53 protein-coding genes (1 of these 53 running past the window's edge) are annotated in these 57,671 nt (G+C 44.5%); 35 read left to right on the forward strand and 18 right to left on the reverse strand.

What is annotated here, in order from left to right:
* Positions 1-369: 369 nt before the first annotated feature.
* From AC23N5_RS25685 to AC23N5_RS25700, 4 genes are all read left to right on the forward strand, one after another.
* Positions 370-1,035: a hypothetical protein gene (locus AC23N5_RS25685; protein ID WP_487757735.1), complete on the forward strand. Its 666-nt coding sequence runs from the start codon at positions 370-372 to the stop codon at positions 1,033-1,035.
* The gene (locus tag AC23N5_RS25690) at positions 1,016-1,210 is read left to right on the forward strand and encodes a hypothetical protein (RefSeq protein ID WP_487757736.1); all 195 of its coding nucleotides are present in this window, start codon (positions 1,016-1,018) and stop codon (positions 1,208-1,210) included. Before AC23N5_RS25685 ends, AC23N5_RS25690 begins: the two co-directional genes overlap by 20 nt.
* A 15-nt stretch (positions 1,211-1,225) precedes the next feature.
* Positions 1,226-1,987: a Fic family protein gene (locus tag AC23N5_RS25695; protein ID WP_487757737.1), complete on the forward strand. Its 762-nt coding sequence runs from the start codon at positions 1,226-1,228 to the stop codon at positions 1,985-1,987.
* A gap of 74 nt (positions 1,988-2,061) precedes the next feature.
* Positions 2,062-3,405, forward strand: a complete 1,344-nt coding sequence (locus AC23N5_RS25700) for a CotH kinase family protein (protein ID WP_487757738.1) — start codon at positions 2,062-2,064, stop codon at positions 3,403-3,405.
* Positions 3,406-3,420: 15 nt separating this feature from the next.
* Here the strand turns inward: AC23N5_RS25700 and AC23N5_RS25705 are convergent, their stop codons facing one another.
* Positions 3,421-4,341 (reverse strand): ClpXP adapter SpxH family protein, encoded by a 921-nt coding sequence (locus AC23N5_RS25705; RefSeq protein WP_487757739.1) that lies wholly within the window; start codon positions 4,339-4,341, stop codon positions 3,421-3,423.
* Between the two features lie 261 nt (positions 4,342-4,602).
* Between AC23N5_RS25705 and AC23N5_RS25710 the strand changes: the two genes are divergently transcribed.
* Positions 4,603-4,968 carry a winged helix-turn-helix transcriptional regulator gene (locus AC23N5_RS25710; RefSeq protein ID WP_028522241.1) on the forward strand — a complete coding sequence of 122 codons (366 nt, stop codon included), beginning with the start codon at positions 4,603-4,605 and terminating at the stop codon, positions 4,966-4,968.
* A gap of 22 nt (positions 4,969-4,990) precedes the next feature.
* Here AC23N5_RS25710 and AC23N5_RS25715 read toward each other — a convergent pair whose 3' ends face one another.
* From AC23N5_RS25715 to AC23N5_RS25725, 3 genes are all read right to left on the reverse strand, one after another.
* The gene (locus AC23N5_RS25715; protein WP_487757808.1) at positions 4,991-5,776 is read right to left on the reverse strand and encodes a ThuA domain-containing protein; all 786 of its coding nucleotides are present in this window, start codon (positions 5,774-5,776) and stop codon (positions 4,991-4,993) included.
* 116 nt (positions 5,777-5,892) lie between these two features.
* Positions 5,893-6,666, reverse strand: a complete 774-nt coding sequence (locus tag AC23N5_RS25720) for a hypothetical protein (protein WP_487757740.1) — start codon at positions 6,664-6,666, stop codon at positions 5,893-5,895.
* A gap of 62 nt (positions 6,667-6,728) precedes the next feature.
* Entirely contained in the window at positions 6,729-7,286 is a 558-nt protein-coding gene (locus AC23N5_RS25725; RefSeq protein ID WP_183979780.1) for a helix-turn-helix transcriptional regulator, read from the reverse strand.
* 497 nt (positions 7,287-7,783) lie between these two features.
* On the opposite strand from AC23N5_RS25725, the gene AC23N5_RS25730 reads away from it, so the two are divergent.
* From AC23N5_RS25730 to AC23N5_RS25740, 3 genes are all read left to right on the forward strand, one after another.
* A complete protein-coding gene (locus AC23N5_RS25730) occupies positions 7,784-10,015 on the forward strand; it encodes a hypothetical protein (RefSeq protein ID WP_487757741.1) in 2,232 nt (743 codons plus the stop codon).
* A gap of 74 nt (positions 10,016-10,089) precedes the next feature.
* Entirely contained in the window at positions 10,090-11,433 is a 1,344-nt protein-coding gene (locus AC23N5_RS25735) for a DUF3748 domain-containing protein (RefSeq protein ID WP_487757742.1), read from the forward strand.
* A 79-nt stretch (positions 11,434-11,512) separates the two neighbouring features.
* On the forward strand, positions 11,513-12,706 hold the full coding sequence (locus tag AC23N5_RS25740; RefSeq protein ID WP_487757743.1) for an alpha/beta hydrolase family protein: 1,194 nt from the start codon (positions 11,513-11,515) through the stop codon (positions 12,704-12,706).
* A gap of 90 nt (positions 12,707-12,796) precedes the next feature.
* On the opposite strand, the gene AC23N5_RS25745 is transcribed toward AC23N5_RS25740, so the two are convergent.
* A complete protein-coding gene (locus AC23N5_RS25745) occupies positions 12,797-14,071 on the reverse strand; it encodes a DUF349 domain-containing protein (RefSeq protein WP_028522234.1) in 1,275 nt (424 codons plus the stop codon).
* 80 nt (positions 14,072-14,151) lie between these two features.
* Here AC23N5_RS25745 and ettA point away from each other — a divergent pair, with 80 nt between their 5' ends.
* Positions 14,152-15,822 (forward strand): energy-dependent translational throttle protein EttA, encoded by a 1,671-nt coding sequence (gene ettA, locus AC23N5_RS25750; RefSeq protein WP_183978737.1) that lies wholly within the window; start codon positions 14,152-14,154, stop codon positions 15,820-15,822.
* 60 nt (positions 15,823-15,882) lie between these two features.
* On the opposite strand, the gene AC23N5_RS25755 is transcribed toward ettA, so the two are convergent.
* The gene (locus AC23N5_RS25755) at positions 15,883-16,896 is read right to left on the reverse strand and encodes an NAD-dependent epimerase/dehydratase family protein (protein ID WP_487757744.1); all 1,014 of its coding nucleotides are present in this window, start codon (positions 16,894-16,896) and stop codon (positions 15,883-15,885) included.
* Between the two features lie 228 nt (positions 16,897-17,124).
* Here AC23N5_RS25755 and AC23N5_RS25760 point away from each other — a divergent pair, with 228 nt between their 5' ends.
* From AC23N5_RS25760 to AC23N5_RS25770, 3 genes are all read left to right on the forward strand, one after another.
* A complete protein-coding gene (locus tag AC23N5_RS25760; protein ID WP_487757745.1) occupies positions 17,125-18,387 on the forward strand; it encodes a DUF937 domain-containing protein in 1,263 nt (420 codons plus the stop codon).
* Between the two features lie 203 nt (positions 18,388-18,590).
* Complete coding sequence (gene htpG / locus AC23N5_RS25765) at positions 18,591-20,423, forward strand: molecular chaperone HtpG (protein WP_487757746.1); 1,833 nt, start codon at positions 18,591-18,593, stop codon at positions 20,421-20,423.
* 189 nt (positions 20,424-20,612) lie between these two features.
* Positions 20,613-20,996, forward strand: coding sequence for a hypothetical protein (locus AC23N5_RS25770; RefSeq protein WP_487757747.1), 384 nt, complete (start codon positions 20,613-20,615; stop codon positions 20,994-20,996).
* 66 nt (positions 20,997-21,062) lie between these two features.
* Here the strand turns inward: AC23N5_RS25770 and AC23N5_RS25775 are convergent, their stop codons facing one another.
* Together AC23N5_RS25775 and AC23N5_RS25780 are read right to left on the reverse strand one after the other, a co-directional pair.
* Positions 21,063-21,509: a GNAT family N-acetyltransferase gene (locus AC23N5_RS25775; RefSeq protein WP_183978727.1), complete on the reverse strand. Its 447-nt coding sequence runs from the start codon at positions 21,507-21,509 to the stop codon at positions 21,063-21,065.
* Positions 21,510-21,558: 49 nt separating this feature from the next.
* Positions 21,559-22,614 (reverse strand): 2Fe-2S iron-sulfur cluster-binding protein, encoded by a 1,056-nt coding sequence (locus AC23N5_RS25780; protein WP_487757748.1) that lies wholly within the window; start codon positions 22,612-22,614, stop codon positions 21,559-21,561.
* Between the two features lie 177 nt (positions 22,615-22,791).
* Between AC23N5_RS25780 and AC23N5_RS25785 the strand changes: the two genes are divergently transcribed.
* Positions 22,792-23,118 (forward strand): HesB/IscA family protein, encoded by a 327-nt coding sequence (locus AC23N5_RS25785; protein ID WP_028522226.1) that lies wholly within the window; start codon positions 22,792-22,794, stop codon positions 23,116-23,118.
* A gap of 96 nt (positions 23,119-23,214) precedes the next feature.
* Complete coding sequence (locus AC23N5_RS25790; protein ID WP_487757749.1) at positions 23,215-24,417, forward strand: hypothetical protein; 1,203 nt, start codon at positions 23,215-23,217, stop codon at positions 24,415-24,417.
* 202 nt (positions 24,418-24,619) lie between these two features.
* Here AC23N5_RS25790 and AC23N5_RS25795 read toward each other — a convergent pair whose 3' ends face one another.
* Positions 24,620-25,960, reverse strand: a complete 1,341-nt coding sequence (locus AC23N5_RS25795; RefSeq protein WP_487757750.1) for an FAD-binding protein — start codon at positions 25,958-25,960, stop codon at positions 24,620-24,622.
* 112 nt (positions 25,961-26,072) lie between these two features.
* Positions 26,073-26,711: a 3-keto-disaccharide hydrolase gene (locus AC23N5_RS25800; RefSeq protein WP_183978718.1), complete on the reverse strand. Its 639-nt coding sequence runs from the start codon at positions 26,709-26,711 to the stop codon at positions 26,073-26,075.
* A gap of 295 nt (positions 26,712-27,006) precedes the next feature.
* Here AC23N5_RS25800 and AC23N5_RS25805 point away from each other — a divergent pair, with 295 nt between their 5' ends.
* From AC23N5_RS25805 to AC23N5_RS25830, 6 genes are all read left to right on the forward strand, one after another.
* Positions 27,007-27,810, forward strand: a complete 804-nt coding sequence (locus AC23N5_RS25805; RefSeq protein WP_028522222.1) for a ParA family protein — start codon at positions 27,007-27,009, stop codon at positions 27,808-27,810.
* A gap of 68 nt (positions 27,811-27,878) precedes the next feature.
* A complete protein-coding gene (locus tag AC23N5_RS25810) occupies positions 27,879-28,796 on the forward strand; it encodes a ParB/RepB/Spo0J family partition protein (RefSeq protein WP_183978716.1) in 918 nt (305 codons plus the stop codon).
* Positions 28,793-29,491, forward strand: a complete 699-nt coding sequence (locus AC23N5_RS25815; protein ID WP_183978714.1) for a DUF5683 domain-containing protein — start codon at positions 28,793-28,795, stop codon at positions 29,489-29,491. The genes AC23N5_RS25810 and AC23N5_RS25815 overlap by 4 nt, the downstream gene beginning before the upstream one ends.
* Positions 29,492-29,515: 24 nt before the next feature.
* Positions 29,516-30,232: a 4-hydroxy-tetrahydrodipicolinate reductase gene (gene dapB, locus AC23N5_RS25820; protein ID WP_487757751.1), complete on the forward strand. Its 717-nt coding sequence runs from the start codon at positions 29,516-29,518 to the stop codon at positions 30,230-30,232.
* Between the two features lie 28 nt (positions 30,233-30,260).
* On the forward strand, positions 30,261-31,400 hold the full coding sequence (lepB, locus tag AC23N5_RS25825) for a signal peptidase I (RefSeq protein ID WP_487757752.1): 1,140 nt from the start codon (positions 30,261-30,263) through the stop codon (positions 31,398-31,400).
* Between the two features lie 322 nt (positions 31,401-31,722).
* Positions 31,723-32,187 carry a YchJ family protein gene (locus AC23N5_RS25830; protein ID WP_487757753.1) on the forward strand — a complete coding sequence of 155 codons (465 nt, stop codon included), beginning with the start codon at positions 31,723-31,725 and terminating at the stop codon, positions 32,185-32,187.
* A 6-nt stretch (positions 32,188-32,193) separates the two neighbouring features.
* Here AC23N5_RS25830 and AC23N5_RS25835 read toward each other — a convergent pair whose 3' ends face one another.
* Both AC23N5_RS25835 and AC23N5_RS25840 read right to left on the reverse strand, forming a co-directional pair.
* Complete coding sequence (locus AC23N5_RS25835) at positions 32,194-35,235, reverse strand: AAA family ATPase (protein WP_487757754.1); 3,042 nt, start codon at positions 35,233-35,235, stop codon at positions 32,194-32,196.
* Between the two features lie 8 nt (positions 35,236-35,243).
* Positions 35,244-36,458 carry an exonuclease SbcCD subunit D C-terminal domain-containing protein gene (locus tag AC23N5_RS25840; RefSeq protein WP_487757755.1) on the reverse strand — a complete coding sequence of 405 codons (1,215 nt, stop codon included), beginning with the start codon at positions 36,456-36,458 and terminating at the stop codon, positions 35,244-35,246.
* Between the two features lie 155 nt (positions 36,459-36,613).
* Here AC23N5_RS25840 and serA point away from each other — a divergent pair, with 155 nt between their 5' ends.
* The 6 genes from serA (at position 36,614) to AC23N5_RS25870 (ending at position 43,193) form a co-directional block, all read left to right on the forward strand.
* The gene (serA, locus tag AC23N5_RS25845; RefSeq protein ID WP_487757756.1) at positions 36,614-38,518 is read left to right on the forward strand and encodes a phosphoglycerate dehydrogenase; all 1,905 of its coding nucleotides are present in this window, start codon (positions 36,614-36,616) and stop codon (positions 38,516-38,518) included.
* A gap of 59 nt (positions 38,519-38,577) precedes the next feature.
* The gene (gene ispE / locus AC23N5_RS25850) at positions 38,578-39,387 is read left to right on the forward strand and encodes a 4-(cytidine 5'-diphospho)-2-C-methyl-D-erythritol kinase (protein ID WP_487757757.1); all 810 of its coding nucleotides are present in this window, start codon (positions 38,578-38,580) and stop codon (positions 39,385-39,387) included.
* 31 nt (positions 39,388-39,418) lie between these two features.
* Positions 39,419-40,033 (forward strand): cytochrome c oxidase subunit 3, encoded by a 615-nt coding sequence (locus AC23N5_RS25855; protein ID WP_487757758.1) that lies wholly within the window; start codon positions 39,419-39,421, stop codon positions 40,031-40,033.
* Between the two features lie 68 nt (positions 40,034-40,101).
* Positions 40,102-42,192, forward strand: coding sequence for an NAD-dependent DNA ligase LigA (gene ligA / locus AC23N5_RS25860; protein ID WP_487757759.1), 2,091 nt, complete (start codon positions 40,102-40,104; stop codon positions 42,190-42,192).
* A 93-nt stretch (positions 42,193-42,285) separates the two neighbouring features.
* Complete coding sequence (gene pyrR, locus AC23N5_RS25865; RefSeq protein ID WP_028522211.1) at positions 42,286-42,822, forward strand: bifunctional pyr operon transcriptional regulator/uracil phosphoribosyltransferase PyrR; 537 nt, start codon at positions 42,286-42,288, stop codon at positions 42,820-42,822.
* A gap of 44 nt (positions 42,823-42,866) precedes the next feature.
* Positions 42,867-43,193, forward strand: a complete 327-nt coding sequence (locus AC23N5_RS25870) for a nucleotide pyrophosphohydrolase (RefSeq protein WP_122929734.1) — start codon at positions 42,867-42,869, stop codon at positions 43,191-43,193.
* A gap of 1 nt (position 43,194) precedes the next feature.
* On the opposite strand, the gene AC23N5_RS25875 is transcribed toward AC23N5_RS25870, so the two are convergent.
* On the reverse strand, positions 43,195-43,827 hold the full coding sequence (locus tag AC23N5_RS25875) for a LysE family translocator (protein WP_487757760.1): 633 nt from the start codon (positions 43,825-43,827) through the stop codon (positions 43,195-43,197).
* Positions 43,828-43,893: 66 nt separating this feature from the next.
* Positions 43,894-45,183, reverse strand: a complete 1,290-nt coding sequence (locus tag AC23N5_RS25880) for a type IX secretion system plug protein (protein ID WP_487757761.1) — start codon at positions 45,181-45,183, stop codon at positions 43,894-43,896.
* 195 nt (positions 45,184-45,378) lie between these two features.
* Between AC23N5_RS25880 and AC23N5_RS25885 the strand changes: the two genes are divergently transcribed.
* The 3 genes from AC23N5_RS25885 (at position 45,379) to AC23N5_RS25895 (ending at position 48,701) form a co-directional block, all read left to right on the forward strand.
* Complete coding sequence (locus AC23N5_RS25885; RefSeq protein ID WP_487757762.1) at positions 45,379-46,362, forward strand: gliding motility protein GldB-related protein; 984 nt, start codon at positions 45,379-45,381, stop codon at positions 46,360-46,362.
* A gap of 64 nt (positions 46,363-46,426) precedes the next feature.
* Entirely contained in the window at positions 46,427-48,241 is a 1,815-nt protein-coding gene (locus AC23N5_RS25890) for an ABC transporter ATP-binding protein (protein ID WP_487757763.1), read from the forward strand.
* A gap of 121 nt (positions 48,242-48,362) precedes the next feature.
* Entirely contained in the window at positions 48,363-48,701 is a 339-nt protein-coding gene (locus AC23N5_RS25895; RefSeq protein ID WP_183978685.1) for a phage holin family protein, read from the forward strand.
* A 103-nt stretch (positions 48,702-48,804) separates the two neighbouring features.
* Here the strand turns inward: AC23N5_RS25895 and AC23N5_RS25900 are convergent, their stop codons facing one another.
* The 4 genes from AC23N5_RS25900 to AC23N5_RS25915 form a co-directional block, all read right to left on the reverse strand.
* Positions 48,805-49,407 carry a T9SS type A sorting domain-containing protein gene (locus tag AC23N5_RS25900; RefSeq protein ID WP_487757764.1) on the reverse strand — a complete coding sequence of 201 codons (603 nt, stop codon included), beginning with the start codon at positions 49,405-49,407 and terminating at the stop codon, positions 48,805-48,807.
* Between the two features lie 331 nt (positions 49,408-49,738).
* Complete coding sequence (locus AC23N5_RS25905) at positions 49,739-50,272, reverse strand: DinB family protein (RefSeq protein ID WP_487757765.1); 534 nt, start codon at positions 50,270-50,272, stop codon at positions 49,739-49,741.
* 20 nt (positions 50,273-50,292) lie between these two features.
* Complete coding sequence (locus tag AC23N5_RS25910; protein ID WP_487757766.1) at positions 50,293-51,201, reverse strand: alpha/beta hydrolase family protein; 909 nt, start codon at positions 51,199-51,201, stop codon at positions 50,293-50,295.
* Between the two features lie 35 nt (positions 51,202-51,236).
* Positions 51,237-51,797 carry a TetR/AcrR family transcriptional regulator gene (locus tag AC23N5_RS25915; protein WP_487757767.1) on the reverse strand — a complete coding sequence of 187 codons (561 nt, stop codon included), beginning with the start codon at positions 51,795-51,797 and terminating at the stop codon, positions 51,237-51,239.
* Between the two features lie 459 nt (positions 51,798-52,256).
* Between AC23N5_RS25915 and AC23N5_RS25920 the strand changes: the two genes are divergently transcribed.
* The 6 genes from AC23N5_RS25920 to AC23N5_RS25945 all read left to right on the forward strand — a co-directional run.
* Positions 52,257-53,528, forward strand: a complete 1,272-nt coding sequence (locus AC23N5_RS25920) for a metal-dependent hydrolase family protein (RefSeq protein WP_487757768.1) — start codon at positions 52,257-52,259, stop codon at positions 53,526-53,528.
* 177 nt (positions 53,529-53,705) lie between these two features.
* A complete protein-coding gene (locus AC23N5_RS25925) occupies positions 53,706-54,992 on the forward strand; it encodes a citrate synthase (RefSeq protein WP_183978672.1) in 1,287 nt (428 codons plus the stop codon).
* Between the two features lie 303 nt (positions 54,993-55,295).
* The gene (gene radA / locus AC23N5_RS25930) at positions 55,296-56,663 is read left to right on the forward strand and encodes a DNA repair protein RadA (RefSeq protein WP_487757769.1); all 1,368 of its coding nucleotides are present in this window, start codon (positions 55,296-55,298) and stop codon (positions 56,661-56,663) included.
* A gap of 18 nt (positions 56,664-56,681) precedes the next feature.
* Complete coding sequence (locus tag AC23N5_RS25935; RefSeq protein ID WP_487757770.1) at positions 56,682-56,960, forward strand: DUF6934 family protein; 279 nt, start codon at positions 56,682-56,684, stop codon at positions 56,958-56,960.
* The gene (locus tag AC23N5_RS25940) at positions 56,957-57,100 is read left to right on the forward strand and encodes a hypothetical protein (protein ID WP_487757771.1); all 144 of its coding nucleotides are present in this window, start codon (positions 56,957-56,959) and stop codon (positions 57,098-57,100) included. Before AC23N5_RS25935 ends, AC23N5_RS25940 begins: the two co-directional genes overlap by 4 nt.
* 43 nt (positions 57,101-57,143) lie before the next feature.
* Positions 57,144-57,671: the 5' portion of a formylglycine-generating enzyme family protein gene (locus AC23N5_RS25945; RefSeq protein WP_487757772.1), read on the forward strand. Its footprint extends 486 nt past the window's final position; the window shows 528 of its 1,014 coding nt (coding positions 1-528); it begins with the start codon at positions 57,144-57,146; its stop codon lies off the right edge, out of view.

Raw genomic sequence — 57,671 nt, forward strand, 5'->3', positions numbered from 1 at the left:
ATGACATAACTTTGTAAAGTTACGCTTTTCGACTGTCCGTCTAAATAGGACCACTCCATACATCGGTAAAGGTACTCAAAGATTGAAGAAGGCTTTATAAAAACAAGGCTTCTTCAAGAAATTGAGTCAGAATTGTCGAGGTCGAAATAAATACTGTTCCTCCCAGTGTGCTGTGTCCCACAGTACCTTGAAGAAAGTTTGAAGCATTTTACTACGTTCCCCCCCCAACTCATTCCATTCACCCTTTAAAACTCGCTCCCCACAAACCAGCCTCAGAGAGGTGCCATCTTCGTAATAAAACAAGCCGTTTTTTGTTATTTTTGTACATGGGGTGGCATTTATCCGCAGAACACTACAGCTATACGAGAAATGACAGTAGAATTAATACCCGTAATAGAAATTGGATATAACAATCACGACGTTCCGACACCTGACAAAAATCCTTATTGGGAATACCCTGACTTATGGGACAAATATAATTCTGACAGTTACAAAAAAGCAGGTTTTGAAGACGAGTTAAAGCCATATTTAGCAGGTTCTTCATTTTACAGACTTTCTGAAATCACAGATAGTAATTTGACGAAACTTGTACTTGACCACACAAAAGAAATGAGAGATGGAAAATACGAACGAGAACAAGCCAGTGCATTATTTGGCGGTTATGTTCTTCGCATCGGTGAACAAGATAAATATTTTCCTCAATGTTGTGGCGACCTCTCAGACATTCATTATTGGGAAAAACTTGCAAATGGGACAGATGGTTTTTATGCAGGACACCCACAACCACAAGTAAAAATAGACGCGAATAAAGTTGTTCTTGATTTTTCAGTTGAAGAATTTGACGAACCCTTTGTGCCGCCCCCAAAAGACGTATTTGTTTCACTTAATATTTTATCTTTAAAGGCAGCTATTGAAATTGCAAAACAAGATTTGCATATTTTGGAAATTAGACTTGAAAAGATAAATCAGGACAACAATCTCAATATTGACAAAATTTGCGAACTCTTAATTTGGAATGACAGAAACTATCAATAAGGAAAACCGAACGGCTAACATCGTATTGGCAATAGTGGAGCGGGCAATTCTAAACTCAACATTTTTACTTCTATTGAACATTTGTGCAAATGTTGGACTGACATTTTTCAAATACCCTACCGTCGCCAAACTTCAAACCGTCTATAATCATCTTATCATCAACAAATACGACTAAAAATAGTAAAATTAAATGCGAATAACTGAAAGAAAATATTTAGATGTATATCAACAATCAATAGGAAACGAAATCCCTACATTGATAACAGAATTTAATGTCTCAGAAAACAGTGGTGGGTTTGATTATTTAACAAAATCTTCCGCAGTTTATTCGTCAAATATTGAAGGGAATAGCATTGATTTAAACTCCTACATGAATTATGAAATGAATAAAGATAAATTCAAAGTAGGAAAAGAGATTCAAGAAATTGAAGACTTGATTAAAGCGTATGAATTTGCACAAAACAACAATCTCAATGAGAAAAACCTGTTAAATTGTCATAAAATATTTTCAAATACTTTATTAATTAGGAGTAAAAGAGGAAAATACAGGATTGAACAAGTTGGCGTTTTTGGCAAATCTGGGTTAGCTTACATGGCAATTGAACCAGAATTTGTAAAAAAAGAAATGCAAATTCTTTTTCAAGACATAAATGAACTCATTTTATCTAATCTTCGTGAAATTGAAGTTTTTTATTTTGCATCATTAATTCATTTAAGATTTGCTCACATTCATCCATTTAGAGATGGAAATGGCAGGGCGGCCAGATTAATCGAAAAATGGTTCGTTTCCGAAAAGCTAGGCCGTAATTTTTGGAAAATGCCGTCGGAAGAGTACTACAAGAAAAACCAAGCGACTTATTACAACACGATTAATCTTGGTGTCAACTTTTATGAATTAGATTATGACAAGTGTATTGGATTTCTGAAAATGCTGCCGAGTTGCTTGAAATAGTCCTATTTTTCAAATTATGTGAGTAGAGAACAACCCCGACTTTCCTTACTACCGCAAGCCTCGCCCCTACTAACATGAATGGTAAAATTCTCCTTTGTTTGTTGATTGTCGTCTTTATCGGTTGCAAAAACGACGCTGATATTTTCCCTGCCCAATTCAGTAAAACCCCAGATTACGCTTGGGTTTTTCCTGAGGATCAGGTGCGTACCATCACCATCCAACTAGGACAAGAAAACTGGGATAAAATCCAGAAGGATATGGAATGGCGTACGGCGCGCAAATTTGGCAGCGCCAGCACCATTCCAGGCATGACTCCTCCCGTGGGTGCGCCCTTAGACGCGGTGTATGGCGACCCCATCTTTGTCCAAGCCCAAATCAAACAAGGCGACCTTACATGGAAAAAGGTGGGTTTTCGACTCAAAGGCAACGCGTCCCTCAACGGTTCGTGGCGAAGTGGTATTTATAAACTGCCGTTTAAGCTGAAATTCGACGAATGGGAAGACCAGAATCCCGACATCAAAAATCAACGTTTTTATGGCTTTCAAGAACTTTCGTTTGCGCCAAGCTACGGCGACGACTCTTTTCTAAAAGAAAAACTCCTCACCCAACTCTTCCGAAACAATGGCGTCATGGCCTGCAAAGTCGCCTATTACAAGGTGGTGATTGATTTTGGGCAAGGCTTTAGAAATTGTGGCGTTTATCAGGTGATTGAGACCGTGGAGGAACACATGGTAGAAACGCAAAGCGGCAAAAAAATGGGCAACGTATATAAGCCTGAGTCGAATATGCAGCAGTTTATTAGTAGCCAATTTGAAAAACAAAACAATCAAACGTTGGCCGACTACTCGGACGTAAAACAACTGATTACCACTCTCAATAGCCCTTTACGCGTCAGCGACAATGCGCAATGGAAGAAGGAATTAGAGGCGATATTTGACGTCAAGGAGTTTTTGAGGTACTTGGCTGTCAACAATACCGTCGGCAATTGGGATTCATACGGGGTCTTGGCGCACAACTATTTCTTAGCCAATACCGACGGCGTTATGCACTGGATTCCTTACGACCTCAACTTGTCGTTTCAGATGCGGGGCGGCTCCAACAATTCGAGGTTTGCCCTCAGTATGGACATGAAAGAGCTGACGAGTCAGTGGCCTTTGATACGGTATATTGTCGATGACCCCGCCTATTTTGCCTATTACAAAGCCGCCGTGAAGGAATTTATCCAGAAAGATTTTAACCCCCAAGTGATGGGGGCTTATATCCAGAAACACAGGACGATTTTGCAGCCTTATTTTGCAGGAACAGGCGTGGAAGCTCCTCCGTATAGTCATCTAAGAAGCCCCCAAAACGTTGAAACCGCCATCACGGCACTCGAAAAATACATCAATGAAAGGTACCAAGTTGCGCTTGATTTCTAATTGACGAAAGACGCACTACGGCTCTTTTCTCCAAATAGCCCCGTTTTTGGTGGTGATTTTTGTCAAAATTCCTTGACCAGAAAGCTCATTTAATACTTTTTCGCTTTCATTCCTCGGGGTATTTGAAAGCACCGAAAACTCTTTCGCGGTCAACGATTGGTACTTTGTAAAGAGGGTTTCCCACGTTTTGTCGTATTCGCTTTTGGTCGCTGCTTCGTGCAGTCTCAACACGGCTGTTTCGTAGAAAATATAAGGTTTTGTACCATACACGGTTTCTTGACTCCCTCCGTTGGTTGAAAAAAACATGGTCGGAAATCCCCTGACACCGTACGCTTTTGCTACGCGCAAATCTTCCTCAAAAAGTGCGTTGGCTTTTCCTTCAAAATCCGTTTTTAGCTGCACCACGTCCAACCCTACTTTTTTCGCAGCAGTGGCGAGGTGTTCCCATTGGGTGATGTTCTTCTTCTGTAAAAAAACCATTTCCCGTATTTCTCTTAAAAATAAAATCGCCTTTTCATTGCTCTGCATTTGCGCTGCTTTGAAAGCAATCGACGGCGGATACGACGAATGCAAAGGAGATTCTAGCCAAACGTCACCGTCGATGGGCATATCATAATGCACGCTCACTTCGTCCCAGTGATGTGCCACGTCTGAAGGCTTGCTAATTCCGCCGCTGTTGTAGCTCCAATCGGGCAACAAACCTCCCATGCGGTATTCGATTTCGATACTGTTTCCGTACTCCAATTTTAATTTTCGAAGCTGTGGTTCTATTCCCCAGCACGAAGAGCAAATTGGGTCAGTAAAATAGACAACTTTCACTGGTTTTTGGGTCTTTGTAGTGACAGCTTTCAGGGTGTCGGTCGCGTCTGGAAGTCCACAAATTCCCGCTACGGGATCGCACAAAAGCGGATTACTGTTTACTGTTTCGTTGGCCATTGTTTTGTTTTTTGGTTGTGCTTGGCAATTTAAAAAAACGGCTACCAAGACAATTGCGGTACTATATATTTTCATTTTGAGTTGATCGTCAAGAAGTATGTACCCCAAAAAGCACATTCATTTGCTTGATTTTTAAGTCCGATACAAAGGTAAAGTCGAGACAGTTTACAATTGTTATGCGTTTCCTTTTAGAAACTACTTTCCCATTAGAAACTATCCCCATTTTTGATACCTTTGTTTTACCATTTTGAACTGTAAAGTATGAAAAAAGAAGCAAGTCTAAACACTACGGCCATTTGCAAAACCCGTATTGGGGCTATTAAAGACACGATGGAAATACTGTCGGGGAAATGGAAAATCCACATTTTGGGCACGCTCATGCAAAGTGAGAAAATGCGTTTTATGGATTTGTTGAGAGAAGTAGATGGTATTGCGGCAAAAATGCTTTCAAAAGAATTGCAAGACATGGAAATGAACCATCTGATACGTCGTACCGTGCTCGATACCAAGCCCATTACAGTCGAATATGAAGTGACCGAATACGGAAAAACCCTAGAACGGATTATTGATGAAATAGCTCAATGGGGAATTGAGTACAGAAAATCCATTTATGAAATGTCTAAGTGACCAATTAGCACCGTTGCGATGTTCACTTTCCCTTTCCAAACCCCAGTAAGGCATTCATTACAAAACGGTTTTGGGTTTCGTTCTCAAACGTAAACGACAATTCTTTGTTGGTTTTGTTTTCGTAGTCAATGTCGTTATGCCCCATGTTGAGGTACAACATTCGGTAGTTTTTGTTGCGCCACGCCACGGGATAATAGCCGCTGTGCCAAATCTCGTGCGGCTTAGGTCCTGTTCCCAACGGAAAACTAGCGGGGTCAATCGACAACAAAATTTCAATGTCAGGATTCTGCCGTAAGTCATGCTCCCAGCGGTACCATTCGTTGGGGGCTGTGGTAAAAGTCGTGGGGAGTTTTTTGGTTGAAAAGTGCTTTTTGGTTTCGACTTTAAGCACCGCCGACGTCGGCCGCCACGTATTGCTCTTGTACTGCCCCGCCCCCAAAAATGTTTCGTGGTACCAATTCCAATCCTGCGGATACTTAGACGGGGTTAGGGCAAAAGCGGCAAAATGAAACCCAATCCACGCCCCTCCTTTTTTCATGTATTCTTCAAACGCCTTCCGTTGACTGGGTTTATCGGGACGCGTATCCAAGAACAAAACTACCTGATAATTAGACAAATAATCAGCGTTTAGGTTGTCCCAATTGGACGTAGTATCGTATTGAAAATGGTGTTTCTCCGCCATTTTTGGAAAGAAACGATTTGCTTCTTTGACAAAACTGACGTGCGCTTGGTCGTTTTTGCCCGTAAAAAAAGCAACGACTTTAAACGATTGCGCACGGGCATATTCCGCAGCCATACTGCACAGCATCAGGGCAATGAAGTATATTTTCATTTTGGAGAACTACTTGATTATTTGGCAAATTAAAAAACAAATTTTAAAGTAGTCGATAATAACACACCGATTATCCGTATTCAATTCTCCACCTATGGCTCATAAACGTATTCGCCATCCGCCATAAATTTGTTGTCCACATACAGTTTATAGGTCGCAGGAAAACCCGAAACAGCATCGTAGGTGTATTCATACCGCCATACATTGGCTTTGTTTCCGTTGGCATCTAAGCCAAAATTGGCCGTTACGTTGTTCGGACTTGGCCAACTTGGATTCCAATACGGAACATTCAGCTTCCTCAACGGGCTTGGCTTGGCATCATACTCCCAATACGACCCTCCCCAAAAAAGCAAATTTCCGCGTTGGTCGTATTCATAGACCGATACACCATTCGTTTGCCCATCAGGCGTAAACCTTTCACTTTTTAAGAGTCTCCCCGAATTGTCGTAGCTATTCAGTTGATACGAACTAACTTCTTTGGGGTTGTTCATCGAATACGTGATGATTTTGGAAGGATAAGGCTGGTTGGAGGCATACTCGTATTTAGTGGCCCATTGCAGCGCAAGCGGCTTACCTGGCGCGGGAAAAGTACTTAGATGCAGCGGATGCGACGACCAATATTCTTGTTTGACGACTCGGCTCCCGTCGTATTCATAACGCCATGATTCCCAGACGTTACGACCATCTGAGTAGTACTTTTGGATTTCGGTAACATACCCTTGTTTGTTGTACAAAAACGCCATCTGCAGTTTCCCATTTTCGCGTATCTCGCTGATTTTGGGGCCGATGTTATTCAAGGGCGATGGGTTGTTTCCACAACCCATCAACCAGCAAGTGATTGCTAGAAAGAAATAGATTTTTTTCATGGGAAAGTTTCTTTCAACCATGACGCAAATAAAACCCCTCAGGTTGGATTCCAGCCCCAATCTCAGGAAGCAGCCCTTGCTTCCATCTGAAACTTTTTGGGCGTCAGTCCAAAGTGCTTTTGAAACATCTTGTTAAACTTAATGCTCGATTTGTCACCGTAACCAATCATTTTGGCAATTTCTTTTGCTTTATGCCCTTTTCGGAGCAAATCGGCCGCATAGTCCATTTTTTTATCAATGTACAATTGGTAAAAAGACTTGCCATAGACGGTTTTAAAGATTTGTTGAAAGTTTAACAAACTGATACTGTACTCTTTGACAATGTCCTTGATGTTGGCCGAGGTACTAAAATCGGTGTCAGAAATGTACTGTCGATAGATGTTTTCTACTAGCTGCGCTTCTTTCAGGCGCTTTTCTTTTTTTCTAGGGGTTAAAGCAGGGTCGGCATCACTCATTAACGAGGCAATCTCCAAGGGAGACTCAGTAGCGCTAGTTCCTTTGTATTCTACTTTAAAAGGGATGTGTGCTTTGATAAGGAACTCCATACATTCAGCAACATTGGCCTTATCAATTTCGATGATAAGGGTTTCTCCAGTTAGGTTTGGCGGGATGGCATTCATAACGACATTTCAAAATTATACTTTATTATCAATCTTCCACTGATGGTTTCATCAAAATTAGCCCAAAAGAAACAAATATCCAATAGCAAAAAAGATACGAAACGAAAAAGTAAATAAAATGCCTTTTTGAGCATACAAACACTCTTTTTCTTTGTACAAAATTCGTCATTTTTTTACCTTCTAAATGCCTACAATTGACGCCCTCAAATGTCAAAAAACCAGTCTCTTTCGTTTTAAATGACTAACAAACAACGAACTAAAGGGCGCAATTATGCACTATTTTTTGGTACTTCCAAACCGTTAAATAAATTCTCCAAAATTATTTATCAAGCGTTTTTTCTTCAGAGTTATGGCTATTTATCAAACAATATATACAATTCAGACATTAGCTTATGGTATAAAATTATGGCGTGGCAAAACATCCTTTTGGACAGCGAAATAGTCTTCGCTCGCGCATCCGTCGTACTATAGATATTTATTTTTCTGATAAGCCAACTATGCGTTTCACTTCCACACTTGCATTATTGCTAACATTTTGGGTAACATTCCCTTCGCTATCTCAAAAACTACGCCCAACGGCCTACACCGACCAGCCATATCTCCAAGATTATAGCATCAAATACTATGTTCAAGACAGTTCGGTGCAGCTTCGTAAAATCCTTACCGACAAAGACGGGCGGGTGCGAATTTTGACTTCAGCAGGACTCATGCAGCCCCACGGGGGACAGTTCCAGTACCCAGGCCAACTTCGCCCAGACCGCTCGTACATACCGATGGCCAGCCGAAAAATAGCAGACATGGCACTTCTTCAAGGTCAACTGGTTTTTGTGGACGACCGTGCGGTGTTGAGCAATGCGTGGGCAGGAAAAGTGTATGCGCCACATGCGCTTGGCTCGGCCCAGGAACTGGCGTCGTCGCCTAACTTTACGTTTTTGGTTGCCAATGCTCAACAGCTGACCTTGCTTCAAAACAATGCCGTTGTGGACACAAAACCCGCCCCAAGTCAGCCCATTTTGGAGCTGGTGTTTGATGCTCCTCGAAACCGTTTTTTAATGCTCACCTCGCAGCAGATTCTCTCCTATTCAGTGGCGACCAAAGCGGTTAAAACCGAATTTCAGGGCAATAATCTGAGCTGTTTTGCTTTGGCCAAAGACTCCCTGTTTGTAGGTACTTCAAACGGCTATTTTGCCGTTTCGGCCCTTACTTTCAAGGCCACTGCACTTCAAGAAAAACTACCTTGTCCACAGCTAACCGCCATGGCGTACATCAACGACAAACTATGGCTAGGCTCTACCACGGGGGCCTTTATGCGTCGGCCAGAAGGTGGCTTTAACTATTATTATGGCGAACGTTGGATTCCTAGTAATCGGGTGGTGAGCATTGCAGCAGGGCCAAACCAAACCGTTCAAGTACTTACCGACAAAGGCGTAGGCGAAATTCATTTTGACAAAATGACCCTCCACGACAAAGCAATGGTCTATGAAAATCAAGTGCGCCAACGCCACATTCGTTATGGTTTCAACTGCGACGTTTCTACCTTAAAAAATGGCGATTTGTCCACTTTTGAAATGGGACAGCGCGACAGCGACAACCTCTGGACGTCGATGTACCTCGTTAGCCAGCTGTTTCGATACAAAGTGACGGGAGAAAAAGTAGCCCTCGACAACTGCCTCGAATCGTTTGAAGCCATGCAACGACTCTTTAGTATTACCAACATGAAAGGGTACTTTGCCCGAGGTTTTGAACGGCACGGACACCATAAATTTAAGGCCATTCCGTGGGATGGTGGCATGACCAATGGCTGGGTGCAGGCCAAAGACAGCGTGTGGGATTGGCGAGGGACCACCAGTAGCGACCAAACCGTGGGGCAAATGTTTGCGTTGACCCTTTTGGCACAAAACCTGGACGGCGAAGTCAAACAAAAAGCCATTACTTTGATGGACGAACTGATGACCTACATCATCGAAAATGATTGGTATTTGATTGATTTTGATGGCAAACCCACCCTTTGGGGAAAGTGGAATCCTGCGTATGTCAATGGGTTTTCCAAAACAGTTGGTGACCGCAAATTGTATGCGTCCAACATTATCGGCTTTTTACAAACGGCTTATCATTTTACCAAAAAAGAGATTTACAAACAAAAGGCGTACGAGTTGATGCAAAAACACGGCTATTTGGAGAACCTCATGCGCCCGATGGCCGAGATTGGGCGCGTTGATGAAAACCAAGGAAAACTTGCTGCCGAACTCTCCGAAGAGTGGAATCACTCCGACGACGAAATGTACTTTTTGGCGTACTGGTGTTTGTATCCGTACGCGTTTACTCCAGAGCTAAAAAAACAATACCTTCATGCCATCAAAGAGCATTGGAATTTTGAACGTCCTGAGAAGAATGGCTTGTGGAATTTGTGTTATGCCATGACAGGGGCACAACAATTTGACCAAAAAGAAACGATTTGGTACTTAAAAGAATTTCCGCTGGACATGGTCGAATGGCAGGTTATGAATAGCCACCGCAAAGACCTTGTGTCGGTTCCAGCCAATTTTCGGGGACAAACCATCACGCACGTTCTTCCGCCCGACGAGCGTCCAGAATTGAAACACAACCGTAACCTTTTCAAGCTCGACCGCCTTGCCAACGGCCAAAGTGAGTTAAGTGCGGGCGATTCCTTTTTATTACCCTATTGGATGGGGCGCTATTTGGGCGTCATCAGTGCTCCAACCCGTTAGTTATTGTCCTACTTTATAATGAACCAATTTGTATGCGTCTTCTAACAACCGTTTTATGCTTAACCACCCTTGCCATGACTTCTTGCAACAGTAACCAGTATTTAAAAGAAACGCAATTAACCAACGACCTTTCGTACCACCACGATTTGGACAACAACGACAATTTTTCGCCCGATGACCAGTGGTTGGTCTATGACACCCGCACCGATGACGGTGGCATTGCGGCATCGGCCAAAATTGAAAAAGTTCATACCCAAACGGGGGAGAAAAAAGTACTATACGCCCTGCCCAACAACGCCGCATGGGGGCCTGGCGCGGGGGCGGTAAGTTATGCCCACACCGAAGCCTCGGTGGTCTTTATCCATGGCCTAATGAATGTGACCGCCGCCAACCCTTATCAACAATGGCGACGGACAGGAATCATCATCAAAGACCAAGCGCCTAATGTTCCTATTTATATGGATGCCCGTGACGTGACGCCGCCTTTCACCGCTGGCGCACTGCGCGGCGGCACCCACCGCCACGAATGGAGCGGCGACGGGAATTGGATAGGTTATACCTATAATGATGCCATCCTAAAAGCACTTGAAGACAAAACGCAACAAAAACACAACCTCCGCACCATTGGCGTGTCGAAACGCGGACATTCGGTGACCGTTTCCAAAACAACCAACGGCGAAGATGTATCGAGCGAATGGTTTAGCGCGGTGGTCGTTCGGGTAACGCCTACCCCACAAGCAGGCTCCGACGAAATTAGCCACGCCGCAGGCGACAGTTGGGTGGGTTTAAATGGGTACCTAAAGCCCGACGGCCAACGCCAAATAGCGCGGGCTTTTGTGGGAAAAGTAAAAGATAAAAATGGCAAAGACGTTGATGAAGTTTTTATCGTGGACATTCCTGATGACATTACTCAAGCAGGCGCATGGGGGCCGCTCGAAGGCACCGACACCATGATGCCCATGCCGCCCAAAGGCACAAGTCAACGCCGCCTGACCCACACCGCCGACACAGCTTTTCCAGGATGTACGGGCGTTGTTCGTTCGTCGGGCGATGGTAGCGTGTTGGCATTTTTGGCCAAAGACGACAAAGGTGTGCAACAAATTTTCACCCTCTCGCCGCTTGGAGGTACACCCACTCAACTAACCTTTCATCCCTCCAATGTTGAAGGGTATTTTAGATGGCATCCCGACGGGCAGCACCTTTGCTACGTTTGGAATGGAAGCATTGTTTTGGTAAAACTTGGAAATGAACCCTTTGAAAATCGGGTACGACTACTTACACCTTCAAGCAACCCTTCGCCTTCCAATTTGGTATGGTCGCACGATGGAAAAAAGATAGCCTTCAACCGTGCGTTAAAAAAACCACAAACAGAACAAGAAAATAAGCAAGTTTTCATCGTTCATCTCGACAAATTATAAGGTATTTTCAAAATTGGCGGGCAACTTTCTCTAATTTTGTACGTTTAGAAATAGAACCCAAACGCGATATTCTCTTCGTATGAAACACATCAAACATTCTTTTTACCTCTGGTTGCTGGCACTGGTTGTCATTGTTAGTGGATGTTCCAAAAACAGCGACCCAACGCCTTCCAACCAGTATTTAGTAAGCAGCGCCCTCGTTGGAGAATTTACCAAAGACCAGCTTGTGCAGCGAATAGCGGCAGGCGACCCTGCATTTGCGCAAATTGCCCCGTTTCTTCAATACGGCATCAAAGTGTATAAAATCGTTTACAAAACGAAAAACACCGATGGCAAGGAAATTCAAGCTTCTGGGGCATTGATTTATCCTGCTGCCAAAACCACCACCTCGGCTCTTATCAGCGTACAGCACGGAACCATTCGCTCCGACCAAGAAGCGCCGTCGTACTTTGCGGCCAATTCGGAAGCAAGTTTAGCAGGCTCGCTTTTTGCTTCGTTGGGATACATCATCGCTTACCCCGACTACATTGGATATGGTACATCTAATACCGTACCGCATCCTTACGAGCATCGTGCCAGTTTGGCATCGGCCTGTTTGGACATGATTCGGGCATCGAAAGAGTTTATCAACCAAGAGAAAATTCAATGGGATGAACGTCTGTACATCGCGGGCTATTCGGCAGGTGGTTTTGCAACCATGTCGCTTCAAAAGAAAATCGAAGAGGAAGCCAGTGCCGAATTTAACCTGAGAGCATCGAGCTGTGGGGCGGGTGCTTACGATAAAACGGCTTTTATGAAGTACATTACCACCAACAAAACCACGGGGGTTGTGGGTTATAACCAACTTTATTTGTGGACATTACTTACTTACGACCGAATCTATGGCCTCAACCGCCCCACGACTCAGTACTTTAAAGACCCTTGGGCAGCCCAGATTCAGTCGTCTAAAGAGAATGCCACTATCAACGTGAGCTTTAATACCATTTTTACCGATGCGTTTGTCAAAGGACTCACCGACGGCACAGACACGGGTTTTACCAATGCAGTGAAAGACAACGACGTGTATGATTGGAAACCCAAAACACCCACGCGTTTGTACCACGGTGATGCCGACGATTTGGTCTTTTATTTCAATTCACAAAACGCCTTCAACGCCATGAAAGCACGCGGTGCAACCAATGTGGAACTGATTACCCTCAAAGGTAAAAACCACGCTACGGCGGTTCAGGATTTCCTTTTAGGTTCTTATCAATTCTTTTCTTCAATACAGTAAGAACTTCATATAAACTGTCTAAAATGAAACATCCCGAAAGTTCAGAACTTTCGGGATGTTTGCTTAGATAGCTTCCAAAGAAGGCCAAATTTAGATTCGCGTAAGCGCTATTTTGTATTCCTCTAAAATCTTCTCCTTCATCGTGATTTTACGGCGTTGGATGTTGATTTTACCCATCACTTGGCGTTCAGCTTCTGGATCAGGCGGCATATTTTGCGCATTGGCAATGGTCACCTCCAAATCTGCTTTTTCACGCTTGATGAGCCATTCCATCTCACGAATTTTGATGTTGAGCTGGTCTTGTGGCGTACGAATTTCAAACGCAGGATATTTACGTGAGATAACTCGGGCCAAATAACTCAACTCAAAAATCTTATCGCAAGCCGAACGGAAACGCTCTGCAATATTTTTATCTCCCACTCGGGGTGGAAGGCGAATTTCTTTCCATTGGTTCAACAACGTTTTGGCACGTTCTGATGCCTGAATGATGTCGCTCGAACGAGCAAGTTGCTCTGCTTCGCGGCACATTTCGCGTTGTTTGGTCACCAGTGGGTTTTCTTGCGGCTGCGTCACAATGCCACGGATACGGTTGATTTTATCCATAATCCGTTGGTTTGAGCGCTTAAATTGCTTGTACAATTTGGCCGAACGTTTCACTGGGATTTCACCCACGTCTTTCCATTCAGACCTCACTTGGCGCAAGATGCGGCTTGCTTCGTCAAGGTCATACATACGCATGAGCGAATCTGACTTGGCGATAAGTTCCGTATAGCGTTCGATGCGGTCGGCAATTACGCGGTTTAGTTCTGAGAAGAAATCACGACGTTGCTGGAAAAACGTATCCAACAGCAACTGGAATGTACCTTCGACTTCCTCTTGGTATTCTTTGTCAACAGGGCCAGTACGAATCCATTTCGATTTAATTTCTTGCAACATGTCCGTTGCGGCTTGCCAATCGTCGTTTTCGACTTGTACAGCCCGCGTTTCATCCAACAAAGCGCGCTTGATTTCCAGGTTTTTTTCTTGGTTGACTTTAATCAAGTCTTCAAGCACCACTTCCAATTTGTCGAGCCGTTCTAAGAGCGGGACAAAATCACCGAGTCCGTCAAAACTGAGCAGTTTTTTGCGTAGCTGCACCAATTTTGTCAGGTAAGAGCCTTTGTTCTGGGCTTCTTCTACATCACTTTCTAACTGTTCCACCTTACTCGAAGCAATATTGAAGCGATTTTTAAAATAATCAATGGCTTCTTGTTCGGTGCGTTTCACTTCGCCAATTTGGCGGTCTGGGTTCCCTAAATACCCTTTTAAGAATACCTTGCCGTCTGAGACATAGCCGTATTCGTCCATTAAGGTGGCATTTTCCATCACTGGTTTACTTTATTTATCTGCTTTTGAAGGTTTTGGTGGGCAATTTACGATATTTGCCACCACAAATTAAACGAAAAATGAGCAACGAAACTATTATTTTCTCGATGTCGGGGGTAAGTAAAGTAATTCCTCCCAACCGACAAATCATTAAAAACATTTATCTGTCGTTTTTCTATGGTGCTAAGATAGGCGTTTTAGGATTAAATGGCTCAGGAAAATCCACTCTTTTACGCATCATTGCAGGCATAGACAAAGCTTATACTGGCGAAGTTGTTTTTTCACCAGGGTATTCGGTGGGCTTGCTTGAACAAGAACCCCAATTTGACCCCACCAAGACCGTTCTTGAGGTTGTCCAAGAAGGAACGCAGGAAGTGGTCGATTTATTGAAAGAGTTTGATCAAATAAATGAAGCTTTTGGCGACGCCGATGCCGATTTTGATAAATTGCTGGAACGACAAGGGGAAGTTCAGGAGCGCCTCGACGCCCTCGACGCCTGGGATTTGGACAGCAAATTGGAGCGTGCCATGGACGCCCTTCGCTGCCCGCCGTCGGATGCCCTCATTGCTAATTTGTCGGGTGGTGAAAAACGCCGCGTGGCACTTTGCCGACTTTTATTGAAAAAACCTGACGTCCTTCTTTTAGACGAACCTACCAACCACTTGGATGCCGAGTCGGTATTGTGGTTAGAAGAACACCTTCGCCAATACGAAGGGACGGTCATTGCCGTAACGCACGACCGTTATTTCTTGGATAACGTGGCGGGTTGGATTTTGGAACTTGACCGTGGCGAAGGTATTCCTTGGAAGGGAAATTATTCTTCGTGGTTAGAGCAAAAACAAAACCGTTTGGCCAAAGAAGAAAAACAAGAATCAAAGCGTCAGAAAACGCTTCAACGCGAATTGGAGTGGGTACGGATGGCGCCCAAGGCGCGTCAGGCCAAGTCGAAGGCTCGTTTGGGGGCTTACGAAAAACTCTTGGACGAAGACATGAAGCAAAAAGAAGAGAAATTGGAGCTTTTCATTCCGTCTGGACCGCGTTTGGGCAATAAAGTGATTGAGATGGAAGGCGTTTCCAAAGCGTTTGGCGACAAGCTTTTGTTTGAAAATCTTACCTTTTCGCTTCCTCCTGCGGGTATTGTGGGTATCATTGGGCCTAACGGTGCGGGTAAATCGACGTTGTTCAAACTCATTACGGAGCAAGTCAAACCCGACAGCGGTACCACCGTCATTGGTGAAACGGTACAAATTGCGTACGCCGACCAAGAACACAACCAACTCGACCCCAACAAAACGGTTTACCAACAAATCTCGGAAGGCAACGATTGGGTATTGCTCGGTGGAAAACAAAGCAACGCCCGCGCCTACGTGAGCCGTTTTAACTTTACAGGAAGCGACCAAGAGAAGAAAATTGGAAACCTGTCGGGGGGAGAACGTAACCGTGTTCACTTAGCGATGATGCTCAAAGAAGGCGGCAACGTGTTGCTGCTCGATGAACCTACCAACGACTTGGACGTCAACACGCTTCGCGCCTTGGAAGAAGCCCTCGAAAACTTTGCAGGCTGCGCCGTGATTATCTCCCACGACCGTTGGTTCTTAGACCGTCTTTGCACGCACATCTTGGCTTTTGAAGGCGATTCTCAGGTGTACTGGTTTGAAGGAAACTTCTCCGACTACGAAGAAAACCGCCGCAAACGTTTAGGAACGGACGTAACACCAAAACGGATTAAATACAAAAAGTTGATGGCCTAGACCTAACAACAAAAAGCCCTGAAACAATTGTTTTTCAGGGCTTTTTGTTGTTATAGTAAGCTAGGATTTTTTCAACGTTTTACAAACCCGCACCACCGTTTCATCCAGCGGCCTGTAAGTAAATTCAAGCTCTTTCTGGATTTTTTCTCCGTTAAAAATAAACTTTGTTCGGGCGGTTTTGGCGGTTTCTTTGGTGATGAGTGGCTTGCTTCCCGTCAACCACGACCGAGCGGCTTCCACTCGCCAAATAATTTCTGTCAAAAAGGGCGACACAAGTTTTGACGGTGGACGTTTGCCAAAGCCTTCGGCTATTTTGGTAAATAATTCGCGGTACGTTGTACTTCCTGCACTTAGTACAAATCGCTCATTTTTCACTTCCGATACCAACAGCTTCACCGTCGCTTCTGCCACGTCTAGTACGTCAACGTAGTTGATTAGCCCTTCGGTATAAAACTTATTTTCGTCGAAAGCATACTTAAACAATTGTGTGCTGCTTCGCGTCCAGTCGCCTTCGCCGAGCACCATGCTTGGGTTGACCACCACCGCCGAAAGTCCCTCCGCCACGCCTCTCCACACCTCAATTTCTGCCAAATATTTACTTTTTCCGTAGTGCGAATTCAGGGGTGACTCTTCCCATTTTTGGTTTTCATCAATTACTGTCGGTTTCGACGCGTCTATCATGCGCGGGTCGGGCCGCCCAAGCGCCGCTACCGAACTCACAAAAGCCATTTTTTTGACCCCTACTTCTAATGCCAAGTTGACGACGTTGGCCGTTCCTTGTACATTAATTTGGTACATTTGTTTTTGATCTTTGGGAATAAAAGAAACAATTGCCGCCGTATGAATCACGTAGGTTACCCCTTCAAACGCCTTTTCCAATGCCTTCACATCCAATACATCTCCCTCGGCCCATTCCATCTTTGCTTCCACGCCGTTCAACAACTTCATGTCGCTTCCGCTACGACGTAGCCCACGGACACGGTGCCCATTGGCCAATAAATAGTTTACAATGGCACTACCTAAAAGGCCGTTTGCGCCAGTGACTAAAATGAGTGGTTCAGCTGATTTGTCCAAAAACGTAGAATTTTAAGTAAATTTCTTTTGTACAAAGGTAACGACAATGGTTCGATTGCTAAAAAAAACTATCAGGTGTTGACTATGGACTCTTAACTATTAAGTAACTTTCCGCCCCATTTGAAAAAATCGAATCACTATTGGTTGTAGCGCTGGGAGGTGAAGGGCATAGTTGCGTACTTTTTCACTTTTCCTCCTGGGGCTCTAACTCATAAAAAAACATTGAAAATGAACTTATTTGCATCTCTGAAGGAGACATTGACTGAGGGTATCGTAAATCAGATTGCGGTACAGAACAACGAAAAAACAGAGAAAATCCAAAAAGCAATTGATGCTTTCGCTGCTTCGATTGTGGGTGGTCTTATTAAGCGAGCCTCCAACGAATCGGGGATGAAACTTATTTTTAATCAGGCAAAAAACACACCATTTTCTCCCGAGCAACTTCCCCGAATTTTGAAAACGCCCTCAGAATTAGAAGAATTCAAGGCGGCTGGTGAAAAAATTCTCAATACAGTGCTCCCTGGCTTCAAAAGCTCTGTTTGTAGCATGGTGACGAAATACTCTGGCACAAAAAACTCGCTTGCGTCGTCGTTGAGTGGCATTTCGATGTCTATTATTATTTCGGTGTTGAAAAAGGTAGTAGCTGAGAAACAATTCGATGCCGAGTCATTGGCTGCTTATTTGGGAGAACAACGTGAAAGCCTCCTTACTATCGTTCCTGACCTCAACGACCGCATCATCGAAACCGTGGGAATTCAGTACCTTTTACAGAGTTTTGAAGTACCTCGTGCTGAACAATCGACGACCATCACCAAAAGTTCTGAGCCTATTCCAGCTAAGCAACCGTTTTTGGTCGGCGTCGATGTGGAAGATTCGGGATTGGGGCGAATTAATTTCAAATGGGTAGGACTTGGCCTCTTGGTCGTTGCCGTTATTGGGGCTGGTATTTACTTCTGGAGTCAGCGAGACACCTCGACGGTTGACACAGAAATAGATGCTGATACGCTTGCCGAAGCCCGTACGATTCAAGAACCAATCGCTGCTAACAAAACAACCGACACCACTGCTTCTGCTACTCCTACAACGCCTGCCGCAACCACGACCGAGAGCCCAATGGCTACCTATTTGGCAGATGCGGCCGCTGCCAAAGGAAAAGCGTTTAAGTTTGAAAACGTGGATTTTGAAGACAATACGGTGCAATTAAAAGCAACGGCATCTCAGCCCGTACAAGCCTTGGCCGATTTGTTGAAAAAATACCCAACCGCCCAAATCAAACTCGTCGCCTACGCCAACGATGCCAAGCCGCCATTGACCAACAAAGTGCTGTCGGTAAAACGGGTGTATGCCTTGAAAGACCAATTTGTAAAATCAGGCATTAGCTTCGTACGAGTAGATGCCGAAGGACGAGGCACGGGCATTAATCCTAAAGATACCACAGGCCGCAAACAAATACCTATGCGCGAAATATGGGTGAAGTTTGTGCAGAAATAGTCGATGGTTTATAGTCCACAGTCGATAGGGAGGATTAACCATCGACTGTGGACTGTGGACTGTGGACAAAAAATAAAGCTGTCAGGTTTGAAAATCTGACAGCTTTATTTTTTGCCATTATGTCAGATAATAGAGCGGTGGAATACATTTTTTAGGTAATCAACGCAGAAAACCAAAAACTGTAAAAACCGTAAAACAGAATTATGGAAGCAAACGTACAGGCCGAAAAAGGGCAATTGTCGATTCATACCGACAATATTTTTCCAATTATCAAAAAATTCCTCTATTCAGACCACGAAATTTTCTTGCGTGAGTTGGTTTCAAACGCCGTAGATGCCACTCAAAAAATCAAGAAATTAGCCGATTTTGGTGAGTTCAATGGCGAACTTGGTGAATTGAAAGTATCGATAAAACTCGACGAAGAGGCAAAAACGATTACCATCAGCGACCGTGGTATCGGGATGACAGCCGAAGAAATCAAAAAATACATCAACCAAATTGCCTTCTCGGGCGCGGCTGAGTTTGTTGAAAAATACAAAGAGAAAGAAGATACCCGTGGCAATATTATCGGTAACTTCGGACTAGGTTTCTACTCGGCGTTTATGGTCGCCAAAGAGGTAGAAATCATTACCAAATCATTTAAAGATGGCTCCGAAGGCGCTCGTTGGATATGCGACGGAAGCACCGAATTTAGCATTGAGCCCGCCGAAAAAACTGACCGTGGTACGGACATTATCCTCCACATCGCCGAAGATTCGGAAGAGTTTTTGAGCAAATACCGCCTCACCGAAATCCTTGAAAAATATGGCAAATTTTTGCCTATTGAGATTGAGTTCGACGAAAAAATCATCAACAATCCTACTCCTATTTGGGTAAAAGCACCTTCTGAACTCAAGGATGAAGATTATTTGGCGTTTTACAAAGAACTTCACCCGATGGGCGAAGACCCGCTGTTCTGGATTCACCTTAATGTCGATTATCCGTTCAATTTGACGGGAGTTTTGTATTTCCCCAAACTGAAAAACGACTTCTCGGCCCGCAAAGAAAAAATCCAATTGTACAGCCGTCAGGTATTTATTACGGACGAAGTCAAAGACGTAGTGCCTGATTTCTTAACCCTTCTTCACGGGGTTATCGACTCTCCTGACATTCCGCTCAACGTGTCGCGTAGCTACCTTCAAGCTGATGGTAACGTCAAGAAAATCAGTGGATACATCACGCGCAAAGTAGCCGACAAACTTGCTGAGATTTTCCGCAACGACCGCGAAGGATTTGAGAAAAAATTTGATGACATTGGCTTATTTGTCAAGTACGGTATCATTTCCGACGAAAAATTTGGCGAGAAAGCCAAAGAGTTCTGCTTGGTTAAAAACACCCAAGGCAAACACTTTACCTTTGAAGAATACACCGCCCAAGTCAAAGAAAATCAAACCGATAAGAATGACACGGTGGTATGGCTGTACGCCAGCGACTTACAAAAACAAGACGCCTACATCCAATCGGCCACCAAACGGGGCTACGATGTACTCGTGTTTGACAGTGTGATTGACCCGCACTTTATCAACGGCATCGAGTACAAAATCGAGAAAACAAACTTCAAGCGTGTAGATGCTGATACGCTCGATAAGCTTATTGAAAAAGAAATCAAGCTGGAAAGCGTATTGTCGAAAGACGACGAGGAAAAAGCGAAGAATTTGTTTGAGCAAACCCTCGGTGGGGCTCCTAAACTGACCATCAGCGTGGAACCAATGCCTACCGACGAGTTGCCAGTGGTTATTACCATTCCAGAATTTATCCGTCGTATGAACGATATGGCGGCTACTTCTGGTCAGAAGTCGATGTTTGGTGATATGCCTCAAATGTTGAACGTGGCCATCAATGCCAACCACCCTGTGACGCAGAAAATCCTAAACGCCGACGAGAACGAACAAAAGCAATTGGTTCGTCATGCGTACAACCTGGCATTGCTTTCGCAAGGAATGCTGACAGGTAGCGAGTTGACGGCTTTTGTTCAACAAGCGGTGTCACGTTTGTAATTGAAACGACATGCTTTTATAAAAAAGCTCTCCTCAGGGAGGGCTTTTTTTATGACTACTCCACGCTTTACAAGTATTTTCTTTCGCTTTAATCGCCCTTTTTGTCGCTTCTATTGATTCCTTTTGTTAGGTGCCTCACCTACTGCCAAATTTGCAAAGTCGTTTCAATTTTTAAATTTTCATCTAGTTATGTCAAACATCAAAACCAAAATAGACGAATTTGAAGTCCGTGATTTAGAAGACAATGGACTTTTACGGATTTATGTAGAGCACAATACCGAAATGGGCAATCGTGGAGTGCCTGGCATTCAAGTTTGGTACACAATTGCGGGCGGGACCTCTATCGTCAATTTTGAGCCCTTGCACGTAGAACGTTGGGCATACCAAGCCCATAAACAGCAAACCGACGTTTATTTATTGAGCGATTATTCGTGGGATGTCCACGAAGACACCTACATCAAGAATTATTTAATCATTGGTGAAACGCTCAAAGCCCGCGTGGAAGTAAAAGTGAGAAGCAAAGCCAAAGCGGTGGTTCGTGAATACGACCTGCCCTTTCACTTAGAAGAATAAAAGTGATTTATCAAACGCAAAACTCTCCCCGCTTTAGCAAAGCCACAGCGGGGAGAGTTTGTTTTTTTATAACTCCAACACTGCTGAGTATAAGTCGATTCCTTTGGCCCAGTAGTCGATTTGGCGGTTTAAAAGTTTAAATCCAAGTTTTTCGTAGAAACCAAACGAATGTTGCGACGTTTCGACCAAAATAGTTTTGGCAACTCCCGATTGGCGAATTTGATCAATTCGGTACAAAGCTAATTCTTTTCCAACCCCAGTACCTTGAAAATCAGGGTGCACAAAAGCCCATGAAAGTCCTCCTTGCTGGTCAAACGAACGCACCCAATAGCCACCACCACCCACAATTCTCCTGTCCACAACGGCTACGACGTAGTCATCTCCAAAAATATCCAAATACTCCAAAAAGTCGCCCAATTCTTTGGGGTCAAAGTACTTCGGTGTATTCATCATAAATATTTCTTCCAGTGCGGTGCGGTCACTGAGTTCGTAGGGGCGTAATGTAATTTCCATACTCTTATTATTTAATTCAAAAAGGTGGGCAAAAAAAATGCCAAAACTGTTATTCAATCTCAATAACCACTCCCTTGGTAAGTGGGTGGGCAACGCATGTCAAAATATACCCTTGGTTTAACTCCGATTTGGTAAGGCCATCTTCTTCGTCCAGTTGCACTTTACCCGACGTACATTTTCCCATGCAAGCTGTACACATCCCCGCCTGACACGAATAGGGCAAGTCAATGTCGAGTTCGAGGGCAGCTTCCAAAATTGTTTGGTGCGGTTCTACATTAAAGGTATATTCTTCGCCTTCATACAAGACTTTCACTTCTTGCGTCTTTAGGCTTCCGTCGTCCTCGGCCTCATGTACTACATGGGTGGTGGCCGTGGCAAAGCTCTCCCGATGGATTTTTTCTTCGGCTACCCCCCACGTCAACAATGTCTCTTTGGTCGTTTCCATCAACCCATCTGGCCCGCACAAGAAATACTCCGCCGATGCGTTTTTCAACCCTCCTACTCCTTCGAATATCTCTAAAATAGTTGATTTATTCAAACGACCTCGTACGCCAACCCACGCGTCAGAAGGCTGAGTTAAGGCATAATAAAGCACAAAGCGATTGCCATATATACGGCTCAACTCGTCGAGTTGTTGTTTAAAAATAATACTTTCTTCTTTGCGATTGCCATACAAGAGCACTACCCGACTCTCCGCCTCTACTTTCAACACCGATTTGGCAATAGAAATCAAAGGAGTAACACCACTCCCAGCGCCAATCAACACAACAGTGCGGGCATTGCGCGCATCGGGCAAGACCTGAAAATGCCCCATGGGTTCGAGTACTTCCAGAAAATCTCCTTCTTTGACGTCGTCCAAAAGCCAATTGGAAACCAAACCTCCTGGAACACGTTTGACGGTGACAGCAGGTGCGGTATCGGTATGTGGCGAGCTACTCATTGAGTACGACCGACGCACTTTTTCGCCATTGATGGTCAACAATATGGTCAAAAACTGTCCCGCTTGGTACTTAATCATTTCGCTCAACGGATGCCAAAAAGCAATCGTAGCCGCATCGGGGGTTTCTTTGATAACTTCTTTAACTTTAAGATGAAAATGCTTCATAGTTCTACTTTATACATCGTAGGTTTAACCCCCAAAATTACGATTTGTTTTACCATAACCACAGGATTTACGGAGAAACCTACGGTCATCACCCTAAGTCAGGAAACTTTTAGCCATTGATTTTGGTTGAAGAATCAAGTAATTTGCCTTCAAAAACTATCGAAAGTTAATAAAGACATGGTCACAGTAAGCGATAAAGCAAAAGATAAAATCCTTGAATTACGTCGTGAAGAAGGGCGTCCTGAAGACAGCCACATTCGTGTAGGAGTGGTTGGCGGAGGCTGTTCTGGGCTGATGTATAATTTGGAATTTGATTCAACCAAACAACCCACCGACATGGAGTTCCAAGACAAAGGAATTCGGATTGTGGTTGATAAAAAGAGCATCCTTTACTTAGCTGGGACAATCCTCGATTTTTCGGATGGTCTCAATGGCAAAGGGTTTCAGTTTGTCAATCCAAACGCCAGCCGTACTTGCGGATGTGGCGAGAGTTTTGCGGTTTAACCTACTCCAAGTCACCCACAAAAAAGGCGTCAGATACAAATTCTGACGCCTTTTTTGTGTTATTAGCTATCTTTGCGCCCTCTTACCTTTTACGTCATGGCCCTTACTTTCTGGAATTTTTGGAGCGACAAACTTTTCAACTGGTTAGCAACCTTTACCAATAGCCCTTATTGGAAAACCAAGCTTGCTGTCTTTACGGTTTTGTACATCTTGTTTACCTCTTTCCCTGATTATCAGGCACTGGTAAAAATGGACACAGGAGGACAACGCCTTGCGGCTCGGTTTGAAGTGATTGATTGGATTGGCACCCATCCATTTCAGAACCTACCCAAGCATTTGTTTACGGGAAAAGTACTCAGTGAAGGCGACCAATCTCACTTCAAAAAACGGGTTTTTCGCCCGCTCATTCCTGTTGCCCTTCACACAGTAGGGCTAAAGGCAAAACACTATGTTGGTATCCAATTTGTCGTCGGGATTTTGTTCGTTGTTTTGTTAATTCGATTCCTTTCTACGCACCTAAGTTCCACCGCAAGTGTCTTGGCTACGTTTATGTTTGCCAATTTATTCGTCACCAAATGGACTTTCTTTGATTTTTTCTACCACGACCCGCTTGGCTATCTCTTACTTTTAGTCATCGTTAATTTCCGCAATCCATTGTTGATTGTTCTTGGCATTGTCCTTGGTGGCTTTGTCGATGAACGCGCCGTCATTGGCAGTAGTGCGGCGGTTTTGTGGTGGTTTTGGAAAGAGAGCAATGCCCAAAAAGTCGCCCTCAGCAACGTATTTTCGCTCAAACGCTACCGTGCTACTTGGGCGGCGGTGGTTGGTATCTTGCTATTTATTGTTTTGAGACTTTACGTCATGTCGTCTTTGGGAATGCGAACCGATAAATCAATGCTGGGCTTCGACGCAAATCAGTACAATTCGTTTCCAATGGGCCTGACCGTAACCTACGAATGTGCTTGGTTGCTTCTTATTGGTGCTGTTGTGGGTATGGTTGCTAAAAAAGATTGGCTATACCTGCTGCTGTTTATGTTTAGCGCACTGGGTGTGATAGCCGCTGGCAGCTTGGTCTTAGATTTTTCCAGAAGTTATGCCTACGGTTATGTGTCATTGTTGTTTGCAATCGTGTATCTTTCTAAAACCGAGACCCTTCCTCATTTTCTAAACGGACTCACCTTCTGCGCCATTGGTTGCTTTTTGTTTCCGACCTATTATCAAATAGGTTCTTCCTTGTTTTGGATGCCCCATATTTTTCCGAAAATAAAAGTCATACTTGCTTTCTATCACCTCATTTAACACCTTGTTTGAAAAGTAGTATGATATTTTTTATCCCGCAGATAAACGCAAATTAAAATTCAACGCGGATTGGCGCAGATAAGCTCATTAGCCGAATTAATCACCCAAAATCTGCGGTTATCTGCGGTTTTAGTATCAGCGTAAATCTGCGGGTAAATTATAAAGAAACTTAATAAACAACGTATTTAAGAGGGCTGTTTACCTAACTTCCAAAAAGATTGGTATCAATAAACTCATTCCGAAATTTGCCTTCGGGGTCGTGTTTTTCCATTATTTTTTTAAAATCGACCAGTTTCTCAATGCGCGATTGCAATACAGCAGGTTTTAGGGTAAAAATTTTGCCCCAATGAGGACGAGGTGCAAAGGGTGCCAACGCTTCTTCGATTTCGGGCAAAAGCGCCATTACCGCCTCCACTTCTTGTTTCCACGTAAAATGGAAAGCTACGCACGTTTTTTTGTAAAATGGACTCATCGGCAACTCATCCGCCGCAATGGCTCTGACCTCGGTAATAAACAAGTGGGGAGCTACTTTTTCGTTTAATTTTTCAATGGCCATAAATCCTTCATAAGCGTGCTCAAAAGCCACAAAATACTCCGACTGTAGCTCTTTGCCGCTGCTGGGCGTAAAACCCATTTTGAAGTGGGGCATACGCTCGTACCAAGGGCCTTCTACCCCCATTTGGTCTGTACAATTAACGGGGTCTAGGGCTTCAATTGGGTGCAGGTTTTTGGTAGCTAATTTCGCCCCGTAAAACTCAGGAGCGACTTCTTTCATGTCCTCAGCCTTACTCTTTACCCATACCTCACTTACGTTTTTATTGCGCCAATCGGTAAACAAACTCACGCTATACCCGCCCGACATGATGGCTTCAAAATTTTTCTCCAAGGCCGACATGGGCAAATTTTGATACACCACCTGTTTCATTTTAAACGTTGGCTGAACATCGAGCGTAATTCTGGTCGCAATGCCCAAAGCCCCAACGTTTACAACCGCCGCTCCAAATTCTTCTCCGTCTTTTTCACGACTCAATGAAACTACCTCTCCTTTGCCATTCACAAACTCAATGGCAGAAACGGCGGTCGCCAAACTGCCGTTTTTGATACCCGAGCCGTGCGTGGAAGTAGCACACGCACCCGCCACCGAAATATGCGGCAAAGAGGCCAAGTTATGAAGAGCAAAGCCATTATCATCCAAATACTTACACATTTCTCCGTACTTAATGCCAGCCTCTACCGTTACCGTATTTTTTTCTTTATCCAAACCAATGATTTTGTTAAAAGCCTCGGTCGAGATTTGGTTTTCTTTGCTATCGGCAATGGTATTAAAGCAGTGTTTCGTGCCCAGTGCTCGTACTTTTTTACACTTTTTAATCGCTTCCTGCAACTCTTCCACATTTTTAGGAATGTGTAAATTATCCGTACTGTACGTCAAATTTCCCGCCCAATTGGTGCGCGGATCTGCTTTTTTACACGACATCAAATTAGATAGCATACTACCTGTTAAAAGAATAGATGAGGTTTTGAGAAATGTTCGTTTGTCCATTCGAGTGTTAGGTTTAGGTCTTTGGTTACTAAGTGCTTGCGCACAGTTAATTGTTTTTGCCTTTTGCTTATTTGCCAACTTGCCCTTTGCAATTTTTGCCTCTCACACGTCCCTATTTCAGTTCTTCGATAAAGATGTCTTTAAAATAAACCAGCGCCTTTCCTCCTCCGTGAATTTGAAGGCCAATGAGACCCGACTGCGGAATATTAGTATCAGGTTCGGTATAATCCACGGTCGTTACTCCATTGATTTTAAGTACGATATGGCGTTTATCCGCTCTAATTTCGTAATCGTTCCAGTCGTTAGGTTTGAGCAATTTAGCCACTTCCTCGGCGGGTTTTCCAGCCAGCGTTTTATTCCGCCGCGATTCATCGTACAGGCTTCCCCAATATTTATCACCCAAATCAGCTTGGTATCCTTCCATTTCATACGACGGATTGGTGAGTCGTTTACTCCGAAACTGCACCCCCGAATTGATGAATCCTTCTGTGCCCACCAGTTTAAATTTAGCCTTTAAAACAAAGTCAGAATAACTCCGTTTTGTACATAAAAAATCATTGTTTGGCACCTTTGTTTGCAAAGAACCACCCACCAACGCCCCCTGCTCAATTCGCCACGTTTTTAGGGTATCGCCTTCCCAGCCTTTAAAACTTTTGCCGTCAAAAATCCGCTCAGGCTTACGGTGTGTATCTCCCGAAAAAGCGGCCAATGTCACAGTCGCCGCCGCCGACAAAATCAATAAGTACTTCATTGGTTATGAATGGTTAAGCCTATGTGTCGCGTATATACTTGAACTAAAGTCGCGTTTGCTTATTTCTACTTTTAGGCTAACCCACAGATCTCCATGCCCCAAACCAAAATTTCATTATTTCATAACATGCCTATGCCCCTCCTAGCACCTGCCTACTGCGCAGGTTTTGCCTTGTTTTTAGTTTAAAACTTGGTCGAAAAGTACCAAACCGTGAAACATTTAACATTTTTTACGTGGAACAGTTTGGGTTATTGGGAATAAAGACGGATATTTGAAGGCGGTAAACCTAATAACAATGGGAAAAATCATAGCAATAGCCAACCAAAAAGGTGGAGTTGGCAAAACCACCACAGCCATCAACTTGGCAGCGAGTTTGGCTGTATTAGATTTCAAAACGCTGATTGTAGATGCCGACCCACAGGCCAACTCTACGTCAGGTTTGGGCTTCAACCCCAAAGAGATTGAGTACAGTATCTATGAGTGTATGGTAGAGGGAGTCATACCACAACAAGCCATTGTGGAAACCAACTTTGAAAACCTATACTTGTTGCCCTCGCACATCGACCTCGTAGGGGCTGAAATTGAGATGATTAATCTCAAAAGTCGGGAAGAAAAAATGAAAGAGGCCTTATGGCCCATCAAAGAAGAGTACGACTTTATCATCATCGACTGTTCGCCTTCGTTGGGTTTAATTACCATCAACAGCCTTACGGCGGCTGACTCGGTGATTGTCCCCGTACAATGCGAGTACTTTGCCCTTGAAGGTTTAGGCAAACTCCTGAATACCATCAAAATCATCCAGACTCGTTTGAATACAAGTTTGACGATTGAGGGGATTTTGTTGACCATGTACGACATGCGGGTGCGTCTATCCAATCAGGTAGTAAATGAAGTTACTGCTCACTTTAAGCACATGGTTTTCAACACCATCATTCCACGCAATATCCGTTTGAGTGAGTCGCCAAGTTATGGTGTACCTACCATTGCGCAGGATTCGGACAGTAAAGGAGCGATTAGTTACTTAAACCTTGCTCGTGAGGTTTTGAACAAAAACGGCTTGCTAGAGCAAGACGAACCTACCAGCCGTAGAGCGCTGTAATTGACACCAATTTGAATACACAGTAGATTTTTCCCAAAAATCTATCTAAAAACATACAATTCTAGCACATGGAAAATGTCGGAAAAGCTGCACCCAAAAAAATGACAGGACTTGGTCGTGGTTTGGGTGCTTTACTCCAAGACAGCGACAACGTCAATCGTTCTTCAAGCCCGTTGCCTCACGAAGGTGTGAGCATGATGAACGAAGTTTCGGTCGATCACATTGAAACAAATCCCTATCAACCTCGTACCCGATTCGATGAAGAAGCGCTCAATGAATTGGCGGAATCGATTCGTATTCAGGGAATTATTCAACCGATTACGGTACGACAAATCGGGAAGGATCGCTATCAATTGATTTCGGGAGAACGGCGTTTACAAGCATCCAAACTTGCTGGACTTACCCACATCCCGACTTACGTTCGTACGGCCAATGACCAACAGATGTTGGAAATGGCATTGATTGAAAACATTCAGCGCGAAAACCTAAACGCCATCGAAATTGCCCTCAGTTATCAGCGCCTGATTTCGGATTGTGGACTGAAACAAGAAGAACTCGGAGAACGAGTAGGTAAAAATCGCACGACGGTCAACAACTACATTCGTTTGCTCAAACTTCCCCCGTTGATTCAAGCCGCCTTGCGCGACGACCAAATCACGATGGGGCACGCACGGGCGATTATCAACATCGAAAACCCTGAGACACAGCTCAAAATATTCCGTAAAACGATTGAAGAAGCTTGGTCTGTCCGGAAAGTAGAGGAAGCCGTTCAGGCACTTAAACTCGACCCCGACGATACCAACAAAGACCGCAAGCCGACTCTGTTGAAACAAGAACTGCGCTCCTTGCAATTTAAACTTTCATCGTTTTTTGGTTCAAAGGTTTCTATCAAAACCGATGACAAACAAAAAGGTGAAATTAAAATTCCATTTACCTCCCAAGAAGAATTGGATCGTATTTTAGACGTTTTAAAGTTTGAACCTTGAGAACACTAGGGATTTTTTTCAGTTTGTGGCTATGGTCGGGAGTAATGGTGGTGAAGGCGCAACAAACAGCAACAGACTCCCTGCAAAAGCGTCTATCAAAGGCAGTATCCTCCTTGGCCGCTGATTCGACGGTACTGGATTCGCTCAAAAATAAAAAAGTGAGCAAAAGCAGTCTTGCCAAAAGTTCATTGAACGACGCTGCTTTAAAGAAACATAGTCCGCGCAAAGCCGCCTACTATTCATTGATGTTTCCTGGGCTGGGGCAAGCATACAACCGCCAATATTGGAAAATGCCTTTTGTATATGGAGGCTTAGGAGCCGTTGTTTATTTTATACGGTTTTATCATATTCGTTACCAAGATTTTTTGTGGCCGTATTACTTTAGCTATGATCTAACCACGGGTAAACAGCTGCGAACGGAAGCGGAGGTGTTTTTGCGAAGCCAAAACCAAACACGTACCCTCACCCTTGACCGTATTACCCAAGGGAAAGATTTTTACCGCCGCTATCGGGACCTCAATTTTTTGTTGGTAGTGGGTGTTTGGGCGCTGGCAGCCGTGGAAGCCAACGTGTCGGCTCACCTCAAAACGTTTGATATGTCGGAAGATTTGTCTTTTCGGTTTGAGCCTGATACTTACAACAACTCTTTTACGGGCCAAGTATATGGGGTAAAAGTTGTCGTTCCTATCAAATAAATTACGCATTGCAAAACATAAATTATGAATATTCTTCTTTTAGGTTACGGTAAAATGGGCAAAGTGATTGAACAAATCGTCCTGAACCGTGGCCACCAAGTAGTTGGAAAAATTGACATCTCTAACCGCCACGAACTAGAGACATTTAGTCGCGACAACGTGGATGCCGTCATCGAATTTAGTGCCCCCGAAGCGGCCTACGAAAACCTTAAATGGTGCATGAGTAAAGGCTTGCCAACCGTATGTGGAACCACAGGCTGGCTGCACCATCGCCCCGAAATTGAGCAACTGTGCATCGAAAACAAAGCGGCATTTTTCTACGCGTCAAATTACAGCATCGGGGTTAATTTGTTTTTCCGCCTCAACAAGCAGTTAGCCAAACTTATCGCTCCCTATTCGCAGTATTCGGTGCACACCACCGAAATCCACCATATTCATAAGTTGGATGCCCCAAGTGGAACGGCCATCACGTTGGCAGAAGGCTTAATTCAACAGCTTTCCAACAAAACGGAATGGGTAAATACCGAAGAGGGCACCGAAAATCAAATCCCCATTCTATCTTTGCGCGAAGGAGAGGTTCCTGGTACTCATATTATTCGCTACGATTCTGAAGTAGATAGCATCGAAATCAAACACACCGCCCACAATCGCCAAGGGTTTGCCCTCGGCGCGGTCGTTGCGGCCGAATGGCTGGCTCCCCGCGAAGGCGTGTTTGGCATGGATGAGCTGCTAGGAGAATAGTTTTTTGTTTACAATAAGAATTGTTTTTATGTCTCAACCCAAACCTAAAAAATCGGCCCTTAGAGAATGGCTCGACTCGGTCGTTTTTGCTGTAGTAGCAGCTACCCTCATTCGTTGGTTACTATTGGAAGCGTACACCATTCCGTCGTCATCCATGGAAAAAAGCCTGCTCATTGGCGACTTTTTGTTTGTAAGTAAACTCCACTACGGAGCGCGGACGCCCGGTACGCCACTCCAAGTACCGCTTACACACCAAACCATTTGGGGAACCAATATTCCCTCGTTTTCTACTTTAATTCAACTCCCGATGTTTCGCCTTCCAAGCTTCACATCGGTCAAACGCAACGATGTGGTTGTTTTCAACTATCCTGGCGACCCAGAAGAACCGTTTGAAGACCCGCTCGTTGGAAATGGAGGTTATAAAAATTTCCCCGTTGACTTGCGTACCAACTTCATCAAACGTTGTATTGCAGTAGCAGGCGACGTGGTAGAAGTTAAAAATGGGTTGGTTTATATCAATGGTAAAGAAGGAGAAACGCCTCCGCAAGCTCAGTTGATGTACCGTTTGGAATCAAGTGATTTGCTGGATGATCGTTTTTTTGAAAATGAAGATATTCGGGATTATGGTACGTTTCCTGGTGATACGGCCAAACCTAACCATTTTGTGTATCAAATCCGTACCACACCCCAAACTGTGGACGATTTGAAAAAACACAGCTTTATCCGCTCTGTGACACACGTTAGTCAGTATGCTGCCTCTGCTCCTGAAATGGGACTTTTCCCAGCCGCTGCGAAGCAAAATCCTGATTTTTGGGGACCTATGCAAGTGCCTAAAGGGGGGTTAACTATTCAACTTGATTCGGCCAACGTCACTAAATATGGGTACGTGATTAAGTACTTTGACCACAACGACCCCGAGAAAGTAGTGCTTGATAAAGGTAAAGTCAGCATTGACGGAAAAGCGATTACGAGTTATACCTTCAAGCAGGACTATTACTTCATGATGGGCGACAACCGCTACGAATCAGCGGACTCGCGTTTTTGGGGCTTTGTTCCTGCCGACCACATAGTTGGAAAAGCGGTCTTCATTTGGATGTCGATAGACCCAAATCCAAAGTCTATCTTAACCAAAATCCGCTGGAATCGTCTGTTTAGATTGATTGACTAGCCCTTTTTGGCAATAATAATAGCACAAAAAAGCGGCTCAGAGCCGCTTTTTTGTGCGTTTGGGTACTCACACACGTGCGTTTGGATACTCATAAACGTGTGTTTGGATACTCATATCCAAACGCAGGGTTTCTCAAAACCCTGTTCCGTAATCGAGGTTTTGAGAAACCTCAACCGCGGTTATCAGTAACCGCGGGCACACTCGTGTGTTTGGGTACTCATAAACGTGTGTTTGGATACGCACACTCGTGCGTTTGGATACTCATATCCAAACGCAGGGTTTCTCAAAACCCTATATACATTTCTAAAACTCTTAGCTAAAAATGACAACAACCTGTTTCTGTGGCGCCTCTCTTCCCTTCGACGAATGCTGTAGGAGCATTATAGCAGGAAAACGTCCCGCTACCACTGCCTTGGAGCTGATGAAATCACGCTATTCGGCATACTGCGTCGTCGCCAGCGATTACCTGATTGCGACCACTCATTTGAGCAAACGTGCTCAGTTTGATAAAGCCTCGATCGAGCAATGGGCCAAAGAGTCGCAGTGGAAAGGGTTAAAAATTATCTCAACTGCCAAAGGTTCGGCGCTCGATACGCAAGGAGAAGTAATTTTCCAAGCGTTGTATATCGACGAAAACACAAAGAGTCGAGTGCATTACGAACACTCGCTCTTTGTGAAAGAACACAATCAGTGGTTTTATCTTTCAGGAAAAACTATTGCCATCAATCGTAATGATAATTGCCCTTGTGGCAGCGGGAAAAAATATAAAAAATGCTGTGGGGCTTGATGATTATCACCCCACAATTTCCATCGTACTTTGCCCATTCCCATTTTTGAAGAGGCGAATCTGCGTCCCAATGCGCTCTTTCAATGCTTCTACGTGCGAAATAATCCCAATTGTTTTTTCACTCTCCGACTGTAAGCGTTCCAACATACTCAAGGCCATGTCGAGTGAATCGGGGTCGAGGGTTCCGAAGCCTTCGTCAATAAACAAACTTTCGATGCTTACGTTTTGCGAAGCCAAATCAGAAAGAGCCAGGGCGAGGGCTAAACTAAGGGTGAAAGTTTCACCACCTGACAACGTATTGACAGCCCGCTGGGCATTGCCTTGGTAGGTATCAATCACAAAAAGGCTCTCGGTTTCTTCTTTTGGTTTATCTAAAATATAGCGGTCAGATAAGTGCCTTAATCGCTGATTTGCGAGCCCAATTAGGTTAGACAGCGTTAAGTTTTGGGCAAAATTGCTAAACTTATTTCCTTCGCGGTCACCAATGTAGCGATTGAGCAAATCCCATTTTTTTCGTTCCTTCCGTAGTTGTTCAAGCTCCGTTTGTAGGGTTGAAAATTTGGCCTGTTGGGCTTGGTGGTTTGATAATTTAGCCCCAATTTCCGACACCTCTCGGAAATACTGGTCCCGCAAACTTCGACTGATTTTCAATTTAAAATCAACGTCTTCCAGCGGCAACTCGGCTTGGCGAAGTTGGGCCGTTTCCAACAATTGCTCTTCCCAAGTCTTACGATTGATTAGCAGCTCTTTTTCGCGATTTTCTAGGACTTTGCGTTTGGTTCGCAATTTTTCAACCTCTAGGATGGGCAGTAAAAGTTCATTGGCCTTTTCGATACTTTCAATGCCTTTAGCAGCTAAATGAGTTGATAACACACTGGTCAGATGCTTTACTTTCTCCCGCTCAACGTCAATGCCATTTTCAGTTTCAATTTTTTGTTTTTGAGCTATCTGCCAAGTTGTTTCCGCATTGGTCAACGCATTCCGTAATGATTGACTTTCGGCACGAATGTCCTTTCCAGCATAACGCTGCTGTTTTTCCAATTCCTTCGCCGACTTTCGTACCCGAAGCTCAAAAAGCATTTCATATTGCCCCAGCAACTTACCTATCACGGCATTCATATCACTGACTTTCTGCCACTTAGTAATTTGTTCTTGTAAGTCATTTAGTTGCTTTTGCTCTTGAGTCAATTGCTCCAGGGTCCAATCCAATGCCAATCCCAACGTCGCCAACGTTTTTTCACCTTCTTCTTTTGCTTTTCGGTACTCCTCACGAATCTTGACCAAATTTTCGGACACTTTTGTCATTGACCCCTGCGCTTGGTTTAACTCTGCTCCTACTTTTTGCATGGAAGCATCTAGCTCTTTTTTCTCCTTTTCGAGCAAATCTAACTCCATTTGCACTTTAGAAAGTGCATTCACGTAGGCATGGACGTAGGGGTGATGAGTCGAACCACACAACGGGCATTCCTCCCCATTTTGCAGGGCGTTGCGAAGGTCTTCGAGGTTAAATTTTTGCTGTTCTTTTTCCTTCTGCGCTTGAAGAACTTTCAATTTGGCCTCCATTTCAGTCATTTTTTGCTGAAGTGCTGCCCATTGAGGTTTCCGTTCGTTCACTTTTGCCGTCGATTCTTCCAGCGCTTTTTTAGCATCAAGTCCTTGGGCATACCATTCGTTTCTTCGTGTCAAGGTGGCTTTTAGTTCCATCAAAGCGTTTTGACGAGTTACTAATTGAGCAAGCTCTTTTTCTGCGTCAAAATCTGCCCGAAAGCGCGCAACCTCTTGCTGTATTTCTTGTTTTTTCTGCTGGAGAAGGGCATACGCTTCGTCTAACTTTTCAATCGAAAGTGTTCTAAGCCAAGGGTGATTGGTTATGGAAACTTCTTGTTTTATCGCCGTAAAAACAGGTCGGATTTCAGCGTTAAGTTTTTCAATTTCCGTATCGAGTTGTAGGATTTCGCCTTCAAAAACGTTCAACTCTGCCAACAAACGCTCTTTCGGAACTGATTTTTGCACCAAATTAGTAATTTGTTGATGCGTCGTTTCGATGATAGTTGTCTGCGCTTCCATTTGCGTTTGAAGCGATTTTCGACGTTCCTCAAGCCCTTTCAACTGCGTTTGCTGAGATTGTAAAGTCGCCAATTCTCCCGCCCACTCGCTAATTTGCTCGTGTTGGAGAAGTCTAAAAGCGTCTGGTTTAAAAGTTTCTTGCTCATTTTCAAGAACTTGAACCTCTTTTGCAACTTTCTCCAATTTTTGTTGAAGGCCATAACAACGCTCCAGTACCGACTTTTCTTTTTCCCAAAACTGCACGTCTTTCTCCGCCTGAACCTGATGCGTTTCAGTCGTGATTTTGGTTTGCTGAAGCTGTACTACCTCCTCTTCGGTGAGCATCGAAACCAGCTTCAACTCCTTTTCTTTGAGTTCAAGTTGTTCTTTAAAGAGTTTATCTTTCAAATACGACGCAGCCCCGAGTTGACGATAAATCCGTTGCCCAGTAATATCTTCCAATAATTTAGAACGGTCGTGGGCTTTGGCGCGTAAGAACTCGGCAAAACTCCCCTGTGCCAACACGATTGACTTCACAAACTGCTCGTAAGTCAGTCCAATGAGTTCTTCATTCTTTTTTGGAAACTGCGACAACCCTTTAATATCCAACAAATTACCAGAAGGAAGTTCGGCGATTTCCATTTGATAATTGTTCCATTTGTCGTTGCGGTTTCGCGAAATACTCCAACGCGAACGGTATTGCCCACCTTTAACCTCGTATTCTACCTCTGCATAGGCTTCGGCCCTAGGCTCTTCGGCCGCTTTGAGGTTGACGATAGAGCCTAATTTTTCAATTTCTGTTTTTGAAATACTACCAAAACGCGGAATTTCATTGTACAACGCCAGCGTGATAACGTCCAACAACGTTGACTTTCCTGCTCCCGTTGGGCCTGAAATGATAAACAAGCCAGAAATCGCTAACGGATTGGTAGTAAAATCAATACAAGGATGTTCGCCGTAAAACGAATTGATATTTTTGAATCTAAGTCGAAGAATTTTCATAAATAAAATCAGTTTTGCTCGGCCACTTCACGCCACAGTTCTTCAAAAGCTTCGGCCAAAAGTTGTTGGGTTTCCTCGTCCAGATTTTCAGCCGTTAAGCGTTTTTGAAACACCTCATTGGGCGATAAATCTTGAATTGACGTACCCGTTAAATAAAGCTCGTCGGCACCTTGGGTTCGGTTAGTGAAAGACAGGCGAGGCTTGATTATTTTGAAAGGAGCCGCCTCAAACTCTCGAATCAGATAACCGAAATACACCTCTTTTTGCGGGTCAGCATAGGGTTCTGTCACGTGGATTTCTACGTAAGGTGGCAAAGGAGTAGTCACTTCGTATGCATTGAGTGCGGCTTCGACTTCCTCCAAATTTCCCGTAAAGCAACGCAATTCTCGAAAAATGGGCACCGAAATCGGCTCAATGGTCTGAATTTTATTGTCCTTGAGAGCAAGTTCTAGCACGTATTTTCGGTCGTCTCTTTCGCTAAAACTCAACGGAATCGGCGAGCCTGAATACCGAATCACGTCCGAATTGGCAATGCGTTGCGGTTTGTGAATGTGTCCCAAGGCGATGTAATCAAATCCCGCAGGAAAATACTCCGCCGAAAATGCCGCTTCTCCCCCAATCACGTGGATGTCGCGCTCACTTTCACTCACCGACGCACCGTTGACGTACAAATGCCCCATCGCAATCGCACATTTGGCGGGATAACGCTCGGCACACAACTGAGCGAGCTGTTCGTAATGCCCTCGAATCCCCTGACGCAACGCCAACAAACGGTCGTCGTATCCTTCACCCACGACCGATTTTCGTAAATCGGCATCGCGCAAGTACGGAACTGCCGCAATCACCACCTCTCCCCTTGGAAGAACAAGGTGCACGAGTTCTTCCTCAATCGGGTCTTGCGCATTTCCAATGACTTTTATGTCCAAAAAACGCAGCAATTCACGCGGAGCATTCAGGACGCCAGGCGAATCGTGGTTCCCCCCCGTTACCACCACATGGCAGCCCGTGCCGACCAATTGTTTGAGAAAACCATAATACTGAGTCAAGGCTTGGTTAGAAGGGTTTGCGGTATCAAAAACATCACCCGAAACCAATAACACATCAATTTCTCGTTCTTTAATCAGCGCCACTAACCAGTTCAAAAACAAGCTTTGTTCTTCTTCAAGGCTATATTTATGCAGTTGTTTGCCTAAGTGCCAATCGGCGGTATGAAGTATTTTCATGGATTTTTTTCTGCCAGTGTATTGACAAAGTTCTAAAAGAACCTTCCATTTTTTGACAAGTTTGCAAAAATGCCAAAAAGGAACGGTAAATTTGTGTGCTGAAACATAAATTCGTTTCAGCACCCGCCGATACAATTTCAATAAATTTTTGCAGAATGCTCACCAACACGATTGAACAAACCTATTACGTCATTGATTTCGACAGCACGTTTACGCAAGTCGAAGGTCTGGACGAATTGGCTAACATTGCCCTCGCGGGCAATCCCAACCGCGAAAAAGTAGTTCAACAAATCCGTGATTTGACCGATGCCGCCATGAACGGCGAACTGTCGTTTGCGGAAGGTTTGCGCCAGCGTATTTCGCTTCTTCAAGCAAATCGCAGCCACGTCGAAGCACTGGTTGATTTTTTGCGTACCAAAGTGTCAGATTCGTTTGCTCGCAACCGAGCGTTCCTCCGCGACTATTCCGACTCTATTCTTATCGTTTCGAGTGGTTTTAAGGAGTTTATTGTCCCTATCGTTACCGAATTAGGGCTCAAAGAAGAAAATGTGTATGCCAATACGTTCCGTTTTGACGCCGATGACAACATCATTGGCGTGGACGACGAAAACGTGTTGTCGCAAGATAAAGGAAAAGTAAAATTGCTCGAATCGCTGGCGCTTCCTGGCGATGTTTGCGTCATTGGCGATGGCTATACCGATTACGAACTCCGCGAAGCGGGCGTAGCAAGTCGTTTTTATGCCTTCACCGAAAACGTGGAGCGGACCAAAGTAACAAGCGTCGCTGACCACGTCGTACCGTCGTTGGATGAGTTTTTGTTCTTGAACAATTTACCTCGTTCACAATCATATCCAAAAAGCCGCATCAAGATTCTTTTACTCGAAAACGTTCACCCCGTAGCTCGTCAAGCATTTGAGGAACAAGGTTTTAACGTAGAGTTTTTGAAAGGTGCTTTGGACGAGGACGAATTGATTGAAAAAATCAAGGACGTTACTATTTTGGGCATTCGTTCCAAAACAAACGTTACGCGCCGCGTTCTTGAAAATGCACCGCGTTTGATCGCCATCGGTGCTTTTTGCATCGGGACCAACCAAATTGACCTCAAAGCTGCTACCGAAAAAGGAGTTGCCGTTTTCAATGCCCCTTACAGCAACACGCGTTCGGTGGTCGAATTGGCCGTGGGCGAAATGATTATGCTCATTCGTAACGTGGTCACCAAAAGCAACGGAATGCACGAAGGCAAATGGGACAAATCGGCCAACAATAGCTTTGAAGTTCGTGGCAAAAAACTGGGTCTCGTTGGCTATGGCCACATCGGAACGCAGCTTTCGGTCATCGGTGAAGCCCTCGGCATGGAGGTGTATTTCTACGATGTCGTTGACAAAATGCCCATCGGAAATGCCAAAAAACTCAAGTCGTTGGACGACCTTTTGCGCATTGCCGACGTGGTAAGTATGCACATCGACGGTCGGAAAGACAACAAAAACGTCATCGGCAAACGCGAGTTTGAGCTAATGAAAGATGGTGTGGTATTCTTGAACCTTGCCCGTGGTCACGTAGTGGAAGTCGAAGCGCTAGTCGAAGCCCTCAAAAGCGGCAAAGTATGGGGCGCTGGGGTTGACGTATTCCCGTATGAACCCAAAACCAACAACGAACCTTTTGAAAGTGAACTTCGTGGGCTGCCCAACGTGATTCTGACTCCGCACATTGGGGGGAGTACCGAAGAAGCCCAAGAAGGGATTGGTCACTACGTTCCTGAACGATTACTCGAATACATCAATAACGGTAGCACAACAGGCAGCGTAAACTTCCCTGAGGTGCAACTTCCGCTCCTCAAAGGCTCGCACCGTTTATTGCACATTCACAAAAATGTACCAGGTATTTTGGCCAAACTCAACAACATTTTTGCCAAATACAATGTTAACATTACGGGTCAATACCTCAAAACCAACGAGCAAATCGGCTACGTCATCATGGACGTAGAACGAAGCTACGAAGATGGGTTCATTGACGAAATTAAGAACGTAGAAGAAACGATTAAGTTTCGGATGTTATACTAAATAGACTTCTCCTAACTTCCCGAAAGTCTAGACTTTCGGGAAGTTTTTCTTCCAATTGTATGGTCGCTTTTGCCAACGCCAAAATCAATATCGGGCTTCAAATCACCGAAAAACGCCCCGACGGCTTTCACAACATTGCTTCTTGTTTTTACCCCGTGGGTTGGTCGGATGTCGTTGAAATTATTCCCGCCCCTGAATTTAGCTTTAGTTCTTCAGGCATTGATATCCCAGGCGACCCCGCCAAAAATCTCTGTGTAAAAGCCTACGAATTGCTGAAGGCTGATTTTGATTTGCCGCCAGTGGCCATGCACTTGCTCAAAATCGCCCCCATTGGTGCGGGAATGGGCGGTGGGTCTTCGGATGCGGCTTTTGTGTTGAAACTCCTCAACGATACCTTCAAACTAGCGCTTTCTACGGACGCCCTCCAAAATTACGCCCGACGTTTGGGGAGTGACTGTGCTTTTTTTATCGAAAACCAACCTCAGTTTTGTTTTGAAAAAGGCGACCAATTTGAAGACATTTCGCTTTCACTCAAAGGCAAAGGCATTGTTTTGGTCTATCCCAACCTCCACATTTCCACCGCCGAAGCCTACGCGGGTGTGGTTCCCCAAAAAACAGAGGTAGATTTGCGCGAAGCATTGCAACGCCCCATCGAAGAATGGCGTCATTGGGTAAAGAATGATTTTGAGAACGGTCTCTTTCAAAAATACCCCGTTTTACCTCAAATAAAAGCCCAATTGTACGAAGTAGGTGCTTTGTACGCCAGCATGACAGGCTCGGGTTCGACCGTATTTGGAATTTTTGAGAAAGTACCCGATTTACAGAACATTTTTAGCCCTTACACCGTTTGGAATGGAGAGCTTACTTGATTTTTGACTTTTACTTGACCCATTAAACACCATGGCAAAAGCGTCCACCGTAAAAGAAAATCGTTTCACCAAACGCCGTGAACCTTTCAATTTTATGCTTTGGCTGGGACTCGGTGGAAGTATGCTTCTATTTACGATTTTGTTGGGGGTGTATGTCATGCGAAAATCAGTGGGCGTCCATTGGACAGATGTACCCCTTCCTTCGCTTTTTTGGGTTAGTACCTGTGTTATTATTGCCAGTAGTTTTACCCTGCACGGCGCTAATCTTGCCTTACAAAAAGACCAATTCCCGAAGTTTCGTTCTTTCATTGGTGCCACCCTTGGTCTAGGAATCTTGTTTGTTATTTTACAATTCTTGGGCTGGACGCAGCTTATTCAGGCGGGCATTTCAACCGTCAATAATCCATCCGTTGGGTTTATTTACCTTCTTTCTGGCATTCATATTTTACACATTCTCATCGGAGTTGCGGTGTTGGCATGGGCGGTGTATCAATCCATCAAAAACCACAGCTACGTGGACGCTTTTGTCTTTAGTGTCAATCCTCCCAATCAGCTTAAGATCAAACTCATTACCATTTATTGGCACTTTGTGGATGTGCTTTGGCTGTACGTATTCGGCTTTTTGTTGTACCACCACGGATGGTAAGAAGGTAGGCTTTTTGGTTTAGATTCTCTAACTTCGCGGCCTATCCCATTGCAAACATTCTCATAGCCATGTCTGTAGCCGACCGCATTAACGAACTGACCGAACGCCTCAATTTTTATAACCATCGCTATTACCAAGATAGCGTTTCTGAAATCAGCGATTACGAGTTTGACCAACTTCTGGAGGAGCTTGCTTCGCTCGAAAATCAATATCCCGACCTCAAACGCCCCGATTCTCCCACCCAACGCGTAGGAGGGACTATCACCAAAAATTTTGCGGCGGTTGAGCATCGCTACCCCATGCTTTCGTTGGGAAATACGTACAACGAGCAAGACCTTCGCGACTTTGACGAGCGGGTAAGAAAAGGGCTCAATGGTGCTGATTTTGAGTACGTTTGTGAATTAAAGTTCGACGGAATTTCGCTCAGTATGACCTACGAAAATGGCGTACTAGTGCGAGGTGTAACCCGTGGCGACGGTGTTCGCGGTGATGACATCACAGCCAACGTTCGAACCATCAAAACAATGCCGTTGAAGGTACAAGAGTCGAAGTCCAACTTTGCCCTTCGCCCCTTGCCCCTTGCGTTTGAAGTCCGTGGGGAAGGTTTTATGCCTATTTCATCCTTTGAAAAACTCAACAAAGAGCTCGAAGAGGCTGACGAACAAACCTACGCCAACCCCCGCAATGCGGCATCGGGTGCGTTCAAACTTCAAGATTCTGCGGAGTCAGCTCGTCGGGGATTAGACTGCTATGTCTATTATTTTTTGAGCGACGAAAACGTGTTTGAAACCCATTCCGAGAGCCTCGAAGCCCTCAAAGCGTGGGGATTCAACGTGTCGCCTTCGTGGGAAAAATGCGCTACCATCGACGACGTTTTGGCCTACATTCACCAATGGGAAGAAAAACGCCATACGCTTCCTTTGGCCACGGACGGGATTGTTGTCAAAGTAAATTCGCTCGCCCAACAACGTGAATTAGGCTTTACGGCCAAAAGTCCGCGCTGGGCGATTGCGTACAAATACAAAGCCGAAAACAAGCCAGGTGTTTTGCGTTTTGTTTCGTACCAAGTCGGGCGAACAGGGGCTTTGACGCCCGTGGCTAACTTGGATAATATCAACGAAGACGGCAAAGGGCTTTGGCTATCGGGCACCCGCGTGAAACGTGCTTCTTTGCACAATGCCAACGAAATCGAACGCCTTGGGCTGATGCTCAACGATGTGGTTTTTGTGGAAAAAGGCGGAGAAATCATTCCAAAAATTACGGGCGTGGACACCGCAGCACGAGCCTCTCGCTCGCTCACGCCCATCCAATACCCTACGCACTGCCCCGAATGCGCTACACCGCTCATTCGCAAGGAAGGCGAAGCCAACCACTATTGCCCCAACGACCGTGGTTGCCCTCCCCAAATCCGTGGTAAAATCGAGCATTTTATTCACCGTAAAGCCATGAATTTGGACAGTTTGGGCGAAGGAAAAATTGAGTTATTGTTCGACAAAGGACTCCTTCAAACCCCCGCCGATTTGTATGACCTTACCTACGAAAAACTGTTTGGTTTAGAAAAAGTCATCACCGACGAAGAAACGGGAAAAACCAAGCGCATTGGGTTTAAGGAAAAGACCGTAGAAAATATTTTAAAGGGAATTGAACAATCAAAACAAGTTTCGTTCAAGCAAGTTTTGTTTGCCATCGGAATTCGTTTTGTTGGTGCTACGGTGGCCGAAAAACTGGCTGCGTATTTCAAAAACATCGACGCACTGATGAATGCTGACTTGGAAGCTCTGCGTAACGTACCCGAAATCGGTGAAAAAATTGCCCAAAGTTTGATAGAATACTTTGCCGACGACCAAAACCGTGCCTACATCGAGCGTCTCCGTGCCGCAGGTCTCAAAATGGAAACCGACGACCTTCCTGTCGTAATGGAATCAAATACCCTCGAAGGGAAAACGTTCTTATATTCAGGCACGTTTGCCAGCATGAGCCGCGAGCAACTCGAAAACAAGATTGAAGCAAACGGTGGAAAACTTGTCAGCGGGGTTTCGGGAAAACTTAACTTCCTGATTGTCGGTGAAAAAGCAGGTGCCTCCAAACTCGATAAAGCCACAAAATTGGGCGTCAAAATGATTTCAGAAACGGAGTTTTTGGAAATGTTGGGCGAGTAACGGTGGGTTATTTCTATATTTGTACAAAAGCTATTGATTTCCCCAGCCTAAAGGCTGGGGTTAAATGAGTCTTATCAGTCTGCCTTTTATCTGATGAATCAAAATCGCCTTATTCTGAGCAGCCCTTTGCTCGAAATCATGATCAGTCGGCTGTGTCAACAGCTGCTCGAAAACCACCAAGATTTTTCGGATTCTGTCTTGTTGGGACTACAGCCTCGTGGTATTTATTTTGCCGAACGAGTTGCCCACGAACTTCGCCAAATCACGGGTTCAAACATTCCACTTGGGTATTTGGACGCTACGTTTTACCGCGATGATTTTCGTCGCCGTGAACCCTTAAAAGCCAATGCCACCAAAATCAATTTCGTTATTGAAGGCAAAAAAGTGATTTTGATTGACGATGTGCTTGCCACGGGTCGGATGGTTCGCGCTGCGCTCGACGCCATGCAAGCCTTCGGTCGCCCCCGCAAAGTGGAGCTTTTGGTTCTCATCGACCGCCAGTACAACCGCGAAATCCCCGTTGAACCCGATTACACAGGCATGAAAGTCAACACCCTTGATTCTCAGCGTGTACTGGTTGAATGGAAAGAACAAGGCTACGACGCCGACCGCATTTGGTTGGTTGATTAGGTCACTCATTCGTCATTCGATTCATTCCAACATTCGTCATTCCCATGACTTTAGAACAAGCACAACAAGAAGTAGATACGTGGATTAAAACCTACGGGGTACGCTATTTTAGCGAATTGACCAACATGACCATTTTGACCGAAGAGGTGGGAGAATTAGCCCGCATTATGGCTCGTACCTACGGTGACCAATCGTTCAAAAAATCCGATTTAGAGAAAAATTTGGCCGATGAAATGGCCGATGTTTTGTGGGTGCTCATGTGCTTGGCCAACCAAACTGGCGTCGATTTGACCGAGGCTTTTCAGAAAAATTTGGACAAAAAAACCAAACGCGACGCGACGCGCCACCACGAAAACGAGAAGCTAAAGTAGCTTATTGACTGCGTTTGGCCAATGCCAAATACGCCCCAAGCCCGAGCATCATCACGCCCGTAACTTTGTTTTGAATACGAGCGAAATTGGGCAATTGGTTTAAATACGAACCTGCTTTTCCGAACAATACCGCCACCAAACAATTGACGACGGTTCCCGAAAAGTTAAACCAAATCCCTAAACCCAGCACTTGCCATTTGAAATCGGGCGAATGTGGGTCGGAAAATTGGGGCAAAAAAGCCAAGAAAAATAAGGCTACTTTGGGGTTCAAAACATTAGTATAAACGCCTTGCCAGAACAGTTTTTTCAAAGGAATGTTTTCCACTTTTCCCTCGGTTGATAAACTGCTCGTCGATTTGAGCGACATGATTCCCAAATAACATAGATAAGCCACACCCAAGTACTTCACGACATTGAACGCCAATGCTGATTCGGCAATCAAGACCGACAGCCCCAATACGGCAGCCAATGTGTGGACTACGCACCCTCCCGCAATCCCCAAAGCCGAAACAATTCCTGCTTTTGTCCCTTGCGATGTGCTTCGGGTAGCGACGTAAATCATGTCCGAACCTGGCGTTAGGTTCAACATTAACGTCGCGAAGGCAAATACGATAAATTCTTGGTAGTCAATCATATATATACTTTTATCTTCCCGAAAGATTCTAACCTCCCGAAAGTTTTAAAACTTTCGGGAGGTTATCTATCGCCGACCAAATTCAACCAAACGATAACCAATCAATTGATCAGCGCGGGCAGCGGGTGGGCGATGATAGATAAATATTTCGTAATCGTTGGAGGTACTCGAATAACTTCCCTCAAAGGCCGTATCGTTGATTTTTCCATCGGCCCCAACCGCCAAATAATAGTAATTCACAATTCCTTGTTTAATCAAAATACTGGCTTCATAGACATTTTTGGTCGCATTGTAGGTCATCCGATTGGCATCTTCTAATTGCCATACATTGTAAGCCCCTCCGACATATACTTGGGCATTGGGATATTGTGGACTTTGAAGCGTAAAAACCGTATTGATGTAATCGGCCTCATTGGTACTATTGGCTGCATCACGGTTCAACACTATGTATTGACCATTAAAATCTTGCGCCTGAAAAGTTGCTCCTCCACCAACCCGCGATTGGTCAACCCGAAGGTGTGCTATGGTCTGGTCAGGCAATTGTTGAATATCGTCCACACTCATACCTACCCCGCGCGAAATGCGGGTATCGAACCAACGAAACTCATTGCCTCCCAACATATTATTGGACAAATCGAACGGACGATATTCCAGTTTTTGGTCAAAAATACGAACGTTGGTTGGGCGCAAATTCGTAATCATTTTGTTCCAACGGTAGTTTTGACGAATCACAATTTTAAGGTCATCTTGCGGAGAAAGAATTTCATAGCCACGGTAATCAACATCAAAATCAATCTGCTGATGTGTGCGCTGTTCTGCTATCCCCGACGACATCCGAACTTGGGCAAACACACTTACCTTCGATTGATACACCATAAATCGACGCGTAAATATGACTTTGGCAGGCCGCGAATCTTCGTAAACGGCCACCACATAATTCCCCGAAAGTTTTAACCTCGGTACTTCAAAAGTGTAATGGTAATACGGGATTTTGGTATTGAACGACGCCTGATAAGTATTAATCGGGTAGTCGTTGTATTCGTACGTAAACTCAATGTCATTCAAGCCCGACGACGTCCAATCGGCATTGCAATGAAAAATACGGTACCTCAACGTCCGATAGCGTGCTTTGAGGTCATCAAATTCTACAATCAATGGATTCGTACTTTCAACATTGACGACGGGCGAATAAGTGGTGCGGGCAGGGTCTTGGATGTTGTTGGGCGCGGGGTAAATCGCTACCGTTTTAATCGTGATTTCGTTCGTACGGTCTTCGTACTGAATCGGTGGTAGTTTCTGAGCCAAGGCGCTACACATCCATCCCCAACACATCAATGTTATCAAATATCTGGCCATGAGAGAAAAAGTATTGTTCAATGATTGTCTGGTAAAACTAACGGAAATCTACCGAAAATACTTGCCCCGAACCACAATTTGGGGCGCAAACGGCCTAGCATCTCCGACACTCAAAACGCCAAAAGTGGTTTTCTAGCCTTCCTTCAAACTTTTTTAGGCCGCTTCTACGTTTAAAGTACGTTATCAAAATTTTCAATGAAAGCAGCTATTTATTCATTCCTCGTTCTTATTGCTTTTGGGCTCGGTTTTAGTGCCTGCGAACAAAAACCCCAAGAAGTGCCAATTGGCATTCGTCGCCTCGAAAAAGAAATTTTTGCGGCAAAATCCCCCGCCGATTTATCATTGTTACTACAGAAAAACCTCATTTTAAGAGATTACTTTGGCTTACCATCGGGTGTAGCTGACTCAATGATTACCAATCAGTTGTACCAAAATATTTCCAATCGCGACTTACAACAGTTTAGCCAAGAACTTCAAACGCAGTTTGCGGACTTGACGTTTTTACAAACCCAACTTCAACAAGCTTTTGGGCAAATCAAAGCTTCCTATCCCGATTTTAAAGCCCCCGAAATCGTGACAACCATCACGGGTTTTATGGGTACCGACTTGTACGTTTCCGACAGCATTATTGTCATTGGGCTGGATTATTTTGGTGGGCCAAAAGCCAAATACCGTCCACAACTTTTTGATTATCAACTTCGTCGTTACCAAAAAGAATACATCGCCCCAGGTATTTTGTTCTTCATTTCTCAGAAATACAACAAAGTGCCTAACGAAGACAAAACGCTCTTGGCCGATATGATTTGGTATGGGAAAGGATTTGAGTTTGTCAAACAGGTATCTCCCGAAACACCAGATAGTCTCATCATTGGCTATTCGGGCGAACAACTTACCGATGTATATGCGTCTCAACAAGACATTTGGGCTTATTTTTTAGACCGCCAACTTTTGTACCAAACCCGCGACGCCGAAAAAGAGCGCTTCATAAGCGAGCGCCCCGCTACCCCCGAAATCAGTCAATACTGCCCAGGTGGCATTGCCCGTTGGGTAGGGTGGCGCATTGTGGGAGAATATTTGCACAAAAAATCAAACACTACGCTGACCGAATTGATGGCGAACACCAACGTTCGGCAGATTTTTGAAGAGGCAAATTACAAAGGGCAAAAGGACGAAGAATGAACCAAGTTGTGATTACCTTTGTCATCAGATTATCCTTTATTTAACTCACTATTCATTCATACCAATGGCTAAAGGCAGAGGAACGGGCACCGAGTTGTCGCCCGAAGATAAAAAACGTAAACTCACCAAAGAGAGCCTCCAAAAAACACTAAAGATATTTCGATTCATTCTTCCCTATCGAAGCACCTTTATCGTCGGCATTTTATTCTTGTTTTTATCCTTAACCACCAACTTACTTTTCCCAAAACTAATTGGGGAAATAACGGCGGTGATTGAAGGAAAATCGTCGTACACCATCAACGAAGTCGTTTTATCACTCGTTGGAATTTTGGTTTTGCAAGCACTATTTTCATTTGGTCGCATCTTCTTCTTTTCGATTGTCAGCGAAAAAAGCATGGCCGATATTCGTCGTACGGTGTATAGCAAAATCATTTCATTGCCTGTTACTTTCTTTGAACAGCGGCGCGTGGGCGAGCTAATGAGCCGCATTACGTCCGACGTACAATCGTTGCAAGATGTTCTTTCGTTTACCCTTGCGGAACTGTTCCGTTCGCTCGCTACGGTGGTTGTGGGTATTGGCATCATTTGTTTCATTTCGTGGAAATTGACCATTTTTATGTTGGCTACTTTCCCCGTAGCCATTGTGATTGCGATGGTGTTTGGGCGTTTTATTCGCAAACTTTCTAAGAAAGCCCAAGATGAATTGGCCGCCGCCAACGTCATTGTGGAAGAAACGCTTCAATCTGTCAACGTTGTCAAAGCCTTTACCAACGAACGCCTTGAGGTGCAGCGCTATGGCAAAGCCCTCGACAATGTAGTCGTAGCAGCACTCAAAGCAGGACGCTTCCGTGGCGGCTTCGTTTCGTTTATCATTTTTGCGTTGTTTGGCGGCATCATCGGTGTGGTTTGGTACGGTGCCTCCCTCGTACAAAGCGGCGAAATGCCCTTTTCTGAGCTAATGACTTTCATTTTCTACACCATGTTTATTGGTGGGTCAATTGGTGGTTTGGGAGATATGTACGCCCAAATCCAAAAAACCCTTGGGGCTTCGGAGCGTCTTTTGGAGATTTTGGACGAAACCTCCGAAGTCGAAATAGAATCACCCAAAGCAGTTGCTCCGATTAACGGCACGATTTCTTTCCAAAACGTTAAATTCACCTACCCCACTCGTCCCGACGTAACGGTGTTGAAAGATATTTCGCTTGAGGTGGCCGCAGGTCGTAAAATTGCGCTGGTGGGCTACAGTGGGGCTGGAAAGTCAACGATTGTGCAGTTATTGATGCGTTATTATCAGCCCGTTAGCGGAAATGTGCTGGTCGATGGGCAAGATATTCAAGGACTTGACATCACGGCTTATCGCCAAAACATCGCCGTCGTTCCGCAGGAAGTGATGCTATTTGGCGGCACTATTCGTGAAAACATTGCCTACGGAAAACCCAACGCCACCGAAGAAGAAGTCCGCGAGGCAGCCCGCAAAGCCAACGCCTTAGACTTTATCACTTCTTTCCCCGAAGGATTGGAAACGGTTGTAGGCGAACGTGGTATAAAACTTTCGGGTGGACAACGTCAGCGCATTGCCATCGCACGCGCAATTTTGAAAGACCCTAAAATCTTGATTTTGGACGAAGCAACCAGTTCGCTTGATGCTGAATCGGAAAAATTGGTACAAGAAGCACTCGACGGGCTGATGCAAAACCGCACGACGATTATCATTGCACACCGTTTGGCGACGGTTCGCAACGTTGACTGCATTTATGTCATCAAAGACGGCACTATTTTGGAATCAGGTACGCACGACGAGCTTGCTCTCAACGAAGAGGGCCTTTACGCCAACCTCATCAAGTTGCAGTTCGATTCGGCTAACCTTGCAGTTTCTTAATAAACGTGGGTCAGGTTGCTCACAACCTGACCCACGTTACAACCTGATAAACAAAGGTCAGGATATGAGTATCCTGACCTTTGTTTACAATCAACTTTTCTAACCAAAAACCTCAAAACCAATGACCAGCCTAATTATTCGCCTCATTATCAGCACCGTTGTGGTGATTGTATCGAGCCGTGTTTTACAAGGATTTTACGTGGACACCCTCACCACGTCCGTGATTGTCGCCATTGTGATGGGACTCCTCAACACCTTCGTAAAGCCAGTTCTACAGTTTTTGTCTATCCCTATCACCATTCTAACGCTTGGGCTCTTTTATTTTATCATCAATATTGCCCTTGTTTACCTTTGCGCTTATTTGGTCGATGGTTTTAGTGTTTCGAGTGCCATCGCCGCATTGCTGTTTAGCATTGGCTTGTCATTGACCCAATGGATTGCAGGTTGGTTTTTGGACTAACCATAAAAAAACCGTCGGCGGGTTCTCCGCCGACGGGTGTCGCAAAATCGCAAGATGATGTGGTTATAGTCTGTTTGTTTGAGAAGTCATTGCAACTGTTGGCTTATTTCACTTTCACGAATTTTTTGAAAGACTTATCAGCCACTGTAAATTCAAAAGCGTATTCACCTGCTGGCAAGTGGCTCAAGTTAAAACGGCTACCTGCTGACAAATAACTGTTATAAATTGGTGTTCCAGCCAAGTCTGTGATGGCTACGCTCATGTCTGCTACGTTTTTGTTAGAAGTTGATACTTCAAAACGATTAACTCCAATCGCTTCTACTTTTGGAAGAACCGCTTCTTTGTAGCTATTCTCGTCGATTTCAACACTGCCATTTTTGATAGAAAGTGTTTGTGCCGACCAGAAATTGTTGTTAGAGCAACTCATAACGTACTCACCGTTTGGAAGTGCGTTAAGGTTCAATTGAGTTGAGACGCCTTCGTTCACTTCAAAGATTCCTTCGTGAACAACTACGCCGTCTATATCTTTAATTACTACATCAAGTACGCCTACATTAGGTTGGTTGATTTTTACTTCAACCTTCTTGGTGTCACGCTTTACCAATTTTACATCTTTGGTAAGGAGGTGAGTTTCTGCCGAAGCAGTTCCTGCGGTTGCAAGCATCATAGCTGCAAATACTGTCGAAAGCATTGTGATCTTTTTCATAGTGTGTTATAGTTTTTGTACCATCTTGTGCCGCTCAGTCGCGGTGACTTCGCTTTGACAATGCAAAGGTGTAAGATTTTGATTTACAAAAAAATAGGTCAAAAACACCCTCTTGATAAATTCATATCTTGGGTTTCAACCTTTTCTTAGAATAGTACAAACACTCTTTCTTCTTGACTGAAAAATTCAAACCCTACTTAGTTCAGTACAAATAAATTTTTGATAAAAATGAAAAGTTCTTTAAATAGTACAATGAAAATAGGAAAAGTACTACATTTAATAATCCTTTTTGCTATCAAAAATGTACAAATTCGCTTTTAGGGCTACTTTTTCAAGCTACTTGTACTGCCCTTTTTTGCATAATTTGATGATGATGAAGGAGGTGATAAGCGGTAAAATACAACATTTCTCGGGCAGTAATTAGCCCCAAAAGTGGGTGTGGAATCGGGTACTCGTCCAGCTCTTCTTCCGTCCAGTTGGCTTCCACCCATTGTAACAGCATTTGGTGTATTTGTACAAACTCCGCGAGCAGTTGTTCCTTTGAGGCTGCCATAGTCAATGGAACAAACGCTCCCGTTGCTACTCCTCCTCCCCCCAACGCCGCATCGTAAATCCCGACCATCTGTTCGTACGCTCTCGACGAATGAGGTGCTTTTCCCCATTTCTCAATAAAATAGGACTTGGGTGCGCCAAAAAGCCGCGCCAATGGCTGCACCGATAAAATCAGGTGCTGAACATTCTCAGCCACCGACCATACATCAGCGGCGGGTTTGGCATAAAAAACTTCGGATGTTTGGTTTTCTGAAAACACAACAACCCCTTGGACTCGCTCTTGGAGCAGTCCTTTCAATTCTGTTTTGTTCATAAAATGTGTTGTTTTATTGTTTACAAATTGACTCTTCGAAGTGCTGGATTATTATAATGATGATTTTTGGAAGCCATCGCTTCCAAGTCTTGAGCCACTTTTTTCCAAATCGTATCCTTGAATTTTCTCGAAAATAGGCCAAAATGCCCCAAGCGCTTTACACGGTAGTCTTTAGGTCGAAGGGCTTCATTCATAATATCCGCATTCCGAAAATGGCGCAATAAGGCAGGAACTGTATGTGCATTAGCAATGGGGTCGTCTGTAGCCCAATACGATTTTATCGGTAGCCTTACTTTATCATAGTAATGTTGCGGAATGGTTTTGTCTAGAAAATCAAAGAGGTAATTTTCGGAATTACACCACAAACGCCATTCCATAATCAAGCCCTTGGGCAGGTCTTCCATGATATTCATTCGCTTTGCTGGCAAGTACCCCACGTAAGGCGCAGTCAGCGGCGACAATATATTAAAGAAAAAATAGGCTTTCAGTCGGTAGGGAAAGGTCTGACGCCACCACGTACCCGTCGAACTCGTTAGCAATACCACTCCTTTTAAAATACCATGATTAGGCATCAAGCCTAGCAATTGCCCTCCGATGCTATGGCCAATCATGAATTTGGGCCAATCGGGATAACGTTGTTCCAAAAAAGTCAAAACTTCGCTCATATCTTTGGCCCAATCTTGCATCCTGATGGTCGAAAAAACCTCCTTATCCGCTGGCCTTGACCAGCCCATGCCTCGGTATTCCCATAAGCACACGATGAATCCTTGTTCGGCAATGAAGCGTGCCAAATTGCCGTAAAACTCTTTCCGCATCCCTGTGCCTATATTAAACTGTACTACACCTTTGGGCTGACCTGAGTACTCATAAAGAATGGCCGATAAGTCAAAGCCATCGGCTGTCGGTATCGTGAGTGCTATTTCTTTCATTTTCAATAAAGCTGTATAGGTTGTAAGTAATAATTTTAGGCGTCAAATCGCTCAAGGGCGCGTTGATGCACATCGTGTAAAAACTGGTTATTTTGGGTCAATTTCACCATAATCCACGCTCCTTCGTATTCAACGATGGCCTGTTCGGCCAACTTTTGGGCAATCGTTGGTTCAAATTTGGAACTATATAAATGCGCCAATGCATGTAGGTACTCTTCAAAAAACTCCCGCATTTTTGGCAAAAATTCTTGTGTAACTAGGGCCGTTTCTATCGCCATATTTCCCATCAAACAGCCGCCCTCTGTGCTTGCTGCAACATAAATTTGTTTCGCAATCATTTTTTCAAGGCGTTCTCGGGGCGGGAATGTTTCGTCGTAGGCAATAGAAAAAACCCTTGTGGCAAAATACTGATGGACTGTTTCAAGAACTTCCAGCATTAAAGCATCTTTACTGCTAAAATAATGATAAAAACTCCCTTTTAGCAGCCCACAAGCCGCCGCAAGGTCAGACATACTCGTACGATGGTACCCTTGTTTTTTGAACAAAAACAGGGCTTGTTTTACAACTTCTACTTTGGTGACTTTCTGAACGGGCATTTGAGGTTGTTTATAGGTACCAACTCTGTCAGACGACAGTCAGACAGATACTTCTTGCAATCGTACTTTCGGTCTGACTATCGTCTGACCAGGGTGGTGAGGTACTACGACTCTGTCAGACGACAGTCAGACAGATACTTCTTGCAATCGTACTTTCGGTCTGACTATCGTCTGACCAGGGTGGTGAGGTACTACGACTCTGTCAGACGACAGTCAGACAGATACTTCTTGCAATCGTACTTTCGGTCTGGCTATCGTCTGACCGGGCGGTGTGCAAAGGTGAAAAAACAAATCTATTTTACCAAACGAACGTTTGGTAAAATTTTAGAAACCTTCTTTTAGTTCCTTAAAAATCACCGCCAACGTTCAGTTTTTAGCTAAATGTTAAAACTTTCAGGTACATTTTGAGGTTATAAATGCAGTTTGACGCCTATTTTTGTAGGATACAAATTAACAAGCATGTCACTTCATCAACTAAATCGAATCATTTGGATAGTTCTTTTGGCGGCTAATTCCGTTGTCGCTCAGAAATCGTACCTGCTACGCCCCGACCGCATTTTTGATGGGCAAGAAATTCGCGAAAATTGGTATGTACTGGTTGTAAACGATAAAATAGTAGCCGTAGGTGATGCCAAAACGGTTGCCACAGTAACTCAGTCGTCCAAAGCTGAAATCATTGATTTAAAGGGGTGTACGCTACTTCCTGGCTTTATCGAAGGGCATTCCCATTTGTTTTTACACCCCTACAACGAAACAACTTGGGACGACCAAGTGCTAAAAGAAGCACGTTCCCTTCGTACCTCACGAGCGGTTGTTCACGCCAAAAAAACCTTAATGGCAGGATTTACAACCGTACGCGACTTGGGAACAGAAGGAGCTGAGTTTGACGACGTTGGCTTAAAACAAGCCATACAACAAGGAATTGTCCCAGGCCCACGCATGATTATTGCCACCAAAGCCCTGATTGCCACGGGAAGTTACGCACCCAAAGGTTTTAGTACCGATGTAACCGTACCCCAAGGTGCAGAAGAAGCCGACGGCCGCGACCCGCTCATACGCGCCGTACGAAATCAAATCGGAAAAGGAGCCGATGTCATCAAGATTTATGCCGATTATCGGTGGGGTTTGATGGGTGAAGCCCGCCCTACTTTTTTGATTGACGAAATCAAACTTATTGTAGAAACCGCACAGAGTAGCGGCCGCCCCGTCATTGCCCACGCAGGGAGTGTCGAAGGGATGCGCAGGGCGATTTTAGGGGGATGCGAAACCCTCGAACACGGCGATGCAGGTACGCCCGAAATCTTTGCGCTGATGAAAGAAAAGGGCGTTGCACTCTGCCCTACCTTGGCCGCAGGCGATGCCATTACGCAATACCGAGGTTGGAAAAAAGGCATTGAACCCGAACCCGAAAGAATCAAAAACAAACGAAAGACATTCCAACAAGCCCTAGATGCGGGAGTTACGATTTGTTTCGGAGGCGACGTAGGTGTTTTTACTCACGGAGACAATGCCCGTGAAATGGAAATGATGGTCGATTATGGCATGAAACCCCTCGACGTGCTGCGTTCGGCGACGTCGGTCAACGCTCGCGTTTTTCACCAAGAACAACTAGGCCAAATCAAAACAGGCTTTTTGGCTGATTTAGTGGCGGTTGAAGGACGCCCCGACCTTCGGATAAACGACGTTCGCAATGTCAAATTGGTCATCAAAAATGGAGAAATTCAACATTAGTAAAGGTCTTAGTACCCTACTTTTTTAACGGCATTAGAACTCCGCAAACAACGTATATCAATACTTATTTTGCGAAAAACGTTTAAAAAAAGTAGGTTTTCACTAAGAAAATCCGAAATTTTTTCGGAAAATTGTAGCTTAGTCCAAATCCATCTAATATTCATAAATACCCACTGTATGTCAGATAAAGCACAATTAATAGTAGAAGGAAAAACCTATGAATTTCCTACCATCGAAGGGTCGGAAAAAGAAAAAGCCATCGACATCAACACTCTTCGTGATACCACAGGTTATATAACGATTGACAGTGGTTATAAAAACACGGGTGCAACCAAAAGTGCCATTACATTTTTGGACGGAGAAGAAGGGATTTTGCGGTATCGTGGATACTCAATTGAAGAACTTGCGGAAAAAGCTACTTTTTTGGAAGTAGCCTACTTATTAATTTACGGAGAGCTTCCAACGCAAGCCGAATACGAGGCGTTTGAGCATAAAATTCGCATCCATACGATGGTAAACGAAGATATGCGCAGAATTTTCGATGGCTTCCCCGTAAACGCTCACCCGATGGGCGTGTTGTCGTCGTTAGTAAGTGCCATGAGCGCTTTTTACCCAGATTCGTACGATGAAAAAGCCCCTGATAGCACAGAACTTCATATCATTCGTTTGTTGGCCAAATTGCCAACCATCGCGACTTGGTCGTTCAAAAAATCACAAGGCCACCCAGTAAACTATCCTAAGAATGAGTTGGACTACTGCTCTAACTTCCTTCACATGATGTTTGCGTTGCCCGTGGAAGATTATAAGGTCGATCCAGTTGTTTCAAAAGCCCTCAACAAACTATTGATTCTCCACGCTGACCACGAGCAAAACTGTTCTACGTCAACGGTTCGCTTGGTAGGTTCTTCAAAAGCCAACATTTACTCTTCGATTTCGGCGGGTATCTGTGCCTTGTGGGGTCCGCTCCACGGTGGTGCCAACCAAGAGGTTATCGAAATGTTGGAAGACATCAAAGCCGACGGCGGTGATGTGGCAAAATACGTGGACATGGCGAAAAACGCAAAAACAAGCGGTTTCCGTTTGTTTGGTTTCGGCCACCGTGTTTACAAAAACTTTGACCCACGCGCCAAAATCATTAAAAAAGCGGCGGATGATGTATTGGCAAAATTGGGCGTAAACGACCCAGTTTTGGAAATTGCCAAAGGATTGGAAGAGGCGGCCCTTCACGACCCATACTTCGTGAGCCGTCGCTTGTATCCAAACGTTGACTTCTATTCAGGCATCATTTACCGCGCTTTGGGTATTCCTACCAACATGTTTACGGTGATGTTTGCGATTGGTCGCCTTCCAGGCTGGATTGCTCAGTGGAAAGAAATGCGTACCAACAAGGAGCCAATTGGCCGTCCACGTCAGATTTACACAGGTGCTACTCCTCGCGATTTTGTTCCAATGAACGAGCGCTAGAATGCCTCCATTTTCATATAAAAAGCGTTGATGGTGGAGTCACTGTCAACGCTTTTTGTTTAGATGATGACTAAAATGCGAAAGCACAAGTTAATCGCTACAATGCCCCAAAAGGGCAAAACCTTAATAGCAACAAAGCAAATAACTCGACAGAATGCGCCAGAGGGGCTAAATCTTAGTAGAAAGAATAACGCAAACTATCCTCAAAGCCCAATCGGGGTGACATCTTGTGCCGAGCGTTGAGGCCACTTTATTTTAATACGTTTCACCTATAAGTGCAGCAAAAACCAATTACATTCTTACATGGCAAAAGTAAAAACAGCCTATTTCTGTCAAAACTGTGGCCACCAAGCTACAAAATGGATGGGGCGTTGCCCGTCTTGTGGTGAGTGGAATACTTTGGTGGAAGAAGTCATTGAAAAAGAAGACAAAAAAGGGCCGTTGGCCCAGTGGAAATCGGTGAGTTTAGCCCCCAAACCGAAAGCCATCAACGAAATAAAATACGAAGAAGAACCTCGCATCGTCACTTCCGATGCCGAGCTTAATCGTGTTTTGGGGGGAGGGATTGTGTTAGGTTCACTGGTATTGATTGGAGGCGAGCCTGGCATTGGGAAATCAACGTTGATGCTCCAAATCGCCCTTACGCTTACCCAAAAAGTGTTGTACGTTTCGGGAGAAGAAAGCGAATCGCAAATTAAAATGCGAGCGGAGCGTCTGAGCAGTAAAAACAACAACTGCTTTATCCTTACCGAAACCTCCACCGACAATATTTTCCGTCAAATCGAAGAATTTGACCCCGATGTCCTCATCATCGACTCTATCCAAACCATGCAATCGTCGCTGATAGAGTCAGGCGCGGGTAGTGTGTCGCAGGTGCGTCAATGCGCGGCTGAGTTAATGAAATATGCCAAAGAAAGCGGGGTTCCCGTGTTTATGATTGGACATATTACCAAAGATGGTAACCTCGCAGGCCCCAAAACCCTCGAACACATGGTGGACACCGTGCTACAATTTGAGGGCGACCGCCATACGACTTACCGTATTTTACGCACAACCAAAAACCGTTTTGGTAGCACCTCCGAATTAGGAATCTACGAAATGTTAGGTTCGGGACTTCGTCAAGTCACCAACCCATCCGAAATTTTAATCTCCCAACGAGAAGAGCACCTCAGCGGCATTACGATTGGGTCAATGCTAGAAGGAAACAGGCCCTTAAAGATTGAAATTCAGTCGCTTGTGAGTATCGCTAACTACGGAACACCCCAACGTAGCAGTACGGGTTTTGACAACAAACGCCTACAAATGCTGTTGGCCGTACTCGAAAAAAGAGGCGGTTTTCGGTTAGGAACGCAAGATGTTTTCCTTAATGTAGCAGGCGGCCTTCGCGTCGAAGACCCCGCCATCGACTTGGCAGTCGTTACCTCCCTTGCTTCTTCGTACGAAGATTCTTACGTCCCCCCTTCCATTTGTTTTGCGGGGGAAGTCGGGCTGGGTGGCGAAGTACGGGCTGTCAATCGAATCGAAGGGCGAATTGCGGAAGCTGAAAAGCTCGGTTTCAAGAAAATTTACATTTCCAAATACAACGTCAAAGGGTTGATTTTCAAAAACTACAACATCCAAATTATCCCCGTTGCGAAACTTGATGAGGTTTTTGGGGAAGTTTTGAAGTAAATCAATGATTTTTATTAGATGCAACATCCATTTTATCAGTTTTCTATCTTAGATAATGCACATAGGTTTGAGTTTGAAAGTATTGGCCCTCGAAAGATTAGAAAATTGGTGTATTTTGACAAAACAGACATACCTAACTTCTATAATCTTTCTCTTGGAGACCAACTTTCAAATGGGAAAGTGAGTTTTATAACTGTTTCAAACAATAATGACAGAGATAAAGTAATAGCAACTACTATTCAAATATCGTATATTGGCTTTATCATTTCATTTAATAAGAAACTTCCAAACTTATGAAATCACTCGAAAAACCTATAAAAACAAAGAAAAAAGAAGCATTACCTGAAGCTTTTGATTCGATGAAAGAGCTCTCGAAATTTAAGTACCGTGAGTTAAACAAGAAACTGTATAAGGCACTACAAAGCAAAACTGCTTAATAATTTATACGCTCTGTTTATAACCAAACAGGGATTTCTCAGCATGTCGCACTATTTTTCACTTTATTTCCTTTCGATAGGTTTACTTTTTGCAGGCTGTCAGTCAACCGACGATTCGAAGCAGCAACAAGAAGAAACAAAAACAGTGGCCCTCAACGAAGCCTTGACGAAAGAACTTGGCTTTCCCCCAACTGTTTTATACATAGGGCTAGACAAACCTTCGGATACGACGGTCACAGCACCAACCCAAACCAAGTCCCCCAAAGGGATGGTTTACGTGCAAGGTGGAGTTGTGCAGATTGGTTCCGACGATGGTCATCAGCACGAACGTCCCTCTTTTTGGGCCAAAATAGCTCCTTTTTATATAGACGAACACCCCGTCACAGTAGGCGAATTTCGGGCATTTGTGGAAGCGACCAATTACAAAACTGAAGCCGAAAAATTTGGCAACGGCGGTATCATTGATGAGTCAACGCAGCAACAATGGATTCTGAAAGACGGTGCCAACTGGCATCACCCAATGGGGGCAGACTTTCCTGCTGCACCTGATAATCATCCTGTTACGCAAGTT

It is taken from the genome of Runella sp. R5_40 (assembly GCF_057652295.1).

What these genes read in the sequence shown, in the direction of transcription:
- AC23N5_RS25855 (WP_487757758.1), top strand. Translation starts at nt 39,419, where the DNA reads ATGGCAAAAGCGTCCACCGTAAAAGAAAATCGTTTCACCAAACGCCGT.
- AC23N5_RS25890 (WP_487757763.1), top strand. Translation starts at nt 46,427, where the DNA reads ATGGCTAAAGGCAGAGGAACGGGCACCGAGTTGTCGCCCGAAGATAAA.
- AC23N5_RS25895 (WP_183978685.1), top strand. Translation starts at nt 48,363, where the DNA reads ATGACCAGCCTAATTATTCGCCTCATTATCAGCACCGTTGTGGTGATT.
- AC23N5_RS25870 (WP_122929734.1), top strand. Translation starts at nt 42,867, where the DNA reads ATGACTTTAGAACAAGCACAACAAGAAGTAGATACGTGGATTAAAACC.
- dapB (WP_487757751.1), top strand. Translation starts at nt 29,516, where the DNA reads ATGAATATTCTTCTTTTAGGTTACGGTAAAATGGGCAAAGTGATTGAA.
- ispE (WP_487757757.1), top strand. Translation starts at nt 38,578, where the DNA reads ATGGTCGCTTTTGCCAACGCCAAAATCAATATCGGGCTTCAAATCACC.
- AC23N5_RS25810 (WP_183978716.1), top strand. Translation starts at nt 27,879, where the DNA reads ATGGAAAATGTCGGAAAAGCTGCACCCAAAAAAATGACAGGACTTGGT.
- htpG (WP_487757746.1), top strand. Translation starts at nt 18,591, where the DNA reads ATGGAAGCAAACGTACAGGCCGAAAAAGGGCAATTGTCGATTCATACC.
- AC23N5_RS25800 (WP_183978718.1), bottom strand. Translation starts at nt 26,711, where the DNA reads ATGAAGTACTTATTGATTTTGTCGGCGGCGGCGACTGTGACATTGGCC.
- AC23N5_RS25775 (WP_183978727.1), bottom strand. Translation starts at nt 21,509, where the DNA reads ATGGAAATTACATTACGCCCCTACGAACTCAGTGACCGCACCGCACTG.
- AC23N5_RS25830 (WP_487757753.1), top strand. Translation starts at nt 31,723, where the DNA reads ATGACAACAACCTGTTTCTGTGGCGCCTCTCTTCCCTTCGACGAATGC.
- AC23N5_RS25705 (WP_487757739.1), bottom strand. Translation starts at nt 4,341, where the DNA reads ATGGCCAACGAAACAGTAAACAGTAATCCGCTTTTGTGCGATCCCGTA.
- AC23N5_RS25910 (WP_487757766.1), bottom strand. Translation starts at nt 51,201, where the DNA reads ATGAAAGAAATAGCACTCACGATACCGACAGCCGATGGCTTTGACTTA.
- AC23N5_RS25685 (WP_487757735.1), top strand. Translation starts at nt 370, where the DNA reads ATGACAGTAGAATTAATACCCGTAATAGAAATTGGATATAACAATCAC.
- AC23N5_RS25740 (WP_487757743.1), top strand. Translation starts at nt 11,513, where the DNA reads ATGAAACACATCAAACATTCTTTTTACCTCTGGTTGCTGGCACTGGTT.
- AC23N5_RS25735 (WP_487757742.1), top strand. Translation starts at nt 10,090, where the DNA reads ATGACTTCTTGCAACAGTAACCAGTATTTAAAAGAAACGCAATTAACC.
- AC23N5_RS25725 (WP_183979780.1), bottom strand. Translation starts at nt 7,286, where the DNA reads ATGAATGCCATCCCGCCAAACCTAACTGGAGAAACCCTTATCATCGAA.
- AC23N5_RS25780 (WP_487757748.1), bottom strand. Translation starts at nt 22,614, where the DNA reads ATGAAGCATTTTCATCTTAAAGTTAAAGAAGTTATCAAAGAAACCCCC.
- ligA (WP_487757759.1), top strand. Translation starts at nt 40,102, where the DNA reads ATGTCTGTAGCCGACCGCATTAACGAACTGACCGAACGCCTCAATTTT.
- AC23N5_RS25785 (WP_028522226.1), top strand. Translation starts at nt 22,792, where the DNA reads ATGGTCACAGTAAGCGATAAAGCAAAAGATAAAATCCTTGAATTACGT.
- AC23N5_RS25730 (WP_487757741.1), top strand. Translation starts at nt 7,784, where the DNA reads ATGCGTTTCACTTCCACACTTGCATTATTGCTAACATTTTGGGTAACA.
- AC23N5_RS25880 (WP_487757761.1), bottom strand. Translation starts at nt 45,183, where the DNA reads ATGGCCAGATATTTGATAACATTGATGTGTTGGGGATGGATGTGTAGC.
- AC23N5_RS25925 (WP_183978672.1), top strand. Translation starts at nt 53,706, where the DNA reads ATGTCAGATAAAGCACAATTAATAGTAGAAGGAAAAACCTATGAATTT.
- AC23N5_RS25805 (WP_028522222.1), top strand. Translation starts at nt 27,007, where the DNA reads ATGGGAAAAATCATAGCAATAGCCAACCAAAAAGGTGGAGTTGGCAAA.
- AC23N5_RS25760 (WP_487757745.1), top strand. Translation starts at nt 17,125, where the DNA reads ATGAACTTATTTGCATCTCTGAAGGAGACATTGACTGAGGGTATCGTA.
- AC23N5_RS25920 (WP_487757768.1), top strand. Translation starts at nt 52,257, where the DNA reads ATGTCACTTCATCAACTAAATCGAATCATTTGGATAGTTCTTTTGGCG.
- AC23N5_RS25940 (WP_487757771.1), top strand. Translation starts at nt 56,957, where the DNA reads ATGAAATCACTCGAAAAACCTATAAAAACAAAGAAAAAAGAAGCATTA.
- AC23N5_RS25915 (WP_487757767.1), bottom strand. Translation starts at nt 51,797, where the DNA reads ATGCCCGTTCAGAAAGTCACCAAAGTAGAAGTTGTAAAACAAGCCCTG.
- AC23N5_RS25790 (WP_487757749.1), top strand. Translation starts at nt 23,215, where the DNA reads ATGGCCCTTACTTTCTGGAATTTTTGGAGCGACAAACTTTTCAACTGG.
- AC23N5_RS25875 (WP_487757760.1), bottom strand. Translation starts at nt 43,827, where the DNA reads ATGATTGACTACCAAGAATTTATCGTATTTGCCTTCGCGACGTTAATG.
- lepB (WP_487757752.1), top strand. Translation starts at nt 30,261, where the DNA reads ATGTCTCAACCCAAACCTAAAAAATCGGCCCTTAGAGAATGGCTCGAC.
- pyrR (WP_028522211.1), top strand. Translation starts at nt 42,286, where the DNA reads ATGAATCAAAATCGCCTTATTCTGAGCAGCCCTTTGCTCGAAATCATG.
- ettA (WP_183978737.1), top strand. Translation starts at nt 14,152, where the DNA reads ATGAGCAACGAAACTATTATTTTCTCGATGTCGGGGGTAAGTAAAGTA.
- AC23N5_RS25935 (WP_487757770.1), top strand. Translation starts at nt 56,682, where the DNA reads ATGCAACATCCATTTTATCAGTTTTCTATCTTAGATAATGCACATAGG.
- serA (WP_487757756.1), top strand. Translation starts at nt 36,614, where the DNA reads ATGCTCACCAACACGATTGAACAAACCTATTACGTCATTGATTTCGAC.
- AC23N5_RS25835 (WP_487757754.1), bottom strand. Translation starts at nt 35,235, where the DNA reads ATGAAAATTCTTCGACTTAGATTCAAAAATATCAATTCGTTTTACGGC.
- AC23N5_RS25695 (WP_487757737.1), top strand. Translation starts at nt 1,226, where the DNA reads ATGCGAATAACTGAAAGAAAATATTTAGATGTATATCAACAATCAATA.
- AC23N5_RS25700 (WP_487757738.1), top strand. Translation starts at nt 2,062, where the DNA reads ATGAATGGTAAAATTCTCCTTTGTTTGTTGATTGTCGTCTTTATCGGT.
- AC23N5_RS25905 (WP_487757765.1), bottom strand. Translation starts at nt 50,272, where the DNA reads ATGAACAAAACAGAATTGAAAGGACTGCTCCAAGAGCGAGTCCAAGGG.
- AC23N5_RS25690 (WP_487757736.1), top strand. Translation starts at nt 1,016, where the DNA reads ATGACAGAAACTATCAATAAGGAAAACCGAACGGCTAACATCGTATTG.
- AC23N5_RS25795 (WP_487757750.1), bottom strand. Translation starts at nt 25,960, where the DNA reads ATGGACAAACGAACATTTCTCAAAACCTCATCTATTCTTTTAACAGGT.
- AC23N5_RS25715 (WP_487757808.1), bottom strand. Translation starts at nt 5,776, where the DNA reads ATGCTGTGCAGTATGGCTGCGGAATATGCCCGTGCGCAATCGTTTAAA.
- AC23N5_RS25710 (WP_028522241.1), top strand. Translation starts at nt 4,603, where the DNA reads ATGAAAAAAGAAGCAAGTCTAAACACTACGGCCATTTGCAAAACCCGT.
- AC23N5_RS25900 (WP_487757764.1), bottom strand. Translation starts at nt 49,407, where the DNA reads ATGAAAAAGATCACAATGCTTTCGACAGTATTTGCAGCTATGATGCTT.
- radA (WP_487757769.1), top strand. Translation starts at nt 55,296, where the DNA reads ATGGCAAAAGTAAAAACAGCCTATTTCTGTCAAAACTGTGGCCACCAA.
- AC23N5_RS25720 (WP_487757740.1), bottom strand. Translation starts at nt 6,666, where the DNA reads ATGAAAAAAATCTATTTCTTTCTAGCAATCACTTGCTGGTTGATGGGT.
- AC23N5_RS25770 (WP_487757747.1), top strand. Translation starts at nt 20,613, where the DNA reads ATGTCAAACATCAAAACCAAAATAGACGAATTTGAAGTCCGTGATTTA.
- AC23N5_RS25840 (WP_487757755.1), bottom strand. Translation starts at nt 36,458, where the DNA reads ATGAAAATACTTCATACCGCCGATTGGCACTTAGGCAAACAACTGCAT.
- AC23N5_RS25885 (WP_487757762.1), top strand. Translation starts at nt 45,379, where the DNA reads ATGAAAGCAGCTATTTATTCATTCCTCGTTCTTATTGCTTTTGGGCTC.
- AC23N5_RS25745 (WP_028522234.1), bottom strand. Translation starts at nt 14,071, where the DNA reads ATGGAAAATGCCACCTTAATGGACGAATACGGCTATGTCTCAGACGGC.